This is a genomic window from Rhodococcus sp. BP-241, assembly GCF_019836145.1.
In the GTDB taxonomy this organism is placed as follows: domain Bacteria; phylum Actinomycetota; class Actinomycetes; order Mycobacteriales; family Mycobacteriaceae; genus Rhodococcoides.
Window position 1 is genome coordinate 689,133 of sequence record NZ_JABUEI010000001.1, and the last position, 57,671, is coordinate 746,803.

At 68.9% G+C, this 57,671-nt stretch carries 56 protein-coding genes, 1 tRNA gene and 3 pseudogenes (2 of these 60 cut by a window edge); 16 read left to right on the top strand and 44 right to left on the bottom strand.

The genetic code is table 11. The features are described from left to right. The 4 genes from nrdE to HQ308_RS03190 form a co-directional block, all read right to left on the bottom strand. A protein-coding gene (gene nrdE / locus HQ308_RS03175) for a class 1b ribonucleoside-diphosphate reductase subunit alpha (RefSeq protein ID WP_222645396.1) crosses the window boundary here: on the bottom strand, nt 1-1,747 show its 5' portion. Its footprint begins 416 nt before the window's first position; the window shows 1,747 of its 2,163 coding nt (coding positions 1-1,747); the start codon lies at nt 1,745-1,747; its stop codon lies beyond the left edge, outside the window. A gap of 45 nt (nt 1,748-1,792) precedes the next feature. Beyond that, the gene (gene nrdI, locus HQ308_RS03180; protein WP_037187075.1) at nt 1,793-2,230 is read right to left on the bottom strand and encodes a class Ib ribonucleoside-diphosphate reductase assembly flavoprotein NrdI; all 438 of its coding nucleotides are present in this window, start codon (nt 2,228-2,230) and stop codon (nt 1,793-1,795) included. 135 nt (nt 2,231-2,365) lie between these two features. Further along, nucleotides 2,366-2,608: a redoxin NrdH gene (locus HQ308_RS03185; protein WP_027507048.1), complete on the bottom strand. Its 243-nt coding sequence runs from the start codon at nt 2,606-2,608 to the stop codon at nt 2,366-2,368. A gap of 367 nt (nt 2,609-2,975) precedes the next feature. Further along, nucleotides 2,976-3,536 carry an NAD(P)H-dependent oxidoreductase gene (locus HQ308_RS03190; RefSeq protein ID WP_222637772.1) on the bottom strand — a complete coding sequence of 187 codons (561 nt, stop codon included), beginning with the start codon at nt 3,534-3,536 and terminating at the stop codon, nt 2,976-2,978. Between the two features lie 84 nt (nt 3,537-3,620). Here HQ308_RS03190 and HQ308_RS03195 point away from each other — a divergent pair, with 84 nt between their 5' ends. Further along, the gene (locus tag HQ308_RS03195; protein ID WP_027507050.1) at nt 3,621-4,217 is read left to right on the top strand and encodes a TetR/AcrR family transcriptional regulator; all 597 of its coding nucleotides are present in this window, start codon (nt 3,621-3,623) and stop codon (nt 4,215-4,217) included. A 2-nt stretch (nt 4,218-4,219) separates the two neighbouring features. On the opposite strand, the gene HQ308_RS03200 is transcribed toward HQ308_RS03195, so the two are convergent. From HQ308_RS03200 to moaA, 3 genes are read right to left on the bottom strand one after another with little or no spacing between them, the layout of a single operon-like run. Beyond that, entirely contained in the window at nt 4,220-4,975 is a 756-nt protein-coding gene (locus HQ308_RS03200) for a fructosamine kinase family protein (protein ID WP_222630639.1), read from the bottom strand. A 2-nt stretch (nt 4,976-4,977) separates the two neighbouring features. Continuing rightward, on the bottom strand, nt 4,978-5,223 hold the full coding sequence (locus HQ308_RS03205; protein WP_231476463.1) for a MoaD/ThiS family protein: 246 nt from the start codon (nt 5,221-5,223) through the stop codon (nt 4,978-4,980). A gap of 4 nt (nt 5,224-5,227) precedes the next feature. Beyond that, nucleotides 5,228-6,292, bottom strand: a complete 1,065-nt coding sequence (gene moaA / locus HQ308_RS03210) for a GTP 3',8-cyclase MoaA (RefSeq protein WP_222645397.1) — start codon at nt 6,290-6,292, stop codon at nt 5,228-5,230. Between the two features lie 89 nt (nt 6,293-6,381). Between moaA and glp the strand changes: the two genes are divergently transcribed. From glp to HQ308_RS03225, 3 genes are read left to right on the top strand one after another with little or no spacing between them, the layout of a single operon-like run. Next, nucleotides 6,382-7,587, top strand: coding sequence for a gephyrin-like molybdotransferase Glp (glp, locus tag HQ308_RS03215; protein ID WP_222645398.1), 1,206 nt, complete (start codon nt 6,382-6,384; stop codon nt 7,585-7,587). After that, complete coding sequence (moaCB, locus tag HQ308_RS03220) at nt 7,584-8,606, top strand: bifunctional molybdenum cofactor biosynthesis protein MoaC/MoaB (protein WP_285185367.1); 1,023 nt, start codon at nt 7,584-7,586, stop codon at nt 8,604-8,606. The genes glp and moaCB overlap by 4 nt, the downstream gene beginning before the upstream one ends. Then, entirely contained in the window at nt 8,603-9,016 is a 414-nt protein-coding gene (locus HQ308_RS03225; protein ID WP_204868029.1) for a molybdenum cofactor biosynthesis protein MoaE, read from the top strand. The genes moaCB and HQ308_RS03225 overlap by 4 nt, the downstream gene beginning before the upstream one ends. On the opposite strand, the gene HQ308_RS03230 is transcribed toward HQ308_RS03225, so the two are convergent. Continuing rightward, nucleotides 9,013-10,020: a GTP-binding protein gene (locus tag HQ308_RS03230; RefSeq protein ID WP_027505884.1), complete on the bottom strand. Its 1,008-nt coding sequence runs from the start codon at nt 10,018-10,020 to the stop codon at nt 9,013-9,015. The genes HQ308_RS03225 and HQ308_RS03230 overlap by 4 nt on opposite strands. A gap of 47 nt (nt 10,021-10,067) precedes the next feature. Next, nucleotides 10,068-10,859 (bottom strand): annotated as a pseudogene (locus HQ308_RS03235) (N-acetylmuramoyl-L-alanine amidase); the annotation flags it as partial. A 288-nt stretch (nt 10,860-11,147) separates the two neighbouring features. Between HQ308_RS03235 and HQ308_RS03240 the strand changes: the two are divergent. Beyond that, nucleotides 11,148-11,492, top strand: coding sequence for an Lsr2 family protein (locus tag HQ308_RS03240; RefSeq protein ID WP_027505883.1), 345 nt, complete (start codon nt 11,148-11,150; stop codon nt 11,490-11,492). Nucleotides 11,493-11,577: 85 nt separating this feature from the next. On the opposite strand, the gene HQ308_RS03245 is transcribed toward HQ308_RS03240, so the two are convergent. Both HQ308_RS03245 and HQ308_RS03250 read right to left on the bottom strand, forming a co-directional pair. Further along, nucleotides 11,578-11,650, bottom strand: a tRNA-Ala gene (locus HQ308_RS03245). Nucleotides 11,651-11,743: 93 nt separating this feature from the next. After that, nucleotides 11,744-12,502 (bottom strand): thioredoxin domain-containing protein, encoded by a 759-nt coding sequence (locus HQ308_RS03250; protein WP_027505882.1) that lies wholly within the window; start codon nt 12,500-12,502, stop codon nt 11,744-11,746. Nucleotides 12,503-12,643: 141 nt separating this feature from the next. On the opposite strand from HQ308_RS03250, the gene HQ308_RS03255 reads away from it, so the two are divergent. Continuing rightward, nucleotides 12,644-13,366 carry a VIT1/CCC1 transporter family protein gene (locus HQ308_RS03255; RefSeq protein WP_308115658.1) on the top strand — a complete coding sequence of 241 codons (723 nt, stop codon included), beginning with the start codon at nt 12,644-12,646 and terminating at the stop codon, nt 13,364-13,366. Here HQ308_RS03255 and HQ308_RS03260 read toward each other — a convergent pair. From HQ308_RS03260 to HQ308_RS03270, 3 genes are all read right to left on the bottom strand, one after another. Next, entirely contained in the window at nt 13,307-14,632 is a 1,326-nt protein-coding gene (locus tag HQ308_RS03260) for an MFS transporter (protein ID WP_081821272.1), read from the bottom strand. The genes HQ308_RS03255 and HQ308_RS03260 overlap by 60 nt on opposite strands. Further along, nucleotides 14,629-16,269 (bottom strand): phosphoglucomutase (alpha-D-glucose-1,6-bisphosphate-dependent), encoded by a 1,641-nt coding sequence (gene pgm, locus HQ308_RS03265; protein WP_222645399.1) that lies wholly within the window; start codon nt 16,267-16,269, stop codon nt 14,629-14,631. Before pgm ends, HQ308_RS03260 begins: the two co-directional genes overlap by 4 nt. A 110-nt stretch (nt 16,270-16,379) precedes the next feature. After that, the gene (locus HQ308_RS03270) at nt 16,380-17,054 is read right to left on the bottom strand and encodes an LON peptidase substrate-binding domain-containing protein (protein WP_222637780.1); all 675 of its coding nucleotides are present in this window, start codon (nt 17,052-17,054) and stop codon (nt 16,380-16,382) included. A gap of 114 nt (nt 17,055-17,168) precedes the next feature. Between HQ308_RS03270 and treZ the strand changes: the two genes are divergently transcribed. Continuing rightward, complete coding sequence (gene treZ / locus HQ308_RS03275; protein ID WP_222645400.1) at nt 17,169-18,947, top strand: malto-oligosyltrehalose trehalohydrolase; 1,779 nt, start codon at nt 17,169-17,171, stop codon at nt 18,945-18,947. On the opposite strand, the gene HQ308_RS03280 is transcribed toward treZ, so the two are convergent. Next, nucleotides 18,923-20,527 carry an MFS transporter gene (locus HQ308_RS03280; protein WP_308115650.1) on the bottom strand — a complete coding sequence of 535 codons (1,605 nt, stop codon included), beginning with the start codon at nt 20,525-20,527 and terminating at the stop codon, nt 18,923-18,925. The two genes, treZ and HQ308_RS03280, sit on opposite strands and share 25 nt — an antisense overlap. 89 nt (nt 20,528-20,616) lie before the next feature. Between HQ308_RS03280 and HQ308_RS03285 the strand changes: the two genes are divergently transcribed. Beyond that, entirely contained in the window at nt 20,617-21,183 is a 567-nt protein-coding gene (locus HQ308_RS03285; RefSeq protein ID WP_056446231.1) for a TetR/AcrR family transcriptional regulator, read from the top strand. Between the two features lies 1 nt (nt 21,184). On the opposite strand, the gene ilvA is transcribed toward HQ308_RS03285, so the two are convergent. Then, nucleotides 21,185-22,516, bottom strand: coding sequence for a threonine ammonia-lyase IlvA (gene ilvA, locus HQ308_RS03290; protein WP_027505876.1), 1,332 nt, complete (start codon nt 22,514-22,516; stop codon nt 21,185-21,187). 85 nt (nt 22,517-22,601) lie between these two features. Next, nucleotides 22,602-23,036 carry a nitroreductase family deazaflavin-dependent oxidoreductase gene (locus HQ308_RS03295; protein ID WP_027505875.1) on the bottom strand — a complete coding sequence of 145 codons (435 nt, stop codon included), beginning with the start codon at nt 23,034-23,036 and terminating at the stop codon, nt 22,602-22,604. 141 nt (nt 23,037-23,177) lie between these two features. On the opposite strand from HQ308_RS03295, the gene HQ308_RS03300 reads away from it, so the two are divergent. Further along, nucleotides 23,178-23,417 carry a hypothetical protein gene (locus tag HQ308_RS03300; RefSeq protein ID WP_027505874.1) on the top strand — a complete coding sequence of 80 codons (240 nt, stop codon included), beginning with the start codon at nt 23,178-23,180 and terminating at the stop codon, nt 23,415-23,417. Between the two features lie 235 nt (nt 23,418-23,652). Further along, nucleotides 23,653-24,270 carry a hypothetical protein gene (locus HQ308_RS03305; protein ID WP_222645401.1) on the top strand — a complete coding sequence of 206 codons (618 nt, stop codon included), beginning with the start codon at nt 23,653-23,655 and terminating at the stop codon, nt 24,268-24,270. Nucleotides 24,271-24,277: 7 nt separating this feature from the next. On the opposite strand, the gene dnaE is transcribed toward HQ308_RS03305, so the two are convergent. Next, entirely contained in the window at nt 24,278-27,844 is a 3,567-nt protein-coding gene (gene dnaE / locus HQ308_RS03310) for a DNA polymerase III subunit alpha (protein ID WP_051613374.1), read from the bottom strand. Between the two features lie 41 nt (nt 27,845-27,885). Then, nucleotides 27,886-28,785 (bottom strand): EamA family transporter RarD, encoded by a 900-nt coding sequence (gene rarD / locus HQ308_RS03315; RefSeq protein WP_222645457.1) that lies wholly within the window; start codon nt 28,783-28,785, stop codon nt 27,886-27,888. A gap of 107 nt (nt 28,786-28,892) precedes the next feature. Between rarD and HQ308_RS22855 the strand changes: the two are divergent. After that, nucleotides 28,893-29,027, top strand: a pseudogene (locus tag HQ308_RS22855) (DUF2256 domain-containing protein); the annotation flags it as partial. Next, nucleotides 29,010-29,297: a DUF3253 domain-containing protein gene (locus HQ308_RS22390; protein ID WP_308115659.1), complete on the top strand. Its 288-nt coding sequence runs from the start codon at nt 29,010-29,012 to the stop codon at nt 29,295-29,297. The pseudogene HQ308_RS22855 and the gene HQ308_RS22390, both read left to right, overlap by 18 nt. Nucleotides 29,298-29,309: 12 nt before the next feature. Here HQ308_RS22390 and HQ308_RS03325 read toward each other — a convergent pair whose 3' ends face one another. After that, entirely contained in the window at nt 29,310-30,077 is a 768-nt protein-coding gene (locus tag HQ308_RS03325) for an MBL fold metallo-hydrolase (RefSeq protein ID WP_308115651.1), read from the bottom strand. 186 nt (nt 30,078-30,263) lie between these two features. Here HQ308_RS03325 and HQ308_RS03330 point away from each other — a divergent pair, with 186 nt between their 5' ends. Further along, nucleotides 30,264-30,917, top strand: a complete 654-nt coding sequence (locus HQ308_RS03330) for a hypothetical protein (RefSeq protein ID WP_308115652.1) — start codon at nt 30,264-30,266, stop codon at nt 30,915-30,917. A gap of 13 nt (nt 30,918-30,930) precedes the next feature. Here HQ308_RS03330 and HQ308_RS03335 read toward each other — a convergent pair. Then, nucleotides 30,931-31,047: pseudogene (locus tag HQ308_RS03335) on the bottom strand (carbonic anhydrase); the annotation flags it as partial. Between the two features lie 96 nt (nt 31,048-31,143). Then, entirely contained in the window at nt 31,144-31,806 is a 663-nt protein-coding gene (locus HQ308_RS03340) for a vancomycin high temperature exclusion protein (RefSeq protein WP_222645402.1), read from the bottom strand. An 83-nt stretch (nt 31,807-31,889) separates the two neighbouring features. Here HQ308_RS03340 and HQ308_RS03345 point away from each other — a divergent pair, with 83 nt between their 5' ends. Beyond that, a complete protein-coding gene (locus HQ308_RS03345) occupies nt 31,890-32,480 on the top strand; it encodes a CHAP domain-containing protein (RefSeq protein ID WP_222630607.1) in 591 nt (196 codons plus the stop codon). 2 nt (nt 32,481-32,482) lie between these two features. Here the strand turns inward: HQ308_RS03345 and HQ308_RS03350 are convergent, their stop codons facing one another. The 3 genes from HQ308_RS03350 to lspA are packed head-to-tail and all read right to left on the bottom strand — an operon-like array spanning nt 32,483 to nt 34,616. Then, nucleotides 32,483-33,109, bottom strand: coding sequence for a hypothetical protein (locus tag HQ308_RS03350; protein ID WP_051613372.1), 627 nt, complete (start codon nt 33,107-33,109; stop codon nt 32,483-32,485). 5 nt (nt 33,110-33,114) lie between these two features. Continuing rightward, nucleotides 33,115-34,041: an RluA family pseudouridine synthase gene (locus HQ308_RS03355; RefSeq protein WP_222645403.1), complete on the bottom strand. Its 927-nt coding sequence runs from the start codon at nt 34,039-34,041 to the stop codon at nt 33,115-33,117. Beyond that, nucleotides 34,038-34,616, bottom strand: a complete 579-nt coding sequence (lspA, locus tag HQ308_RS03360; protein WP_308115653.1) for a signal peptidase II — start codon at nt 34,614-34,616, stop codon at nt 34,038-34,040. The genes HQ308_RS03355 and lspA overlap by 4 nt, the downstream gene beginning before the upstream one ends. Nucleotides 34,617-34,685: 69 nt before the next feature. Here lspA and HQ308_RS03365 point away from each other — a divergent pair, with 69 nt between their 5' ends. Continuing rightward, nucleotides 34,686-35,627 carry a hypothetical protein gene (locus HQ308_RS03365; protein ID WP_156380553.1) on the top strand — a complete coding sequence of 314 codons (942 nt, stop codon included), beginning with the start codon at nt 34,686-34,688 and terminating at the stop codon, nt 35,625-35,627. Further along, nucleotides 35,618-36,373, top strand: a complete 756-nt coding sequence (locus HQ308_RS03370) for a sensor domain-containing protein (protein WP_037185720.1) — start codon at nt 35,618-35,620, stop codon at nt 36,371-36,373. The genes HQ308_RS03365 and HQ308_RS03370 overlap by 10 nt, the downstream gene beginning before the upstream one ends. Nucleotides 36,374-36,435: 62 nt before the next feature. Here the strand turns inward: HQ308_RS03370 and HQ308_RS03375 are convergent, their stop codons facing one another. The 19 genes from HQ308_RS03375 to murF all read right to left on the bottom strand — a co-directional run. Further along, entirely contained in the window at nt 36,436-36,948 is a 513-nt protein-coding gene (locus HQ308_RS03375) for a hypothetical protein (protein ID WP_027505863.1), read from the bottom strand. A gap of 311 nt (nt 36,949-37,259) precedes the next feature. Then, entirely contained in the window at nt 37,260-37,907 is a 648-nt protein-coding gene (locus HQ308_RS03380) for a cutinase family protein (protein ID WP_027505862.1), read from the bottom strand. Between the two features lie 232 nt (nt 37,908-38,139). Further along, nucleotides 38,140-38,778: a hypothetical protein gene (locus HQ308_RS03385; protein ID WP_222645405.1), complete on the bottom strand. Its 639-nt coding sequence runs from the start codon at nt 38,776-38,778 to the stop codon at nt 38,140-38,142. 138 nt (nt 38,779-38,916) lie between these two features. Then, the gene (locus HQ308_RS03390) at nt 38,917-40,209 is read right to left on the bottom strand and encodes a DNA polymerase IV (RefSeq protein ID WP_373428381.1); all 1,293 of its coding nucleotides are present in this window, start codon (nt 40,207-40,209) and stop codon (nt 38,917-38,919) included. Nucleotides 40,210-40,264: 55 nt separating this feature from the next. After that, nucleotides 40,265-43,399, bottom strand: coding sequence for an isoleucine--tRNA ligase (gene ileS, locus HQ308_RS03395; protein WP_222645406.1), 3,135 nt, complete (start codon nt 43,397-43,399; stop codon nt 40,265-40,267). A 244-nt stretch (nt 43,400-43,643) separates the two neighbouring features. Next, the gene (locus HQ308_RS03400) at nt 43,644-43,802 is read right to left on the bottom strand and encodes a hypothetical protein (RefSeq protein ID WP_222645407.1); all 159 of its coding nucleotides are present in this window, start codon (nt 43,800-43,802) and stop codon (nt 43,644-43,646) included. A 65-nt stretch (nt 43,803-43,867) separates the two neighbouring features. Further along, the gene (locus tag HQ308_RS03405; RefSeq protein ID WP_027505857.1) at nt 43,868-44,728 is read right to left on the bottom strand and encodes a DivIVA domain-containing protein; all 861 of its coding nucleotides are present in this window, start codon (nt 44,726-44,728) and stop codon (nt 43,868-43,870) included. Nucleotides 44,729-44,944: 216 nt separating this feature from the next. Next, complete coding sequence (locus HQ308_RS03410) at nt 44,945-45,223, bottom strand: YggT family protein (protein WP_027505856.1); 279 nt, start codon at nt 45,221-45,223, stop codon at nt 44,945-44,947. 160 nt (nt 45,224-45,383) lie between these two features. Then, nucleotides 45,384-46,091 (bottom strand): cell division protein SepF, encoded by a 708-nt coding sequence (locus tag HQ308_RS03415; RefSeq protein ID WP_027505855.1) that lies wholly within the window; start codon nt 46,089-46,091, stop codon nt 45,384-45,386. A gap of 81 nt (nt 46,092-46,172) precedes the next feature. Beyond that, complete coding sequence (locus HQ308_RS03420) at nt 46,173-46,898, bottom strand: YggS family pyridoxal phosphate-dependent enzyme (protein WP_222645408.1); 726 nt, start codon at nt 46,896-46,898, stop codon at nt 46,173-46,175. Then, entirely contained in the window at nt 46,895-47,620 is a 726-nt protein-coding gene (gene pgeF, locus HQ308_RS03425) for a peptidoglycan editing factor PgeF (protein WP_027505853.1), read from the bottom strand. Before pgeF ends, HQ308_RS03420 begins: the two co-directional genes overlap by 4 nt. 2 nt (nt 47,621-47,622) lie before the next feature. Continuing rightward, nucleotides 47,623-48,804: a cell division protein FtsZ gene (gene ftsZ / locus HQ308_RS03430; protein ID WP_027505852.1), complete on the bottom strand. Its 1,182-nt coding sequence runs from the start codon at nt 48,802-48,804 to the stop codon at nt 47,623-47,625. A 174-nt stretch (nt 48,805-48,978) separates the two neighbouring features. Further along, entirely contained in the window at nt 48,979-49,770 is a 792-nt protein-coding gene (locus tag HQ308_RS03435; protein ID WP_222645409.1) for a cell division protein FtsQ/DivIB, read from the bottom strand. Between the two features lie 14 nt (nt 49,771-49,784). After that, nucleotides 49,785-51,260, bottom strand: coding sequence for a UDP-N-acetylmuramate--L-alanine ligase (murC, locus tag HQ308_RS03440; protein ID WP_222645410.1), 1,476 nt, complete (start codon nt 51,258-51,260; stop codon nt 49,785-49,787). Continuing rightward, complete coding sequence (murG, locus tag HQ308_RS03445) at nt 51,257-52,378, bottom strand: undecaprenyldiphospho-muramoylpentapeptide beta-N-acetylglucosaminyltransferase (protein ID WP_222645411.1); 1,122 nt, start codon at nt 52,376-52,378, stop codon at nt 51,257-51,259. The genes murC and murG overlap by 4 nt, the downstream gene beginning before the upstream one ends. Then, nucleotides 52,375-53,934, bottom strand: coding sequence for a putative lipid II flippase FtsW (gene ftsW, locus HQ308_RS03450; RefSeq protein WP_222645412.1), 1,560 nt, complete (start codon nt 53,932-53,934; stop codon nt 52,375-52,377). Before ftsW ends, murG begins: the two co-directional genes overlap by 4 nt. Beyond that, entirely contained in the window at nt 53,931-55,421 is a 1,491-nt protein-coding gene (gene murD, locus HQ308_RS03455; protein ID WP_222645460.1) for a UDP-N-acetylmuramoyl-L-alanine--D-glutamate ligase, read from the bottom strand. Before murD ends, ftsW begins: the two co-directional genes overlap by 4 nt. 7 nt (nt 55,422-55,428) lie before the next feature. After that, nucleotides 55,429-56,508, bottom strand: coding sequence for a phospho-N-acetylmuramoyl-pentapeptide-transferase (mraY, locus tag HQ308_RS03460; RefSeq protein ID WP_027505847.1), 1,080 nt, complete (start codon nt 56,506-56,508; stop codon nt 55,429-55,431). Then, nucleotides 56,505-57,671: the 3' portion of a UDP-N-acetylmuramoyl-tripeptide--D-alanyl-D-alanine ligase gene (murF, locus tag HQ308_RS03465; RefSeq protein ID WP_222645413.1), read on the bottom strand. The gene runs 285 nt beyond the window's last position; only the last 1,167 of its 1,452 coding nucleotides appear in the window; the start codon falls outside the window, past its right edge; it ends in the stop codon at nt 56,505-56,507. Before murF ends, mraY begins: the two co-directional genes overlap by 4 nt.

Here is a 57,671-nt window from a genome sequence, read left to right on the forward strand (position 1 = left end):
CGTGCTGCTGCACCGACGCCTTCAACTCGACCCAGTCGTCCTGCGTCGGGATGCTGATTCCCGACTGGGAGAACAACTCTCGGACACGCGCTGTCTTGGGCTCCCAGGCGCGCTCGGTGTACTTGTCGAAGAACTCGCCCGACGCGTACTTGGACTGCGGGAAGCCTCCGAAGTAGCTGCCGCGCTCCTTCGCCAGACGGTTCGAGGCCCGCAGCGCATGGAACAGCACGGTGTAGAAGTAGATGTCGGTGAAATCGACACCCTCCTCGCTGCCGTAGTGGATGCGCTCACGAGCGAGGTAGCCGTGCAGGTTCATCTGGCCGAGGCCGATGGCGTGCGAGGTGTTGTTGCCCTGCTCGATGGACGGCACCGAGTAGATGTGGGTCTGGTCCGACACGGCCGTCAAGCCGCGGATGGCGACCTCGATGGTCTGCGCGAAGTCGGGCGAGTCCATGGTCTTCGCGATGTTCAGCGAACCCAGGTTGCACGAGATGTCCTTGCCCACATGGCTGTACGAGAGATCCTCGTTGAACGTGGACGGCGTCGAGACCTGCAGGATCTCCGAGCACAGGTTCGAGTGCGTGATCTTGCCCTCGATGGGATTGGCCCGGTTCACCGTGTCCTCGAACATGATGTAGGGGTAGCCCGACTCGAACTGCAGCTCGGCGAGGGTCTGGAAGAACTCGCGCGCCTTGATCTTCGTCTTGCGGATGCGCGCGTCGTCGACCATCTCGTGGTACGTCTCGCTGACGTTTACGTCGGCGAAGGGCTTGCCGTAGATGCGCTCGACGTCGTACGGCGAGAAGAGGTACATGTCCTCGTTCTTCTTCGCCAGCTCGAACGTGATGTCCGGGATGACGATGCCGAGGGACAGCGTCTTGATGCGGATCTTCTCGTCGGCGTTCTCGCGCTTGGTGTCGAGGAACTTGTAGATGTCCGGGTGGTGCGCGTGCAGGTACACCGCGCCGGCACCCTGCCGCGCTCCGAGCTGGTTGGCGTACGAGAACGAGTCCTCGAGCAGCTTCATGATGGGGATGACGCCCGAAGACTGGTTCTCGATGCGCTTGATCGGCGCACCGGATTCACGAATGTTGCTGAGCAGCAACGCGACTCCGCCACCACGCTTGGACAGCTGCAGTGCCGAGTTGATGGAGCGACCGATGGACTCCATGTTGTCCTCGATGCGCAGGAGGAAGCAGGAGACGGGCTCGCCGCGCTGCTTCTTGCCCGAGTTGAGGAACGTGGGAGTGGCCGGCTGGAAGCGGCCGGCGATGATCTCGTCGACCAGGTCGGTCGCGAGAGTCTCGTTGCCGACGGCCAGCGTCAGCGCGACCATGCACACGCGATCCTCGAAGCGCTCCAGGTAGCGCTTCCCGTCGAACGTCTTGAGCGTGTAGGACGTGTAGTACTTGAACGCACCCAGGAAGGTGGGGAACCGGAACTTCTTGGAGTAGGCGTGCTCGATCAGACCCTTGACGAAGGATCGCGAGTACTGGTCGAGAACCTCTGCCTCGTAGTAGTTCTCCTCCACCAGGTAGTCGAGCTTCTCGTCGAGGTTGTGGAAGAAGACCGTGTTCTGGTTGACGTGCTGCAGGAAGTACGCCCGCGCGGCGTCCCGGTCCTTCTCGAACTGGATCTCGCCGTTCGGCCCGTACAGGTTGAGCATCGCGTTCAGAGCGTGATAGTCGAGCTCCGAGTCGTCACGGCGCGACACGGCGGGAGACGAGTCGGTGATGGTCGGTGCCATGTGCGTACTCCTGAGATCGATGATGGGCGGTACTGGTGCGGACGATCAGATGGTGCAGGTCGCGTCGAGCCGGTCCCAGAACTCGGCGAGTCCGGTGCGGACCCGCTCCACGTCCTCCGGGGTACCCATGACTTCGAAGCGATAGAGGAACGGGACCTGACATTTTGCCGAGACCACGTCCCCGGCGAAACAGTACGAATCGCCGAAGTTGGTGTTGCCCGCGGCGATGACGGCGCGAATGAGGGACCGGTTGTGCTCGTCGTTGAGGAACCGGATGACGGGCTTGGGGACGTAACTCGTGTCGCGCCCCAGCGCGGTGGTGCCGCCGCCGTAGGTCGGGAGGATCAGGACGTACGGACGGTCGATCTCCACGTCGTCGCGGGGATAGCGAACGGGGATGCGCGTCGCGGGGATCTCGAGCTTCTCCACGAACCGGTGGGTGTTCTCCGAGACGCTCGAGAAGTAGACCAGCGATTCGGACACGATGCTCCATCCTCCGCCGACTCTGCGCACTTCTTCGACATTCGCGACGGCGCGGACCGGGTGGGTCGGCCGTCAGCGGTGAGTCGGGAACTCACCCGAGCCGGCCTCCTCGTCGGAAGGCGCGGCGGACGCGCTTCAGGCAGCGGCGGTGACGAGGGTCTTGATGCGGTCGGGACGGAAGCCGGACCAGTGGTCCTCGCCTGCGACGACGACAGGTGCCTGCAGGTAGCCGAGCGCCATGACGTAGTCACGTGCCTCGGGATCCTGCGAGATGTCGATGACGTCGTACTCGATGCCCTCTTTGTCGAGAGCGCGGTACGTGGCCTTGCACTGCACGCAGGCGGGCTTGGTGTAGACGGTGACGGTGGTGGCGCTCATGAATCCTCTTCTCCGCATCCTGTGTCCGGATGCGCTCGCTGTTCGCCCGAGAGCTGTCCTGCACTGCTGCTGTGGGATCGCACTGGAGAAAGCGAGACCCGCCGACTCTGCCGTGCACACCACTGACAACCTGTCCGAGAGACCGGGCCGGACCCGCATCCACCCCTCCGAAAAGGGGGTGATGCGGGCCTCGAGCCGTTGTGGCCTCTCGGTGTTCAAGACACTACACCTAGTGTCCGACAGTGCAAGGCAACACCACACTTTGTAATGACACTGGTGGAATTACCTGGTCGGACGCGAAAAACTCCGGCGTGTCGCGACCCCTCGGGCGCGTCGTGAGACCGCGCTGCGGACGGGGCCTCGAGCCTCAGGCGTCGACGAGCTCCGCGCGGGTGAGCGCCGTGACGACCTCGGCGATGTCCGCGGCGATCTGTGAGTTGTCACGGGGATGGCCCCCGTCGATCGCGGCCACCACGCCACCGATGGCGAGATCGACGTCGTCGAGCACGCTCGCGCCGGCGATCCGCGCCGCCTTCTCCGTGTCCTCCTTGGCCCACCGGGCGCCGTTCGAGCTCGGCGAGGAACTGATGACGGCGGTCGGCTTGGTGGAGATGGCGCCGCTGCCGTAGGGGCGGGAGAGCCAGTCGATGGCGTTCTTGAGTACTGCGGGGATGGTGCCGTTGTACTCGGGCGTGAGCAGCAACACGGCGTCGGCGTCCTGGACGGCCGCGCGCAGAGCGGTCACGGTGTCGAGCGAGGCGACCGACTCGGGGGTGTCGATGTCCTCGTTGTAGAACGGAAGGTCTCCGAGGCCCTCGTGGATGACGACCTCGACGCCCTCGGGTGCGACTGACGCGGCGGTCTCGGCGAGACGACGGGTGATGGAGGCGGCGCGGAGGCTGCCGACGAGTGCGATGACGCGGCTCATGGGTGGGTCCTTTCGACGAAGTGTGTCCGTGATCTACAACCGGACCGTAGTCCACTTTCTTCCGTGACGCGCTATCCTGACGATGTGACACATGCCCCTCTGCCGATGGCGGCCGACGACAGCGAGCGCTGCGACGCCGCGCGCAACCGCCGTCTGCTCCTCGACGCCGCGATCGGGCTGGTCGACGAGCGCGGAGCGGACTCCGTCACCATGGACGCCGTGGCAGCCCGCGCAGGTGTGGGCAAGGGCACCGTGTTCCGTCGGTTCGGCAGTCGTGCGGGTCTGATGTTCGCTCTTCTGGACCACACCGAGACCGAACTCCAACAGGCCTTCCTCTTCGGTCCTCCCCCGCTGGGCCCCGGCGCACCACCGCTCGATCGACTCGTCGCGTTCGGCCGTGCCCGCCTCGACCTGGTCGCCGTGCAGGGTGAGGTGCTGCGGGCAGCCGAGAACTCGCCCGTCTCGCGCTTCTCCGCGCCCGCCCACGCGGTCGGCCTGACCCACGTGAGCACACTGCTGCGGCAGATCGGCGTGTCGGGCGATGTCACGTTGCTGGCCTACGCGCTGCTCGCCCCGCTCGAGGCCACTCTGGTGCTGCACCTGCAACGCGACGCCGGAATGACCACCGAGCGCCTCGCCGACGGCTGGGAGGATCTCGCCCGCCGCATCGCCTCCGCCTGACCTCAGGCCAGCGCGAGGGTCCGCGTCGCGGCGTCGGCCAGTGCCACGCCGTAGCTCCGGCCGTGACCCGCCGCGTGCACTGCGAGGGGATGCAGCTGATGCAGAGGCACCCGTTCCTCGGCACCCGGAGCGAGCTCGTGCTGCTCCTGATAGCCGTCGAGAAGGTGCTCGAGGTGCGGACAGCCGAAGAGAGACAGCATGGCGAGGTCCGTCTCGCGGTGTCCGCCGTGCGCCGCGGGGTCGATGAGCGTCACGCCGCCGGGCGTCCAGAGCACGTTGCCGGTCCACAGGTCGCCGTGCAGACGCGCCGGAGGGTCGGTCGAGTCGAACGACCCGTCCGCGACGACGGAGCAGGCACGCTCCACGAGGTCGGCCTCGTCCCGCGTGACCGTGCCGGCGTCGACCGCGACACGGAGATACGGCAGCACCCGTTCCTGCGCGTAGAACTCACCCCAGCGGTCGTGCTCCACCGACGACATGGTGCGCGATCCGATGAACAGCGTTCCGTCGAAACCTGCAGGCGGCGAGCCGAACCGGGGGGCACCGCTGTCGTGGGTGCGGGCGAGCAGTGCGCCGAAGCGGCGAGCAGCGTCCGGCGTCGGCCGGACGGAGTCGAGGCGTTCGAGAACGATGTGGTCGGCCGCGACCTCGAGGACGTCGACCGTAGGCGCTCCCCCGTCGGCGAGCCACCGCAGACCTGCAGCTTCGGCGGCGAAGAAGTCGGGATGCGCGTCCTCACGCCGTTTGACGAACGCCATCTCTAGCCGCCGGCGAAGGGCGGGAGGACGTCGATCCGGGAACCGACGGGGTAGGCCTCGTCGCGGACCATCTCGTCGCCGATGAGGAACACCGCCACGTCCAGCACACGATTCAATTTCTGCCCGTGGCGTCCACGCAGCGCCGACTTCACGTCCGCCACGGTCGCGCCGACCCTCAGGTCGTACGACTCCTGTGTGGTGCCCGCAGCGTCCGCGGCCCCCGCGAAGTACCGCACGTCCACAGTCACGGACTCAACCACCGATGGCACCCATCGAGCGTTCCGGCGGCACGAAGTCCTCACGTTCCATCCCGTGGCCGGCCCACTTGTTCCACATCGCTCCACGCCAGAGGTCCGCGATCTCCTCGTCGGTCGCACCCCCGCGCAACGCCACCCGCAGATCGGTCTCGGAGTCGCTGAACAGGCAGGACCGCACGGTCCCCTCCGCCGTCAACCGGGTCCGGTCGCAGTCGGCGCAGAAGGACCGGGTGACCGAGGCGATGATGCCCACCGTGGCGGGGCCACCGTTCACGGTCCACTCCTCGGCGGGCGCGGACGGATCGGTGCGGCCGATCTCGGTGAGCGTGAACCGCTCCCCGAGCAGCTCGAGCAGTTCCGCCGCCGACACCATCGTCGAGCGCGCCCACTCCCGGTCGGCGTCGAGCGGCATCTGCTCGATGAACCGCAGATCGACACCTCGGTCCAGGCACCATTGCACCAGGTCCTGAGCGCCGTGCAGAGTCTCGCGCATGAGAACGGCGTTGATCTTGACCGGCGTCAGTCCGGCCGCCAGGGCCCCGTCGATGCCGCCGAGCACGGCGGGCAGCCGGTCCCGCCGGGTCAACGATGCGAAGTGCTTGCGGTCGATCGTGTCGAGAGAGACGTTGACTCGGGTCAGACCCGCCTCGCGAAGACGCTCCGCTCGGCGTTCGAGGCCGATGCCGTTGGTGGTCATCGACAGTTCGACACCGGGTGCGTGCTGAGAGGTCAGGGCAATGATGTCCACGATGTCCTTGCGGACCAACGGCTCGCCGCCGGTGAAGCGGACCTCGCGCACACCGAGGAGTCGATCGGCGACGCCGACGAGGCGGGCTATCTCCTGCGCGGTGAGCAGCTGTTCGAACTCCAGGTTCGGCAGCCCCTCGGCCGGCATGCAGTAGGTGCATCTCAGCGAGCACTTCTCGGTGACCGAGATGCGCAGGTCCCGCGCGATGCGACCGAAACTGTCCAGCAGGTGCGGAACGTCCGGACGGCCGACCATGGACGGCGCGCGCACGACACCGGGCAGGCTGGGAATTCCCATGCTCACCGTCGTCATCCGATCACCTCCACTGGCCGTTCACGTCAGTATGCCCGTTCGGGGCAACGGGAACCCGACCGTCCTCATTCCCGCTCTAGGATGACCGCATGGGCCATGCGCACACGACGTCGGCACGCTCGGTCGAGGATCACGCCGTTCGGATCGACGAGATGATCACCCGCGCGTGGTCCGCTCGCCTCCCGGAGACGGTTCCGCTCACCGATGCGCTCGGCCGCGTGACGCACGCGGACATCGAGGCCCTCATCGACGTCCCCAACTTCCGGAACTCCCAGATGGACGGATACGCGGTCGACGCGGAATCGGTTGCCCGCGTACCGGTCACACTGCCGGTCACCGGCGTTCTCGCCGCCGGCGATGCCGGGGACGAACGGCATCGGTCGGGCACGGCACGCAAGATCATGACCGGCGCTCCGGTACCCGAGGGCGCCGACGCGGTGATCCCCGTCGAGGACACCGAGATGGACGGGGACGGTGTCCGCATCCTCGGCTCACGGCGCTCGGGTGAGTACGTGCGGGAGCAGGGCAGCGACATCGCGGCGGGGTCGGTCGTCGTCCCGGCCGGCACGACGCTCGGCCCCCGTCACCTCGGCGCTCTCACGGCCGTCGGCCGATCCGACGTCACCGTCCGCCCCCGGCTGCGGGTCGCGGTCATCGCGACCGGCGCCGAACTCGTCGAGGCGGGCAGTGCACTCGGACCCGGTCAGCTGTACGACTCGAACGGTCTCACGCTCGCGACCTCGGTGACCGCGGACGGCGCCGTGGTGACGTTCCGCGGCCGCAGTACCGACACCGCCGACGAGTTCTCCGCGATGCTGTCCGAGGCCGCCGAGAACGCGGACGTGATCATCACCTCGGGGGGTGTGTCGATGGGCGACTTCGAGGTGGTCCGGGACGTGCTCGGCCCCCGCGGGGGAACCTTCACCCACGTCGCGATGCAGCCCGGTGGGCCGCAGGGGTGGACCGACCTCGACGGCACCCCGGTGATCAGCTTCCCCGGCAATCCCGTGAGCACCCTGGTGTCCTACCTCGTCTTCGCCCGTCCAGCGATCCGGAGGCTCTCGGGCCTCCCCGACGCGACCGTCACCGAGCGCATCGCCGACGAGGCAGTCCGATCCCTGCCCGGACGGCGTCAGTTCCTGCGGGGCCGACTCACGAAGACCGGCGTCGTGGTGTCGTCCGGACCGGGGTCGCACCTGGTGGTGTCGATGGCCGCCGCGGATGTCCTGGTCGACGTCCCCGCGGACACCGTCGAGGTGCCCGCGGGCAACAGTGTGCGAGTGTGGCCGCTGTGAACGATTCATCCGCTGCGCACTCATCCGGGAGTTCCTCCACAGGGCTCTCGCACCTGGACTCCGACGGCCGGGCCCGCATGGTCGACGTCAGCGGGAAGAGCGAGACCACGCGCACCGCGGTCGCCGCCGGGTCCCTACGGACGACTCGGGACGTGATCGCCCTGGTGCGTGCCGACGGCATGCCGAAGGCCGATGTCCTGTCGACCGCACGCATCGCCGGCATCGCCGGAGCGAAGCGGACGTCCGATCTCATTCCGCTGTGCCATCCGCTTCCGCTGTCCTCGGTCGCGGTGTCCTTCGGCTTCACCGACGACACGATCACGATAGAGGCTACAGCCGTCACGACCGGGCGGACGGGCGTCGAGATGGAAGCACTGACGGCGGTGTCCATCGCCGGGCTCACGCTGCACGACATGGTCAAGGCCGTGGATCCGGCAGCGTCGATCGAGTCGGTGCGTCTGATCCGCAAGGAGGGTGGCAAGCGCGGCGTGTGGACGCGCGACGACCACCAGCCCGACACCTCCTCCACAGCAACGCCTCTCGGCGATCGAACTGCGGTCGTCGTCGTCGCGTCCACCGGCGGCGCAGCCGGGACGCGCGAGGACACCACGGGACCGCGCATCGTGTCGTGGCTCGGTGACCGCGGTTTCGACGTTCGGGGGCCTCTCGTGGTGGCAGACGCCGACGTGGCCGCGGGCTTACGAGACGCCCTCACCGGCGGACCCGCCCTGATCATCAGCACCGGCGGCACGGGCGTCTCCCCCACCGACGCCACACCCGACGCCACCCGGCCACTGCTCGACCGCGAACTACCCGGCGTCGCGGAGGAGATCCGACGTACGGGACTGGCAGCCACCGTGCACGCCTCGATCAGCCGCGGGTTGGTGGGCGTCGCTGGGAAGACAGTGATCGTGAACCTGCCCGGATCACCCGGCGGAGTGAAGGACGGATTGACGGTGCTGGATCCGATCGTGGACCATCTCGTCGCCCAGGTACGCGGAGGCGGTGCTCACGAATGACAACGGTTCTCGCCCGGATCTCGAGCGATCCGATCGATCCGGCGGAGGTCTCCGACGCCGTCTCGGGTCCTGAACACGGTGCCGTGCTGGTGTTCTGGGGAGTCGTCCGCGACCACGACCACGGCGAGTCGGTGTCGGCACTCGAGTACCGAGCCCACCCCGACGCCGAGAAGTTCCTGCGTCGCTGCTGCGAGGACGCGGCCGCGTCGTCCGGCCTGCCGACGGCGGCCGTGCACCGCGTCGGCGACCTGACGATCGGTGACACCGCTCTCGTCGCCGCGGTCGCGTCTCCCCATCGCGCCGAAGCATTCGCAGCGTTGCAGGCGTTGGTCGATCGCATCAAGACCGAGGTGCCGATCTGGAAGCGCCAGCAGTTCCCCGGCGGCACCAGCGAGTGGGTGGGGCTCTAGCGGTCGCTGGTGCGCAGGAACCTGTGCACCACGAGTGATTCTGCGTCGGTCGCACTCTCGGTGCGGATCATCGCCTCGATCCGGGCACGCGCCGCCGCGACGTCGAGTCCCGAGCCGATGAAGACCAGCGCGGTGTCTCCACGGGACGAGGCGGTCTCGACGTCGATGTGGACGCCGACCGTCTGGACGACGAATCGCGCCGCGCCACGGCCGAATCGAACGAATCCCTTGGATCTGTACAGCCCCGGCGGCGGGTTCTCGAGGAACTCGAAGAACGCCCGCGGATCGAGGCAGTCGCTGGTCTCTACGCTGAACGTCTCGTAACTCGCGTGCAGGTGGTCGTGGGGATCGTCCTGCTCCCGCAACAGATCGTCGAGCGCGAGTTGCCGGGGCCCGTCGTCGGGGCGCTCCGGCGGATCGAGAAGGAGCGACACGTCCACGGCTCCGTGCGACGTCACCACCGTCGGGGCAGGGGGAGCCGCGTCGCGCACCAGCGTGAGCACCTCGTCGATGCGTCCGGGTCCCACCGCATCCGCTTTGTTCACCACCACCAGGTCGGCGAGTCCGAGATGCTGAGCGAGGTGCTGGTGCCGGGCCGTCGACTCGAGTACGTGCAGGGCGTCCACGACCATCACCATGCCGCCGTACCGGATCCGCGAGTCGGTGCTCGCGACGACCATCCTGATGAGAGCACGTGGCTCCGCCACACCGCTGGCCTCGACGACGATCGCGTCGACGGCGGCACTGGTCGCGGTGAGGGCTCCGAACATCTCGTCGAGATCCTCGGTGTCGACGGCGCAACACAGACAGCCGTTGCCCAGGGTGATCATCGAGTCGACCTGCCCGGCGACCAGCATCGAGTCGATGTCCACGGCGCCGAAGTCGTTGACCACCACACCGATTCGAATGCCGTGATTGCGGCGGAGGAGATGGTTGAGCAACGTCGTCTTACCGGATCCGAGGTACCCGGCGACGAGGACGACCGGAACAGCGCTGCGAGACACCGCGTCAGGGTACGTCAGCCGATTCAGCCTTCCCGCCCCTACCGACCGGCCTCCGGCCTTCCCGCCACGAAATCGACGATCCCGGTCGCGATCGCCGCCGCATGGGACGCGCGACCCTCGGCACTCTCGAGCTCGGCGGCATCCGACGGGTTCGACCCGTTGCCCATCTCGAGGAAGACGACGGGGACGGTCGTGAGAGCGGGGGCGGCCACGTCGGATCGCACCTGCAGCCCGTCCACCCCCGCATAGTTCGCCGGTGTGAATCCGGCTCGCTCCTACGCGTCCCGCATGGCGGTGGATGCACGCCGTCCTTCACCGGACTGCACCTCGTCGACGTCGGCGGACGGCACCGGCAGCGCCGGGACGATGACGTGGAATCCGTGATGCGCGTCGTCGGACCGGAGTGAGGTGGAGTCGGCGTGAACACTCACCGCCACCGCGGCGCCCGATGCACTCGCCGCTCGCGCGCGGTCGGTGATGCACCCACCCCATCCCGTGTCGTCCGGCCGGCTCAGCACGATCTCGGCACCCAGACTCTCGAGGCGCGAGGCCACCAGTTGCGACACGTCCCAGACGATGGTGTGTTCCGGCGTTCCGCCGAGCGCCGTCATCCCGCTCGTCTGGCAGTCCTTCGTACCGCCCCGGCCGTCGTCCACCTGCGCTGCGAGGTTCTCCCCGTGGCCCGTTCCCTGGTGTCCGGGATCGAGGAAGATCACGGTGCCCCCGAGCGGTGCGTCCGGTGTCACCGGGATCGCAGCGGCCCCCGGCGGGACCGCCACGGAGACCAGTGCGACCGCGAGGATCGAGACACCACAGTGTCGTGCAACCGACGATCGCATACGCCCCACTTCCCACCTCGGCGCACGTGCGCCGACACGATGTTCTCGCGATTTCCAAGAATGGCACGGCGAATTGGTTGAACGTGTGATGATCGGTAGCCGTCCGTGACCCCGTCGTGACCGTTCGCGAGTCCGGACAGCGTGAATCGCGATATCCGTGCACAATGGCTCCGCGCCCCGAGAAAATGACGTGTATCGCGGCGCCCCCGACCGAATTGGAAGGGCGGTTCACACGGTATGGTCTCGGCAAAGCGTGATTAACCGAGCTCAGCGACGAAAGCAGAAGACATGGCGAAGAAGGTCGTTGTTCAGCTGGTCGACGACATCGACAGAACACCTCTCGAGGACGACGGCGAACACATCACGTTCGCGGTCGACGGCACGCACTACGAGATCGACCTCGGGCCCGACAATGCCGCCGAGTTCCGACGTGTTCTGGGCTATTACATCGAGCACGCGGCGAAGGTGTCGGCCGGAACGCACAGCGGACGACGCAGCACGAAGCCGATGGGACGACGCAGTCCCGAACAGACCAGGGCCGTACGCGAATGGGCCGTGGACGCGGGATTCACGGTGTCGAGCCGCGGGCGCATTCCCTCCGAGGTGCAGAGCGCGTACGACGCAGCGCACTGACACCACATCACACGCGAAAGGCCCCGTACCTGACCGGTACGGGGCCTTTAGCGTGTCCGCCTACTTCGGTGGAGCCGTTACTCGGTGGAGCTAAGGGGACTCGAACCCCTGACCCCCACACTGCCAGTGTGGTGCGCTACCAGCTGCGCCATAGCCCCGTGCTCTTCTGACCGTGAGAAAGAGTGTTTCGCACCGCTCGAAGAACGCCCGACCGAAGTTACACCATCGGTTCGACGAGGTCCAAATCAGCGTCAGCCGAGATCGGACACCCAGGCGGAGTTGGTGGTGGTGTCGACGATCGCGCCGTCCACGATGACGGTGGGAGTGCCTCGCGCGCCGGCAGCTGCGAGCGCCGCGCTTCCCGTCGCAGCGTCGGTGGCGGCGTCCGCCACTCGCGTTCCGTCGGTGATGCACTGTGCCGCCTCGTCGGAGGCTCCCGCCTCCGTGGCGCGGGCGGCGAGCTCGTCGGCGGTGTGGTCCGCGCTGCCCTTCTCCTCCGGCTGGAAGTCCGGCGAGAACAGGGCCGAGTGGAATGCTGAGTAGGCGGGCCCGTCGCCCGTGGCGGCGACGCACTGCGATGCGGCGGCCGCACGGGTGCTGTAGTCACCGCTGGGCGACAACTGATTCAGGAAGTCGAGCATGTGATAGCGCACCGCGATGGTGCCCTCGTCGATCTTCTGCGCGAGTTCCTGGCCGTAGGTGTTCTCCAACTCGGCGCAGTACGGGCACATCGCGTCCTCGTAGATGTCGACCGTGCGTGTCGCCTCCGGGAGACCCAGCCGCACCACGCCGTCGTCGTCGACCGAGGAGGTGACCGCCGCATTCTGCACGGACCCGTATCCGTCGGCGCGCGGCTGGCTGCGGGAGTTCTGCCACAACACTCCGCCGATGACGACGGCCGCGATGACCAGGAGAGCGAGACCGCCCAGAACATAGGTCGACGTGCTCGACGACTTCTGTGGCGTGTACTTGCTCGACGATTTCGATGACGACGATTTCGAGGCATTCACGCGAATACTGTGTCACGCGCGACTGACAGTGTGCTGAGAACTGGATGTCAGGTATGCCAATGCTTGCTGGTAGAGACGTTCCGGCGCGCGTACATTCGCCCCGTGACCCACATCGAGCCCCGTGATCCGCAGGCGTCCGCCGTGCCCGTCGAGGGAGGGCCCGGCCTGCCCCACGACATCGATCACACACACGCCGACGTCTCGGGAGGCTGGCTCCGGGCCGCCACGTTCGGGGCCATGGACGGACTGGTGACCAACACCTCGCTCATCGCGGGTGTCGGCGGTGCGGGCGTCTCGACGCACACGCTGGTCCTCAGCGGCATCGCCGGCCTCGTAGCGGGAGCGTTCTCGATGGCACTCGGCGAGTTCACGTCCGTGTCCACCCAGAACGAGCAGATCGATGCCGAGGTGACCACCGAGCGCGCCGCGTTGACGAAGTACCCGGAGGCCGAACAGGCGGAGTTGGTGGGCATGCTCACCGACATGGGCATGTCGACCGAGACGGCCACGGTCGCCGCGCGCGAGATCCACACGGACGCCGATCGTGCCGTGGATCTGCACATCTCGCGGGAGTTGGGTGTCGACCCCACCGAGAAGCCGTCACCGTGGGTGGCGGCCGGATCGTCCTTCGTCCTGTTCTCGATCGGCGCGATCATTCCGCTCATACCGTTCCTGCTGGGATCGGACGTCCTCGCCCTCGGGCTCGCGTGCGGCGCCGTGGGCCTCATGATCGCCGGCGCGCTCGCCGCGCACTTCACCTCGCGGTCGACCGTCGTCGGAGCGCTCCGCCAACTACTGTTCGGCTCACTCGCCGTCGCGGCGACCTACGCCGTCGGATCCCTCATCGGTGTCGGCACCGCCTGAGTCGCCGTCCGGATCGATCGTCACCGCGCTGGGCTTCCCGGTCAGCGACACCCGCCCGGACCGCGTGTCGGGTACCACCATCCAACCGACCGCGGCGATCAGCAGGATGGCGCCCGAGGTCCCGAACGCGGCCGCGTAGGAGAGTTCCGTCACGAGTACACCGGCGACCAGCGGCCCGATGACCGAGCCCACGTCCATGGCCATCTGGAATGCGGCGAGGACGGGGCCTCCGCGGGCGCGCGAGCCGATCATGTCGGCCACCGCCGCCTGCTGGGTCGGCGTGATCAGCCCGGACCCGAGCCCGGCGACGAAGGTGATCACGAGGAACACCTCCGTCGATCCCGAGATGCCCATGGTCGCGGTCGATGCGCCGCACAGCAGGAGCCCGGCGACGAGGAACGGCTTGCGCCCGTACCGATCGGACCATCGCCCCGCCGGCACCAACACCACCGCGTTGCCCACCGCGAACACCGCGAGGGCCACGGCGGCCATGGAATCGCTGCGTCCGAGCGCGGCGACGACGAACAGCGGCACGATGGCCGTGCGCACGCCGAACACCGCCCATCCGTTGGCGAAGTTGGACAGCAGGGCCGACCGGTACGTCGGGGAGCGCAGGGCGTCGGCGAACCGCAGCACGACCGCCGCGTCCCGATCGGCCTCCGTGGTCGCGGCGGGTGTTCGTAGGCCCACCGCGACGACGGCGGCGGCCGCGACCAGCGTCACGGCGTAGAAGACGAACGGCGCCCGCAGACCTCCGACACCGAGCACGATGCCGCCCACGAACGGGCCCAGGACTGTGCCGGCCAGGAAGCTCGACGCGTACATGCCGGAGACGCGCCCGCGGCGATCGGGCGGGGCGATCCGGATGAGCAGTCCCAGCGCGGACACGGTGAACATGGTGGACCCGATACCGCCGAGCGACCGGAAGAGGAGGAGTTGCCAGTACGTCTGGGCCAGTGCGCACAACCCGGTCGACACCGCGACGACGACGAGACCGGTGAGGTAGACCCGGCGCTCGCCGATGCGCTGCACGAGCGATCCGCTGGCGGGCGCGAAGATCAGCCGTGTCGCCGCGAAGGCACTGATGATGACGGTGACCGCGAACTCGTCGACCCCGAAGGCGAGCGCGAACCCCGGGAGCGCGGGCGCGACGATGCCGAAGCCGAGTGCGATGACGAACGCGGCCGAGACGAGGATCCAGATGTCGCGGGTGGGATCGGGGGCGGTCCCCCGCGTCCCGGCACCGGCCCCTGCTGCGGCGCTCACTCCCCGGTCAGGACGGACGACACGAGATCGCGTGCGGCGCTCTGCACCTCGGCGAGGTGATCCGCACCGCGGAAGGACTCGGCGTAGATCTTGTAGACGTCCTCCGTACCCGACGGCCGAGCGGCGAACCAGGCGCTGTCCGTGGTGACCTTGAGTCCGCCCAGAGCCGCCCCGTTGCCGGGAGCCGAGGTGAGCGTGGCGGTGATGTCCTCCCGCGCCAGGGTGGTCGCGGTGACCTGCTCCGCCGACAGCTTCGCCAACACGGCCTTCTGCTCGCGCGTCGCGGGCGCATCGGTGCGTGCGTAGGACGGGTCACCGAACTGCTCGGTGAGCTCCCGGTAGCGGGTCGACGGTGTCTTCCCGGTCACCGCGGTGATCTCGGAGGCGAGCAGGGCCAGGATGATGCCGTCCTTGTCGGTGGTCCAGACGGATCCGTCCGTCCGCAGGAACGAGGCGCCGGCGCTCTCCTCGCCGCCGAACCCGATCTCACCGGAGACGAGACCGGGCACGAACCACTTGAACCCCACGGGCACCTCGAGCAGGGTGCGACCGAGCGAGGCCACGACGCGGTCGATCATCGAGGAACTGACGAGGGTCTTGCCGACCGCCGCCTCGGCGGGCCATCCCGGCCGGTGCGAGAACAAGTAGTCGATCGCCACCGCGAGGTAGTGGTTCGGGTTCATCAGTCCGCCGTCGGGGGTGACGATGCCGTGCCGGTCCGCATCGGCGTCGTTGCCCGTCGACACGTCGTAGTCGTGCCGGGCGCCGATCAACGACGCCATCGCGTTGGGCGACGAGCAGTCCATCCGGATCTTGCCGTCGGTGTCCAGGGTCATGAACCGCCATGTCGCGTCGACGAGCGGGTTGACCACGGTCAGATCGAGGCGGTGTCGCTCGGCGATCGCCGCCCAGTAGTCGACGCTCGCACCGCCCAGCGGATCGGCGCCGATGCGCACACCCGCGGACCGGATGGCATCGATGTCGACGACGGACGGGAGATCGTCCACGTACCTGGTGAGGAAGTCGTACTTCTGCACGGACCCGGCCAGTGCCGACGCCAGGGACACGCGCTTCACGGACGACACACCGGAGCGCAGGATCTCGTTGGCGCGCGCCGCGATCACGGAGGTGGCGTCGCTGTCGGCGGGTCCACCGTTCGGCGGGTTGTACTTGAAACCGCCGTCGCGCGGCGGGTTGTGGGACGGCGTGACGACGATGCCGTCCGCGAGCGCCGACGGACCCGAGGCGTTGTGACGCAGGATCGCGTGGCTCACCGCCGGGGTGGGCGTGTAGCGGTCTGCCGAATCCACCAGCACCGCAACGTCGTTGGCCGCGAGAACTTCCACGGCGGTGACCCACGCGGGCTCGGAGAGCGCGTGGGTGTCGCGACCGAGGAAGAGCGGTCCCGTGGTGCCCTGCGCGGACCGGTACTCCACGATGGCCTGTGTCGTGGCCACGATGTGGTCTTCGTTGAAGGCGCCGTCCAGGGACGATCCACGATGTCCGGAGGTACCGAAGACCACCTGCTGATCGGGATTCTCGACGTCCGGCTTCACGCTGTAGTAGGCCGTCACCAGATGCGACAGATCGACCAGATCCGATGCCTGTGCCCGTTGTCCCGCTCGCTCGTGAGCCACTCGGGTCCTCCTGTGTCGATTGCGTACCCCCGCCCCGAGAACCCTAGTGGGCGAGCAACGACCGCGGACCACGACTGTCGGATCGAGACCCCGACCGCGTCGTCGGACGGTCAGAGATCGGGCAGCGCGGAGAACTCGGCGATCGCGATGACGTCCTCGAGAGCGGTCGCGAGGACGTGGAGTCGTCGTCCGACCGTTTCTGCCGCGAGCACCTTCGCGCGATCGGACGAGCCGAGCGGCAGGGACGACGCGAACTCCCAGACCTCGGCGCCGGAGCGCGTTCCGTCCGCGTCGACACGCGGCGCCTCGGGTGTGGGCAGATCACGCGAGCGTGCGATGCCGGTCAGGATCTCGAACAGCCGGTCGGTGCGCTCCTGCACGAGGTCGTACACCTCGTCCAGCGACTCGTCGCCCGCCGGGAGATCGGGCCAGGCGGTGACACGCGCCCGCGGGTACGGATCGTCCGGCAGCCACTCCAGCACGCGGATCCGGTCGACTCCGCGGCACTCGAGCACGAAGCGCCCGTCCGGTGTGGGGAGGGCGCGGTCGATCCGGGTCGACACTGCGGCCACGCCGCGCACGTCCCCGCCGCCGACCTCGTGGCCTCGCTCGATGAGCGCCACCCCGAAGTGCGACTCGGTGTCCAGGCAGTGCTGCACCATCGCGCGGTAGCGGGGCTCGAACACGTGCAACGGCACGTCGTCCCCCGGAAGTACCACCGAGCCGAGCGGGAACATCGGGAGCTCGTAGATGTCGTCGGACCGGGCGTGCATGTCGTCGTCCACACCACCAGCATGCACTCACCGCGACCACCGCGACAGAACCCGACGACCCGGGTGTGGTGCAACTCCCCCGCCGGTCCGGTGTCGGTGGCCCGGCTACTGGGTAAGGATGCGTCCATGAGCACTCCGGTTCGCGCCGCTTCCCGCACCACTGGACCCCGGACGTTCGCGGTCTGGGCACCCACACCCGAGCGGGTCCGACTGCACCTCGACGGCGACCTGCACCCGATGACCGAGAAGGACGGGTGGTGGAGCGCCGAGGTGCCCGCCGCCGACGGTGCCCGGTACGGCTTCGTCCTGGACGACGACGATGCGGTGATCCCGGATCCGCGCTCGCCGCGGCAGCCGGACGGCGTGCACGAGGCGTCGGCGCTGTACTCCGCGGACACCTTCGCGTGGACCGACGACGCGTGGACGGGTCGCCCGCTGGCGGGCGGCGTGCTGTACGAACTGCACATCGGCACCTTCACCGCGGAGGGGACGTTCGACGCGGCGATCGACCGACTCGATCACCTCGTCGACCTCGGCGTGACGTTCGTGGAGGTCATGCCCGTCAACGGTTTCAACGGGACACACAACTGGGGCTACGACGGCGTCCTCTGGTACACCGTCCACGAGGGCTACGGCGGTCCGGAAGGTTTCCAGCGGTTCGTCGACGCCTGCCACGCCCGGGGGCTGGCCGTCACGCTCGACGTGGTCTACAACCACCTGGGTCCGTCGGGCAACTACCTCGAGAAGTTCGGCCCGTACATGTCCGAGGGTGCGAACTCCTGGGGACAGACGGTCAACGTGGCCGGCGCGGAGTCGGACACGGTGCGGCGCTACATCATCGACAACGCACTGCGGTGGTTCGAGCAGTTCCACGTGGACGCGCTCCGTCTCGATGCGGTGCACGCCCTGGCCGACACCACGGCCACCCACATCCTCGAGCAGCTCGCCGTGGAGACCGAGGCCCTGTCGGCGCACGTCGGTCGACCCCTGAGCCTGGTCGCGGAGAGTGACCTCAACGACCCGACGCTCATCACTCCCCGGGCGGGCGGCGGGTACGGCCTCACTGCCCAGTGGGACGACGACGTCCACCATGCCGTGCACGCAGCGGTGTCCGGCGAACGTCAGGGCTACTTCGGTGACTTCGGCTCGATGCAGTGCCTCGCGACCACCATCACGCAGGGCTTCTTCCACGCCGGGACGTATTCGACCTTCCGTGGCCGCGTGCACGGTCGACCCCTGGACCGACGGGTGCTCCCGGCGAGCTCGCTCGTCGCGTACACCACGACGCACGATCAGGTGGGCAACCGCGCAATCGGCGATCGTCCCGGCTTCTCACTCACGCCGGGGCAGCTGGCGGTCAAGGCGGCGCTGATCCTGTTGTCCCCCTTCACCCCGATGCTCTTCATGGGTGAGGAGTTCGACGCCTCCACCCCGTTCCAGTTCTTCACCTCCCATCCCGAACCCGAGCTGGGTGAGGCCACCGCGAAGGGCCGCAAGGCCGAGTTCGCGTCCCACGGGTGGGACAGCGAGGACATCCCCGACCCGCAGGATCCCGCGACGTTCGAGAACTCGAAGCTGAACTGGGACGAGGTCACCGAGGGTGATCACGCCCGCGTACTCGACTGCTACCGAGCACTTCTGGCGTTGCGCGCCCAGCGCATCGAGATCACGAACCCGTGGTTGACCGGCGTGCACGTCGACTACGACGAGGACGCCCGATGGATCGTGATCCACCGGGCGCACCCCACCGCGGGCCGTGGTCTGAGCATCGCGTGCAACCTCACCGACTCGCCGGTGACAGTGCCGGTGGGCGGCTCACCGCTGCTGTGGTGGGACGAGCCGACGCCGAACGCGACCGCGTCGGCGACGACCGTTCCGGGTCACTCCTTCGTCGTGCTGGAGTGAGTATCGCTGGAGTGACTTTCCGGCTCGGCCCGCGCGTCGCCGGCGTCCGAGCCACGCAGAGCCAGAGCCACGAGGAGAGCGTTGGCGGCGAGCACGATCGCGGTGGCCACCGCCGCGACGTGCATCCCGTCGACGAAGGCGGCGCCGGCCGAACTGGTCAGAGCGTCACCGAGTTCCGCCGGTAGCGTCCGCGCGAGCGAGACCGCCTCGCCGATGGTCTCGCGGGCACCCGACGCGGTGTCCGGGTCGAGCGCCGACGTGTCGATACCGCCACGGAACACGGCCATCACCACCGAACCGAGCAACGCGACGCCGAGGGCGATCCCGAGTTCGTACGCCGTCTCGGAGATTGCGGACGCTGCGCCGGCGCGCGGCGCGGGAACCGAGGCGACCACCAGATCCGACGTCAGCGTCAGCGCGAGGCCCGCGCCGACACCGACCAGGACGAACGACGCCATGAACACAGGGATGCCGTCGGTCTGACCGAGACGTGTCAGGAGCAGTGCCCCCGCCGCGGAGACCCCGAGTCCCACGGCGAGAACGGTGCCCGCCTCCCAGCGGCGTACGAGATGTGCGGCGGCGAGCGACGCGACGATGCTCGTCGCCGTTCCCGGCAGCATGATCAGACCGGCCTCCAGCGGGGACGTGCCGAGAACCGACTGCAGGTACTGCGAGCCGAAGAACAGCACTCCCGCGAGCGCGAAGACGGACAGCAGGTTCGTCGCGACGGCCGTCGCGAAGCGACGCTGCGCGAACAGCGTCAGGTCGATCATCGGAGCGGCGAGTCGGCCCTGCCGGCGGACGAAGACGGTGCCCGCGGCCAGACCGACCAGCGCGACCGGAATCATCGACGGGTGCGGCCCGTGAGCCGCGGTCTCCTTGATCGCGTAGACGACGGGAACGATGGCCAGGATCGACAGCGCGGCGCTGGGTACGTCGAATCGGCCCGGTTCCGGATCCTTGGACTCCGGGATGGTGAACGGACCCACGACGACCAGCGCGATCATGATCGGCACGTTGATCAGGAAGACCGAGCCCCACCAGAAGTGCTCGAGAAGCCACCCGCCCACCAGAGGACCCGCCGCCGCGCCGCCGCCGGCCATGGCACCCCAGACACCGATCGCGAGCGTGCGTTCACGGCGCACCTGGAACATCGTGCGGATCAGGCCCAGGGTGGCGGGCATCAACGTGGCACCCGAGATACCCTGCAGCACACGGGCCGCGATCATCATCGCGGGGTCGACCGCGAAGGCGGCGAGCACCGAGGACAGCCCGAAACCGACCGCGCCGATCAGGAGCAACCGCCGTCGTCCGATGCGGTCGCCGACGGTGCCCATGGTGACCAGCAGGCCGGCGAGGACGAACGAGTAGACGTCGATGATCCACAGCAGCTCGGTGCTGCTCGGGCGGAGATCCGCGCTGAGGAACGGCAGCGCGATGTCGAGGACGGTGCCGTCGACGGCGATGAGCATCACGGCACCGGCCAGCACCACCAGACCGAGCCAGTCGCGGCGGGTGGCGCCGGCCGGTACGAGATCGTCGGGATTCGGCTGCACGGACGCTGCCGGGGACACGGACACGAGGCACCTCTTTCGTTTACCGTCCGGACGGTACAGTCGACGGACACCGACAGCGTAGCAACAACCGTCCGGCCGGTACAGTGCGTGTCATGGCAGCCGACACACGCGACCGCATCCTGGACGCCCTCGAGACGCTGCTCCTCGACGACGGCGCGGACAAGGCCACCCTCGAGGCGGTGGCCTCTCGGGCCGGCGTCTCGAAAGGCGGTCTGCTGTACCACTTCCCCAGCAAGGACGCGATGATGGCCGCGCTGGTGCGTCGCCTCGGTGAACGATCCGACGTCCAACGCGTCGAGGCGGAGGCCGCCGGCACCTCGCTGGCGCAGTGGTATCTCCAGCCACCGGACGCCTCGTCCGCCGAGGAGGTGGCGCTCTACCGCTCCACTCTCGCCGCGCTGCGCAGCATCGACGGTAGACCCGGCGAGGTGCAGCAGGCCGTCATCGACGTCATGGGCATGTGGGACCGCGCGCTGCAGCGCGAGGTGACCGATCCGGTGCAGGCCGAGATCGTGCGGCTGGTGGGCGACGGCATCTACCTCGCCGCGCTGCTCGGCCTCCCCCACACGCCGCCCGACCTGCACCGCGACGTGGTCGAACGGCTCCTCGGTGGCGGTTCGAGCAGTGTCGACCCGAGCGGTCAGGGGTCAGCCGGATGACTCAGGTCAGGTAGCGGTACGCGGGAGACCCGGGCTCGAGATGCTCGACGTGCATCGGCGACGTCTCCATCCGCTCGAGGAGGGACGACAGGCCCGCGGCCGAACCGAGCTCGATACCCACCAGCGCGGCACCCGTCTCGCGGTTGTTGCGCTTGACGTACTCGAACAGCGTCACGTCGTCCTCCGGACCGAGAACGACGTCCAGGAACGTGCGCAGTGCGCCCGGCTCCTGCGGGAAGTCGACGAGGAAGTAGTGCTTGAGCCCCTTGTGCACGAGCGACCGTTCGAGAATCTCCCCGTAGCGCGAGACGTCGTTGTTACCGCCCGAGATCAGGCACACGACGGACGAGCCGGCCGGGATGTCGATCTGCGACAGCGCGGCCACCGACAGCGCTCCGGCGGGTTCGGCGATGATGCCCTCACTCTGGTACAGATCCAGCATCGCGGTGCAGATGGCACCCTCGTCCACCTGCGTGACCACCACCGACCCGCGTCCGTCGTGGCCCGCACCGACCGTCACCGAGGCATGCGAGGCGACGGTCGCGCCGAGCGACGACACGACCCGGTACGGGAGATCGCCGATCCGGCGCACGGCGGCGCCGTCGACGAACGGGTCGATCTCGTCGAGTGTGACGGGGCCGCCGGCCATGAGCGCCGCCGCCATGGATGCGGCGCCGGTGGGTTCCGCACCGACGACGGAGGTGTTCGGCGACCGCTCGGCGAGGTACGCCGACATGCCCGTCATGCACCCACCACCGCCCACCGCGACCACGACAACGTCCGGAGCGGCACCGAGTTGCTCCAGGATCTCCGCGGCGATGGTTCCCTGTCCCGCGACGGTTCTCGGGTCGTCGAACGGCGGCACGATGGTGGCACCGGTGGTGCGGACGTCGGCGAGGGCGGCCGCCGCGGCCGCATCGAAGGTGGAACCGACGCTGATGACCTGCACCATGTCGCCGCCGTGGAAGGCGATGCGATCGCGCTTCTGCTTCGGGGTGTTGGTCGGCACGTAGATGCGACCGCGGATGCCGAGCGCCCGGCACGCGAACGCGACACCCTGCGCGTGATTGCCGGCGCTCGCCGCCACGACACCGACCGCACGCTCGTCGTCGTCGAGTTGCAGCATGAGGTTGTACGCGCCGCGCAACTTGTACGAGCGCACGCGCTGGAGATCCTCGCGCTTGAGGTGGATCCGCGCACCCGTCTGCTCGGACAACCGCTCGCAGAACTCGAGCGGGGTGCGGGTGGCCACGTCCCGCAGCCGGACGGCCGCGGCATCGATGTCGTCTGCGGTCGGCGCAGCGGCGTCGGTACGGCTCGTCGTCTCGGTCACACGGACATGCTGCCACGGTGGTGCGACGACCACCGACCCACCCTCACCTGCGGAGCGGCCGCCGGCGGGGGTGACGAATCTGCGCTCAGGCCCGCTCGAGCACGAAGACAGGGATCTCGCGGTCGGTCTTCTTCTGGTAGTCCGCGTAGTCGGGGTAGGCCGCGACCGCGCGCTCCCACCACTGCGCCTTCTCCTCGCCGTGGACCTCGCGCGCGACCATGTCCCACTTCTCGGTCTTGTCCCGCAGTTCGACGTGGGGGTTCGCGAGCACGTTGAAGTACCAGACGGGGTGCTTCGGCGCGCCGCCGAGCGACGCGACGGCGGCGTACGCACCGTCGTGCTCCACGCGCATCAGAGGGGTCCGACGGAGCTTGCCCGTCTTGTTCCCGATGGTCGTGAGGAGGATGACGGGCATCCCCCGCATCTCGGTGCCCTCGGTCCCTCCCGAGCTCTCGTACAGGTCGGCCTGATCGGCGGCCCAGGTGGACGGACTCGGCTCGTACTCTCCGTGCAGCGGCATGATCCCAGTACACACACCTCGGCGGTCTCCGGCAACCATCCGCAGGGTGATCAGGAGGTTTCGGTCGCCCTAACTTCCATGTACGTGTAGCCTGGGGACCAACGCACGGCACACGGAACACGAATGGTTCGGGAGGCGAATATGACCACGGTCGACCTGCAGTTCACACGCCCGCGGCACTCGACGAGCGTTCGTACCGTGGACGTGGCCGGCACCGACTGGCCGCTCTACAAGCTCGAGAGCATCATGGTCGCCGTCATCCTCTTCGCCGCTCTCGCACTGACAGTCAGCATGCAGACGGCAGTCCTCACCTCCGCCGCTGTCGGCGTGACGCTGTGGTGGGCCCTCGGCGCGACCGAGCGGTTCCGCACCCGACACTGATCACGGACAGACACCGACGGGGCGCCCACTCCACGTGGGCGCCCCGTCGGCGTTCGTGTGGTCCGGCCGTATGTCAGGAACCGAACGGCAGGACACCGGGGGCCAGGTAGAGACCGCTGCTTCCGGCGGCGATGCCACCGACGAGTTCGAGCACGGCGTTGATGAAGTTCGTGATCATGCGATCATCCCTCTCGGTCGAGTTCGACGTGACGATCCGACGGTACCGTCCGTCCCTGTGAACAGTCACGAACTCGTCTGGTACGTCGGCTACGGCTCGAACACCCTGCCCGCACGCCTCGACGCCTACTTGGGCGGCTCCGCGGCCGACAGCAGATTCGGTGCGCACGCCGCCCAGCGGACACTCTCGCTTCCTCGCGAACACCGGTGGATCACCGTGCCGCATGCGGTGTACTTCGCCGGCGTCTCGGCCCGGTGGACCGGAGCGTCCGCGTTCCTCTCGCTCACACCCTCCCCCGACTCCGACAGCATCGCCCGCGCCTACCTGCTCGACTGGGCCGCCCTCGACCACATCTCGACGGTGGAGAACGCGCAGACGGAGCAGACACTCGACGTCCGCGCGTCCCTACCGACACGGCCGGGAGCGTGGGCGCTGCTGCCGGTCGAGGTGTCGCCCGAGCCGCACCGCGGCAAGTACGACGCGGCGCTGCGCCTGGACGACATCGACGGCGTCCCGGCGATGACTCTGACGTCGAGCCACGTGCGAGAACGCGGAGTGCCGACCGACCGCTACCGCGACGTCATCGCGGAGGGCTTGTGGGACAACCCGTTCGGCGTCGATCCCGATGCCTACCTCGCGGCAGCCGTCGAGCGGTCGGCCGTCGTCAGACGGTGAGGCAGCGTCAGACGGTGAGGCAGCCGGGTCCGAGCAGCGCCTTGAGATCGCCCATCAGCGCCGACGACGGTGTGACGCGCAGCTTCTCGTCCACCTTGAGCATGGTGACCCGGTCGCCACTGATGAGGCGCAGGTGCACGTCGGTGGTGCCGGGATGGCTGGCCAGCACCCGCTTGAGCGCCCCGACCTTGTCCGCGGTGCACTGACGCGTCGGCAAGCTGACGGCGACGGGCTTGGCGACACCGACGGACGACAGATCGGGAACCGCGATGTCGTTCGCGATGAGCGAGATCCGATCGTCCCGAGCCGACACCCTGGCCTTCACCAGCACCACGGCGTCCTCGGCGACGTCCGCACCGAACACGGAGTACGCCTGCGGGAAGAACAGCACCTCGATACCGCCGGTGAGATCCTCGAGCTGGGCGGACGCCCAGGTCAGACCGTTCTTGTTCACCCGTCGGTTGACCGAGGCCAGAATGCCGCCCACCGTGACCTGCGTGCCGTCCTTCAGACTGCCCTCGAGGATCGTGGGAATGGCGGTGTCCGACTGAGCCGCGAGCACGTGCTCGACTCCGTTCAGCGGATGCCCGGACACGTACAGCCCCAACATCTCCCGCTCCAACGCGAGACGGTGCTTGCTGTCCCACTCCTCGGGCGGGATCTTCACGTTGAAGACGGAGGTGATGGACTCGTCGGCGTCGACGCCGCCGAACAGGTCGAACTGGCCGATGGCCTCCGCCTTCTTGGTGCCCAGCACCGAGTCGATCGCGTCGGCGTGGATCAGCATCAGACCCTTGCGTGGATGGTCCAGCGAATCGAAACCACCGGCCTTGACGAGAGACTCGGTGACCTTCTTGTTGCAGGCAGTCGCATCGATCTTGGCCAGGTAGTCGGAGAAGTCGGTGAACTTCCCCTTCTCCTTGCGCGCCGAGATGATGGACGCCACGACGTTGGCGCCCACGTTGCGCACCGCGCCCATACCGAAGCGGATGTCCTCGCCCACCGAGGCGAAGTTGAGCTCGGACTCGTTGACGTCCGGCGGCAGCACGGTGATGCCGAGCCGTCTGCAGTCGGCGAGATAGATCGCCGCCTTGTCCTTGTCGTCGCCGACACTGGTGAGCAGTCCGGCCATGTACTCGGCCGGGTAGTTGGCCTTGAGATACGCCGTCCAGTAGGACACCAGCCCGTACCCCGCCGAGTGCGACTTGTTGAACGCGTAGCCGGCGAACGGGAGCACGGTGTCCCATAGCGCCTTGATGGCGGCCTCGGAGAAATCGTTGTCCAGCATGCCCTGGCGGAATCCGGCGTACGCCTTCTCCAGCTCGGACAGCTTCTTCTTTCCCATGGCGCGCCGCAGCAGGTCGGCCTGGCCGAGCGAGTAGCCGGCGACCTTCTGCGCCAGCTGCATGATCTGCTCCTGGTAGACCACCAGGCCGTACGTCTCGCCGAGGATGACCTTCAGCGGTTCCTCGAGTTCGGCGTGAATCGGCTTGACCTCTTGACGGCCGTTCTTGCGATCGGCGTAGTCGTTGTGCGAGTTCATGCCCATCGGACCGGGCCGGTAGAGCGCCAGGACGGCGACGATGTCCTCGAATCCGGTGGGCTGCATCTTGCGCAGCAGGTCCCGCATCGCGCTGCCGTCGAGCTGGAACACGCCGAGAGTGTCTCCGCGCGAGAGCAGTTCGAACGTCGCCGGATCATCGAGAGGCAGGGCGTCGAGGTCGATGTCGATGCCGCGATTGGCCTTGATGTTGTCGATGGCGTCACCGATGACCGTGAGGTTGCGCAGCCCCAGGAAGTCCATCTTCAGCAGGCCGATGGCCTCGCAGGACGGGTAGTCCCAGCCGGTGATGATGGCGCCGTCCTGCGGACGCTTCCACACCGGGATGGCGTCGGTCAGCGGCTCCGAGGACATGATGACCGCGCAGGCGTGGACGCCGGCGTTGCGGATCAGCCCCTCGAGACCCTTGGCGGTCTGGTAGATCTTCGCGACGTCGGGGTTCGAGTCGATCAGCGAGCGGACCTCGGTGGCCTCCTTGTACCGCTCGTGCGTCGGATCGGTGATGCCCGCGACCGAGATGTCCTTCGCCATCACGGGCGGGGGCAGTGCCTTGGTGATCTGGTCGGCGATGGCGAAGCCCGGCTGCCCGAACTGCACGCGGGCCGAGTCCTTGATGGCGGCCTTCGTCTTGATGGTGCCGAACGTGATCACCTGCGCGACACGATCACTGCCCCACTTCTCGGTGGCGTAGCGCACCATCTCGCCGCGTCGGCGATCGTCGAAGTCGATGTCGATGTCGGGCATGGAGACGCGCTCGGGATTGAGGAACCGCTCGAACAGCAGACCGTGCGGGAGCGGGTCGATGTTGGTGATCCCCATCGCGTAGGCGACGAGCGACCCGGCCGCCGAACCTCGACCGGGGCCGACGCGGATGCCGACCTCCTTGGCGTGGTTGATGAGGTCACCGACGACGAGGAAGTAGGCGGGGAAGCCCATCTCGAGGATGACGCTGATCTCGTAGTCCGCACGGGAGAGGTACTCCTCCGTCGGACCATCGGGGAAGCGGCGGTGCAGGCCGTCCATGACCTCCTTGCGGAGCCAGGTGCCCTGCGTGTAGCCCTCCGGCACCGGGAACACCGGCATCCGGTCGCGGTGCTCCCACACCTCGTCGTAGGACTGGACGCGTTCGGCGATGAGCAACGTGGAGTCGCACGCGCCGGGCACCTCGTCGTCCCAGAGGGCGCGCATCTCCTCCGCGGACTTGAGGTAGTAGCCGTCGCCGTCGAACTTGAACCGGGTGGGATCGCTCAGCGTCTTGCCGGTCTGAATGCACAGCAGCGCTTCGTGATTGACCGACGCGTCCTTGGTGACGTAGTGGCAGTCGTTGGTCGCGAGCGGGGGGATGCCGAGCTGCTCCCCGATGCTCAGCAGTCCTTCTCGCACCCTCCGCTCGATCGACAGACCGTGGTCCATCAGTTCGAGGAAGAAGTTGTCGGGGCCCCAGATCTCCTGCCACTTGGCCGCCGCCTCGAGCGCCTCACGCTCGTGGCCCAGACGAAGCCGGGTCTGGATCTCGCCGGACGGGCAGCCGGTGGTGGCGATGATGCCCTCGGCGTGGTTGGCGATGATCTCCTCGTCCATGCGCGCCCACTTGCCCAGCTGCCCTTCGGTGGACGCGAGGGACGACAGCTTGAACAGGTTGCGCAGACCCGTCGCGTTCTCCGCCACCATCGTCATGTGCGTGTACGCGCCGCTGCCCGAGACGTCGTCCGACTTCTGGCTGCGGTCTCCCCACAGCACGCGCTTCTTGTTGAAACGGGACTCCGGGGCGATGTAGGCCTCGATCCCGATGATGGGCTTGACCCCGGCCTTCTTGGCCTCGTTGTAGAACTCACTGGCCCCGTACATGTTGCCGTGGTCGGTCATCCCGACCGCGCTCATCCCCAGGCGCTGGGCCTCCGCGAACATCGGCGCGATCTTCGCCGCCCCGTCCAGCATGGAGTACTCGGTGTGATTGTGGAGATGAACGAAGTCCGACACGGGAGCCACTCTAGGTCGTCGGGCCGACAACATTCTCCGCACACGCGGCGTGTGACGACTGTGACGGATGAGGACTAGCGCGGGGTGTCCGCGGACGCCGCCTCGACCGGCACCGACGCCACGCGATGCGCCCGCAGACGCCGCACGGAGTCGACCGTGAAGATCGCCAGCGCGCACCAGATGAGTGCGAAACCGATCCACCGCGACGCGGGCATGTCCTCGTTCAGCACCAGCACTCCCCACGCGAGCTGCAGGCCCGGTGTCAGGTACTGCAGCAGCCCGAGGGTGACCAACGGCAGCTTCTGCGCGGCGACCCCGAACAGCAGCAGCGGCAGTGCGGTGACGGGCCCGGCGAGGACGAGCAGCAGGGCGTGCGGCACCCCGAGCGAGAGGGCGCTCGCTCCCCCGGTAACGCCCAGCACCACCAGGTAACCGATCGCGATCGGCGCCCCCACGAGCCCCTCCGCGGTCAGCGACGTGGTGGGTTCGAGCCGGACCACCTTCTTCATGACGCCGTACAGCGCGAACGAGAAGGCCAGGGTGAGGGCGATGATTGGAGGCCGTCCGTAGTCGACGGTGAGCACGACCACCGCGACGAAAGCCAGCGCGAGGGCCGCGATCTGCGCACGGCCCAACCGCTCCCGGAACACCACGACGCCGAGCAGGACACTGACGAGCGGATTGATGAAGTATCCGAGGGCTGCCTCGACCACACGGTCCTGCGAGACCGCGAAGATGTAGACGCCCCAGTTGATCGAGATGAACGCCGACGACAACGCCACCACACCCCACGTGCGCGCCGGGAGACCGCGCAGCGTGGACAGTCGTCCCAACACCGCCAGGACGACGAGCATGAGCACCAACGTCCACACGATGCGGTGCGCGAGGACCTCGACGGGTCCGGCGAAGGACAGCACGCCGAAGAAGGCCGGGAACAGTCCCCACAGTCCGTACGCACCGACACCGCTGGCCATGCCGACGCTGGAGGACGACCGGGGAGCTCCACCGCGCCGGGAGCCGAGAGAGGACGTGAGACTGCGCACGCGCTCACGCTATCCCCGACCGGTGCACAATCGACGAGGTGGCACACAGGAAGAAGGCGCCGAGCGGCGAGGCCGAGGCTCGGGCAGACAAGACCTGCGTCGTCTGCGGTCGACGGATCGAGTGGCGTAAGAAGTGGGAACGCGACTGGGACTCGGTGAAGTACTGCAGCGACGCGTGCCGACGCACCGGCTCCGCGGGAGCCGACGACGGTCTCGAGGACGCGATCCGGCGGCTACTCGACAGTCGCTCGCGCGATTCGTCGATCTGTCCCTCCGACGTGGCTCGCGCCGTGGCGCCGGACGACTGGCGCCCCTTGATGGAACCCGTCCGCCGCGCCGCCCGCCGTCTCGTCGCCGTGGGCGAGGCGGAGATCACGCAGGGCGGGAACGTGGTCGACCCGTCGACGGCGAAGGGTCCCATCCGCATTCGGCGACCCCGCTGACCCGGAGTCGACTCAGGCGCGTGCGGACCTGACCCGCCGCACCGCGTCGTCGACGGACCCGCGATGCACTCCCCCGTGTCCGGGAATCAGGACGTCGGCGTCCAGACCGACGAAGGCGTCGAGCGCGTCGAACTCCCGCGGCCGATCGTGCGCGAACAGGGGCGGCAGCATCTGCGGTCCGGTCCGAACGCTCAGAGCGTGTCCGGTGACCAGGGCGTCACCGGACAGAACGGCCCCCGCACCCGGCACGTGATACCCGGTGTGACCGGACGTGTGACCCGAACTGTCGAGCGGCACCGGCCCGCCCGGCAGGTCCAACGGCCCACCCGGCACGGATCCGACGACCGAGTCGAACCCCTCGGCGTCGGCGACGGCGCCCGATTCGGTTCCGCCCGCGCGAGCGATGCGCACCGTCCATGCGAGCGCACCGCGCCGCCAGACGTTACGCGCCACGTCGAGCGGCGATGCCTGTTCGAGATACTCACGTCGGGCATGCCGCGCCTCGGTGTCCGAGGTGAGCACCGGCGTGCCGTAGGTCGAGGCGAAGTGGCCGGCGCCGCCGATGTGGTCGATGTGCGCGTGTGTCAGCAGGATCGCCCGCACGTCTTCCGGACGCCGACCGACACGACGGAGCGATTCGACGACCGCACCGACGTACCGCGGATATCCCGAGTCGACCAGCGTCACGTCCTCGCCGTCGACCAACAGTGTCCAGTTGACGTCCGGCCCGAACGCGACGTGCACGCCGTCGGCGACGATCGTGACTTCGAGTGTGCTCACGACTGCCGAGTATGGACGGTCGGGAGCCCCGGGGGAAGACCGACGAGTCTGCTGACGCGACACGCCGATGACACGACCGAGCGGAGCCGGGTGTGTCATGACGTTGGTCACCGACGACGCGAAAAGCACGAGGCGACAGCCGCTCCCGCTCCTCGGGCCTCGTGTCGTGCACTACGCTGGTTCGACGTGATCGACGATCGAAATCTCGGCTCCGGCGCCTCCTCCACGATGACCACCACCTCACCCCACGACACCGCTGCGGACGACACCCCCGTCACCCGGCGGTGGAGTCCCGGCGGCTGCGTGTGGTGCGGCAGCCGGACCGACATCGAGATCTACCGGGACGAGCCCCGGTGCGGTGAGTGCCGTGAACACGAGAACACGATCGACGCGGCGCGTCGCTTCATCGGCATGTACGGCCTGCGTCCTCTGGGCGGCGCGGTGACGTCCGACGACGACGAGGAGCTCGAGCACCGCACCGCGGCTCGCAGTGCGCGTGCCGCTCTCGACCGGGTCCGCCTGCCGAAGCGTCCCGCGGCCGCCGACGTCCGGAAGGCCTCGGCCCGCGCCGGTGCGTCCGCCGCCGTCCGCACCACCCCGTCCCGCTCGTCGTCCTCCGCTCCGTCGGGTGCCGTCAGCACGGTGGACGTCGCCGTGCTCGCCGATCGCGTGACCAGTCTGCTCGAGCAGCTCACCGCCATCGAGACCGGCATCGCCGACGCCGAGGCGTCGTCGGGTCTGCCCGCGCGTGCCCGGCTCAGCGACCTGCAACGTCAGCGCGCCACCGTCATGTCGACACTGGCCGCGCTGGAGAAGGCCCGCCGCGGCAGCGCAGGCTGACCGACACGCTCGATCAGGCCGGCTGAACCTCACGCAGCGCACCGGTCGCCACGTCGAACACGAAGCCGCGCAACGACGTCGTCCGCGAGACGAACGGACTGAGCTCGATGCGCCGGAGCTGTCGCCGCAAGCATCGCGACAGGAACACTCGCGCTCGGGTCTCCGGACTGCTCGCGGTGCGACGGTGCGAACAGGGTTGGGCTCGAGGTGATCCGAGTGACTCGGGTCAGCCGATCTCGACGGCGCGGCGCACCGCGTCGGTCGGTGGCGACTGCACCGCGGGCGCGGAGCCGCGGAGCACGTCCACCACGGCCTTGGGACGCGCGAGCATCTCGCGTACGAACTGCCGCAGCAGCGAGCGCCGGGAACAGTCACAGGGAGCGACGACACCGCCGGCATCGATCCCCGCAGCTCGGCACAGGGCCATCGCACGTGCGGCATGGGTGTCCTGACTGACGATCAGGGCCGTCGACACTCCGTACGTCGCCACAGCGCGTCGGCACGTGTCGTGGGTCGTCAGACCGTACGGGTCGGCCACGATGCGGTCGGGATCGACGCCGCGGCGCACCAGGTAGCGCGTCATCACCTCCACCTCGTCACCCGACGTGCCGGCGGCGTTGCCCGACAACAGAAGTGCGCGCACGGTACCGCGACGCACCAGATCGAGTGCCGCGTCGAGACGACCGGCGAGAAACGACGACGGTTCGCCCTCCTGGACCCGAGCGCCCAGCACGATGGCGACGGGAGCGCGCGGCGCGGTGTCCGCCGTGTACAGCCGACCGTGGGACGAGGCGGCGACCCACGCCGCCGATCCGAGCACGACGACGAGCACCGCGGCGGCGGACCCGCCGACGGCACGGATCAGATGTCGGCGCCCCACACGTCTCATGTCCCCAGTCCATCATGTGAGGGTTCCGTGAAGATCGGCGCCGCGATCCTGACCACGGAGACCCGGCTCGGTAGCGTCGAGGCATGCCCACCAGCACCCGCGTCCGCCGTACCGTCGCCGGCGTCGTCGCCCTCGCGGTGGTCGCCGTCGCGGCGGTGCTGTGGACCGCGCCCGAGCGGTGGTACCCGTGGGACACCGCCGACTTCCCCGCGGCCGACGCGTCCCTGTCCCCTGCGCAGCAGCGTGTGCTCGAGGTGGTGGAGCGTGAGTATCGCGATCCCCGTCCCGCCACGTTCTACTCCGAGGGCGTCGACGAGGCCTGGTGCGCCGACTTCGTCAGTCACGTGATGCGCCAGGCCGGACAGCCGTTCACCAATCCGCATTCGGGTGGGTGGCGCATTCCCGGTGTCTACACGTTGACGGAGTACTACCAGGAACAGGGCCGTTTCGCGCCGGTCGGCGACCACTCCCCCGCGGTCGGCGACGTCGTCCTGTACGAGTCGGGTGGGCCCGTCGGGGATCTGCTCGTCGGGCAGCACACGAACATCGTGGTCGCGGTGGACGGGGACACGGTCACGACCGTCGGCGGCAACGAGATGGGCGGGATCCGCATTCACGATCTGGACTGGGCGGACGACTCGGCGGTGCTCGGCTTCGGCCTGCTCGGGTCCTGAGGTCAGGAGGCGGGAACCGGGCCGTCGTCGGGCTGCACCGCGTCGCCGTCGCGTTCGGGATACAGCGGTGCCACCGCGAACCGGCCGTAGACCGCGTCCCCCGGCAATGCCTCGACCGCGCGGATGCCGTCCAGGCCCGCGAGCGCGGCGAGTTCCGGAACACTCGCACGTACCAGAACTCCTGCGGCGCAGTCACAGTCGGCCTGCAGGCGTGCGCGCACCACCGTCGCGATCGCGTTCCCGCGCTGGTCGCGTCCGGGCGGAACGAGGCCGGCGGCGAGACGGACGGACGACGCGAGCACGGAGTCGGTGTCCGGCACCGGGACCACCACGAGCGGGGTCTGCACGCGGTCGATCGGCACGTGCGCATAGACGACCGAGACCCTGATTCCGTCGACGGTGGGCGCGATCTCGTCGGCACGCATCGACCGGGTGAAGGACACCAGCGCCCACCGATCTCCGTCGCCGGAGGGCGGGTCCACCCGGGCCACGTACTGCGCGGCGGTCTCGTCGTTGTCGGGACCGAGGGCATCGGTGCGAACCGACGAACCACGGACCGGGTCGAGGACACCGAGCACGAGCACCGCGACGATCAACGCGACGACCGACGCCGCGGACACGGCGCGCACGCGTCTCAGCCCGCTCTCAACACGTCCAGTGCGTGCTGCAGATCCGCCGGGTACGGGCTCGAGAACTCCACGTAGCGGCCGTCACCGGGATGAGTGAACCCGAGTGCGCGGGCGTGCAGCCACTGGCGTTCGAGGCCGAGCCGTTCGGCCAGGCGTGGATCGGCACCGTAGGTCAGATCACCGCAGCACGGATGCCGCAGCGCCGAGAAGTGCACCCGGATCTGGTGAGTGCGCCCGGTCTCGAGGTGCACGTCCAGCAGGCTCGCGGCCTGGAACGCCTCGACCGTGTCGTAGTGGGTGATGCTGGGCTTGCCGTCGGCCGTGACGGCGAACTTCCAGTCGTTGCTGCGGTGTCGTCCGATGGGCGCATCGACGGTTCCGCTGCTCGGGTCCGGATGTCCCTGCACCAGAGCGTGATAGCGCTTGTCGATCGTGCGCTGCTTGAACGCGCGCTTGAGCACGGTGTACGCATGCTCCGACGTCGCCACCACCATCACGCCGGACGTCCCGACGTCGAGACGGTGCACGATGCCCTGACGCTCGTGGACCCCGGACGTCGAGATGCGGAATCCAGCGGCCGCGAGACCACCGATCACCGTCGGTCCCGTCCAGCCCACGCTCGCGTGCGCGGCCACTCCGACCGGCTTGTCCACGACGACGATGTGGTCGTCCGAGTACAGGATCTCCATGCCCGGCACCGGCTGTGCCTCGATGGTCAACGGACGCGCGGGCTCGGGCAGTTCCACCTCGAGCCACGTGCCGCCGCCGAGACGGTCGGACTTCGCCACAGTGGAACCGTCGACCTGGACGGCGCCCTCCTCGGCGAGGGTCGCGACGACGGTCCGCGACAACCCCAGCAGCCGAGCCAGTCCCGCATCCACGCGCATGCCGTCGAGCCCGTCCGGAACGGGCATCGACCGTGTCTCCCTCACGCCTTCTTCTCCGACTCCGTCGCCGCTGCGCTCTCGGTCACCGCGGCGTCGTCACCCTTGTCGTCGGCACGGCGAGTCCCGTCCGGCTCGATCCCGAACAGCGTGATGATCACCAGCAGGACGGCCCCGCAGACGATGGAGGAATCGGCGACGTTGAAGACCGGCCACCAGCCGATGGACACGAAGTCCACGACGTGACCCTGCAGCGGGCCGGGCGAGCGGAAGAATCGGTCGATCAGATTGCCGAGCGCGCCGCCCAGCACCAGGCCGAGGCCCACGGCCCACCAGCCGGAGCGAAGAGTGCGTCCGATGCGGATCACACCCACCACGACGGCGACGGCCACCAGCGTCAACAGCCAGGTCATGCCCGTGGCCATCGAGAACGCCGCGCCCGCGTTGCGCACCATGCGGAGGGTGACGGTGTCACCGATGATCTCGATCGGTCGACCGGGCTCGATGACGGCGACCGCGACGATCTTCGTGAGCAGGTCCAGGGCGAGAACGACCGCCGCGACAGCGAACAGCCGTCGGGTACGTCGGGCCAGGGGTCGGTCCGGATTCTCCACATCGGTCACCCCACCATTGTCCACTACCTGCCCTCACCGCTCACCGGCCGCTCAGGATCCGACGCTAACCTCGGGCGCGTGACACTGCTCTCGACACGACCCCGCCGACGCTCCACCACCCTCGTCGCCGCGGCAGCGGTCACCGTCGTCCTCTCGCTCGGGGCGTGCGGGACCGACACCGACGTACCCGCGACCGAGGAGCTGACCCCCAGCACGTCCGCGGTCACTCTCCCGGTCTCCGCCGTCACCACCACGCTGGTCGATGCCGGAGCCGAGCCGCGGACCGTCGTCACCGCGACCCCGTCGGAAGCAGAGCAGACCGCGACCCTCGTGGCCGAGTCGACCATCAGCCAGCAGATCGACGCTGCCGAGGCGCAGGACTTCTCGACCCCGCCGCTGACGCTGCCGATGACGGCGACCTCACGCTCGGCGGCCGGGTCCGACGGACTCCAGGTCGACATGACACTCGGTGCCGCCACCACGTCGGACGCCACCCTGCAGGCGAGCCTCGGGCCCACCGCGGGATCGTCCGCAGGCTTCGCGACCACGCCGTCGGGTGCCGTCACCGCACTCACCATCGATCCGTCGCCGGACGCCCGGGACATCGCTCGATCAGCCGTCGAGCAGGCGCTGTCCCAGGCGGTGTACCGCGCCGTCCCGTTCCCGGCAGAGCCCATCGGCGTCGGCGCGAGATGGACCGTCACCCAGGAGGTCGTCAGCGGGATCTCGCTGCTGCAGACGACGACGGCGACACTCACCTCGTTCGACGACGGCGTCGCGACGGTCGACGTCGCCGTGACCCAGTCGCCGGAGGAACCGATCTGGCAGCTGCCCGACGAGCAGGGCACCCTGAACATCGAGTCGTTCGTGATGACCGGCCAGGGGCAGTTGCGGATCGATCCGTCCAAGCCGCTTCCCCTGGGCGGCACGGTCGCCGTCGGCGGCGACCAGGTCTACCGGGACGCCAACAGCCAGACGACGCTGAAGCAGACCACCAGCAACACGGTGACGTGGAGTTGAGACGACTGGGCGCGGTCACGGCAGCGCTCGCGGTGGTGCTCGTCGGATGCGGCACCGATCGGGACGTCGGCGACACACCGAGCGAGGCCACGCCCGAGGCGCCCACCGTCGGGCTCCCCGCCTTCACTCCGGTCCCTCCGCCGTCGGCCACCGGCACCGGCCCGATCACCGACAACGCTCTGCTCGCCGGTCGGCTCCTGAGCATCGCCGACCTCCCACCCGGCTACACCGGCTACGACCTGCCTCCGCTGGACCCCAGCGCTCCGGGCGCGACGGCCGAGGACCGGTCGAGCACCGACCCCGCCGAGTGCGCCGCGGTGCTGGCGCCCATCGCCACCCAGGTGCCCGGCGTCATCAGCGCCGCATCCGTCTCCTACGGCGGACCCGACTTCTCGTCGATCGACCAGGACGCCGCGAGCTACGACGGTCCCGGCGCCCTCACCGCGTTCGCGGCCGTGCAGGACTCGCTCACACGATGCGCGACCTTCAGCGGCACGGACGCCGACGGTGTGCGGGTGGACTACCGCGTCGGCTCCTCGACCCTGCTCACCGACGTCGCCCCGATCGGCGACGCCTCCGTGGCGGTGCGACTCGCGGTGAGCAGCGACGGCGTGTCCCTGACGACGGACGCGATCCTCACCGTCTCCGGATCCACCCTGAGCCAACTGGTGGCCACCGGGACCGAGCCCGTCGACCCCGACCTGGTGCGGACGCTCGCGCGCACCGCCGCCGACCGGCTGCGCTGAGACACGACGACGCCGGCACCACCCGAAGGTGATGCCGGCGTCGTGTGGTCGGTACTGCGGTGTCAGGCGGTGCAGGCAGGCGAGGTCAGCTGCGCCAGCGACACGATCGCGCAAGCGTTGTCCTTCGACAGCTTCCACTCCCCGTCCTCGGCCACGTAGGCGACCTGGAGCGGGTTGACCTGGCCACCGAGATCGATGGTGGCGTTGGAGCTGAGCGTGCCGTCGCCCAGATCGGTCACGTCGAGGACCTGAATCTTCGCGTTGTTCACGCGAGCGGCCTCGGCGACCTTGTTGATGAGCTCCGGATCGGCTTCCGCGCCCTGCACGTACTGGACCTTCTGCTCGAGCGGCACGTTGGGATCGAGGCTCTCCTGCAGGCGCGTGTTCAGCTCCTCGGCGGTGGGAACCGGGGGGAGATCGGACGGTGCCTCGGCAACTGCGCTGGAGGTGGTGGCTGCCGACGTGGTGGCGTCGGTGGTGCCGCCGTCCTCGCCGCTGCTGCACGCCGTCATCGTCAGGGCGGCGGCGACTGCCATGCCTGCCACCAGTGCGCGTCCGGTACGGGGAAGCTTCACGTGTACGTCCTTACATCTCGTGAGTTGACTCGGTATCGAGCGTCGGGCCAGACCTTACCGACCAGTTCTGAGGAAACGGTAAAGCTCGTCGCGCCCTCGAGAGGGGTCACAGGGTGGGCGGCGTCGGTCGGCGCGGTGGCCGCCGCGCGCACCGCACGGGGTAGCGCGCACTCTGCATCCTGCGCAGAACACCGCGCGCTGCGCACGGGGCGAACCCCTGGCCGGGTGGAGGATGCCGGGTTCGACGCCGAACCCGCATGCACCGCGCACATTCGGTCCACCGAGCTCCGATCAGTCGAACAATGAGCGATTCAGCTGATTCGGGAGGCTGCGAATGTCGCACCCTGACCCGCGCTGCCATTGCTCGCGTAGGTGAGATGCGCAAAGGAATTGAATCCGCCGATCTGGCACACCGGGTCTCCGAAGTTGCAGAAACTGCGGGCGCGCGGGCCGTAGGTTCCGCTCGCCGACTCGATGGTCCTCCCGGTCAGACCGAACGGGTTGCCGAACACGACGACGGCCTCGACCCGGTCGGCGACGCCGGCGGGCAGCACGGAACCGGTGAGACTGCTCGGGGTGCGCAGACCCACGGCATTGGTGACCACAGTGGCACCCTGTGAGTACCCACCGATGATGAATTGCGTTGCAGGACATGCTGCTGCGACGGAGGTGATGTGCGCGACCAGGTCACGCGAGCCGGGCCCGGCGCTGGCCTGCGAGAAGTCGGCAGCGTAGTTCACGGCGTAGGTGCTGACGGACCGTCCGGCGAGCGTGGAGGTGACACTGCTGGTGAAAGGTCCACCGGTGATGCCGAGTCCGGGCAGTTCACCGGTCCCGCGTGCAAACGAGACGTCGACGTCCGTACACGGCGCCGCGGTGGCCACAGCGCTGGGAACGACCAGGGCCGCAGCGGCGACAGACGCCGCTGCACACGCCCGAGCGAGAAGTCTGACATTCATGACGAGCCTTTCCCCGAAGGTCAGTGGACTCGGTCACAGTAACGGACGGAAATGTCGGGTGACAGTACTTGTTCGCACACATCACAATTGCACGAACGCATTTCCCGCATGTCACCGGAAACGCCGAAGACACGGAAGGAACGAGCGCCGGAAGACCGTCACGACGAGCAGTTCGGACGCCGAAACCCCCTCGTGTCGTCCCGGGCGTCGACAGATGCTGCCGACACACCGCTCAGACGCCGAGAACGGCTCGGGCCTGGAGAGCCACCGTGCGATCCGCCGCGAACGCCGCCGCCCGCAGCACGGCCGACGCCGCGGGCGCGTCGATCCGGTGACGACCGGCCAGGACACCGATGGCCTCGTCGATCAGGTCGCACTCACCGCCCGGATCCGCCGGTACGCCTGCCAGGCCGGAGGTGACCAGTTCGTCGCCCAGCACATCGGCGAGTCTGCCCACCGCCGCGACGGTCCTCTCGTCGGGTGTGCCGAGGGGACCGCGTCCGTGGCACTGCAGGGTGCCGACCCGGCTGGCTGTTCCGAGCGCGACGGTCCGGACCCATCGCACCCCAGACTCGATGAGACAGTCGACCAGCAGGGGCCATCGCGCGCAATCCGCCGCCGAGTCGACCGACACACTGTGCATCCGACCGTCTGCCATCGTCTCCGCGTGGGGTCCCTCGCCCAGGAGGTACTGCAGATCCGCCAGCTGCACGGCATCGTGGGCGGTCGGGTACAGCACGCGCCTGCTGTCCGGGGCGTGCGCGGAGGTGAGTACTGCGGTCGCTCCGTCCGCGTACAGGAGATCTGCACAGACGGCGACCCACTCGGCTCCGCGCAGACCCGCGAGCGGGTGCCGCTGATCGCTCACCATGGGAGCGAGGCTCGCAGCGTGAACTCGGTGCCGGGCACGGGCACTCCTCGTCGTACGGGTGCGGCGACAGACGCCGCAGTCACGCGTATTCGGCGGTGCGCGCCCCGCGGATGGGTCACAGGACTCGATCGGTGAGCCTCAGGCCAGACTGTCCATCGGATCCGCCACCGCGAGGTGCTCGTCGTCTCCGGAGAAGGTCCGCGCCACCCCGGGGCCCGTGCTCCGCGTCTCGAACCGCACGGTCACCACGTCGTGCCCTGCGCCCTGCACCCACCCGTGGCCGTACTCGTCGTGTCGGACGTCGAGCCCCGGCCGCCAGAGCAGGACGTCGCTCGTGACGACCGGCGCGGGCTCGGCCGCGGTGACCGAGGAGTCGACGTCGAGGCCCTCCTGGTCGAGTTCGGGGAACAGCGACTCCTGCCGGACCGTCGACAGCCCGGCGAGGCCCACGCCCACGAGTCGGATACTGCCGAGCTCGCGCGGATCGAGAGCCTGCCGCTGCGCGGTGGCCACGATCGTCGCCAGATCGACCGTCGCGTACGGCAGTGTGGCCGAACGGGTCACGATGCTCATGTCGGACTTGCGGAGCTTGAGGACGACGGTGCGGGCCGCCCGCCCGTCCTTCGTCAATCGGGTGTGGGCGGCCTCCGCGCTGGCGACGATGGCGGATCGCAACCCGGCCATGTCGACGATGTCGGTGGCGAAGGTGGTCTCGGCACTGACCTGTTTGGACTCGGCGCGTTCCGCCACGGGTCGATCGTCGAGACCACGTGCGAGACGGTGCAGGCTGGGGCCGACGGCGGAACCGAGTACGGACGCGGCCTCCGCCTCCGGCATCGCGGCGAACGCACCGACCGTGTGCACTCCCAGTCGGCGGAGCTTGTCCTCGGCCACCGGCCCGATGCCCCACAACTTCCGCACCGGCAGAGTCTCGAGGAGGGCGGCCTGGTCCGCCGGAGAGACCACCCGGATGCCGTCCGGCTTCGCGAGACCCGAGCCGATCTTCGCGATCTGCTTGCCCGCTCCTGCTCCGATGGAGGCGACGAGCCCGGACGCGTCCAGGACTGACGCACGCAGCGCGGCGCAGAACTCCTCCACCTCGGCGACGGTCGCTCCCGCCAACTCCGCGGGCTCACCGAACGCCTCGTCGAGCGAGAGCTGTTCGATCACCGGCACGACGCGCCGCACGGTGTCGAAGACGACGGTGGAGAGAGCCGAGTAGACCTTGCCGCGGGGCGGCACCACCACCGCACCGGATCCGACGAGTCGTCGAGCCTGGTGCATCGGCATCGCCGACCGGGCACCGAACACGCGTGCCTCGTAGCTACATCCCGCCACGACGCCTCGACCACCGCCACCGCCGACGAGCACGGGTCGGCCCCGCAGCGTCGGCCGGGTGAGCTGCTCGACCGACGCGAAGAACGCGTCCATGTCGAGATGCAACACCCAGCGTCTGCTGCGCTCGGCCGACCCGCCGCTCACACCGTCAGGCCTTCACCAGCGATGCCCGCACTCCGTCGCCGAGATCGACTGCTGCCGAACCCGGATCGCCGACCTGCAGATCGGTGGCCAGGATCTCGCCGGCGATGAGATCGCGGTGCGTGTCGAACCAGGACCGGCGCTCGGCGGGAACGTCGACCGTCACCGCGATGCGGTCGGACACGTCCAAACCCGCGGAGCGTCGGGCGTCCTGGAACTCGCGGATGCGATCCTTGGCCCACCCCTCGGCCTCGAGCTCCTCGGTGACCTCCGAGTCGAGCACGACCAGCCCGGCATTGCCCGGGAGCGCCGCCGTCGACTCCGGTTCCGCCGCGACCAGGCGCCGGGTGAACTCCTCGGGCAGCAGCTCGAGACCTGCCGCCGTGACGACGCCGTCGGTCTCGCTCCACTCCCCTGCCTTGACCGCCTTGATGACCGCCTGCACCTGCTTGCCCAGACGCGGACCGGCCACGCGGGCGTTGACGACGAGCTCGAAACGGCCGTGCACGTCGACGTTCTCGGTGAGATCGACACGCTTGACGTTCACCTCGTCGGCGATGAGGTCCGCGAACGGGCGCAGCCGCTCGGCGTCGTCGGCGGCGACGGTGAGCTCCTGCAGCGGCAGGCGGACGCGCAGGTTCTTCGCCTTGCGCAGCGACAGTGCCGCGCCGCAGACGGTGCGGACCTCGTCCATCGCCGCGACCAGCTCGGGATCGGCCGGCAACTCGGTACCGACCACCGGCCAGTCCGCGAGATGCACGGAGCGCCCACCGGTGAGTCCCCGCCAGACGACCTCGCTGACGAGCGGGAGCATCGGGGCCGCGACGCGGGTGAGCACCTCGAGCACCGTGTGCAGAGTGTCGATCGCGTCGGCGTCCTCGTTCCAGAAGCGCTGACGCGAGCGCCGCACATACCAGTTGGTCAGCGCGTCGCAGAACTGACGCAACTCGTCGCACGCCCCCGCGATGTCGACCGCCTCCAACGCCTCGGTGATGACGCGCGTGGTCTCGGCCAACTTGGCCAGGATGTAGCGATCGAGCACGTTGGTGGAATCGGTCCGCCACGTCCCCGGCTTCGACGCGTACAGCTGCAGGAAACTCCACGCGTTCCACATCGGCAGCAGTGCCTGCCGCACACCCTCGCGGATGCCCTGCTCGGTGACGATCAGGTTGCCGCCCCGCAGGATCGGGGACGACATGAGGAACCACCGCATGGCATCGGAGCCGTCGCGGTCGAACACCTCGTTGACGTCCGGGTAGTTGCCCTTGGACTTGCTCATCTTGAGCCCGTCCTCGCCCAGCACGATGCCGTGTGCGGCGACCGTCCGGAAGGCGGGCCGGTCGAACAGCGCCGTCGCCAGGACGTGGAGGGTGTAGAACCACCCACGCGTCTGACCGTTGTACTCCACGATGAAGTCGCCCGGGTTGTGCGTGGAGAACCACTCGGCGTTCTCGAACGGGTAGTGCACCTGGGCGAACGGCATCGAGCCCGACTCGAACCAGCAGTCCAGTACCTCGGGGACTCGACGCATGACGGACCTGCCCGTGGGGTCGTCCGGGTTGGGACGGGTCAGCTCGTCGATGAACGGCCGGTGCAGGTCGGTCGGACGGACGCCGAAGTCCGCCTCGATCTGGTCGAGACTGCCGTACACGTCGGTGCGCGGGTACGCGGGGTCGTCCGACACCCACACCGGGATGGGGCTGCCCCAGTAGCGGTTCCGGCTGATGTTCCAGTCACGCGCGCCTTCGAGCCACTTGCCGAACTGGCCGTCGCGGATGTGCTCGGGCACCCACGTGATGTCCTGGTTCAGCTCGACCATCCGGTCGCGGAAACTGGTGACGGAGACGAACCACGACGGCACCGCCATGTAGATCAGCGGCTGACCCGAACGCCAGCTGTGCGGGTACGAGTGCTCGATGGTCTCGTGCCGCACCAGCTTTCCCGACGCCTTGAGGTCCTTGATGATCACCGGGTTGGCATCGAAGATCATCAGACCCTCGTACGGCGGCACCATCGCGGTGAACTTGCCGCCGGCGTCGAGCGGCTGCACCACCTCGATACCGTTGGCCGTCGCTACGTCCATGTCCTCCTCACCGAAAGCCGGTGCGAGGTGGACGATTCCGGTACCGGAGTCGGTGGTCACGTAGTCGGCCGACAGCACACGGTGACTGTTCTCGTGACCGAGGAAGAAATCGAACGGCGGCGCGTAGGCGAGACCGATCAGATCGGCACCGGTGTGTTCGGACACCACCACGGGCTCGTCGCCGAACTCACGGGCGTAGTGCGACACCCGATCTCGGGCGAGCACGACACGGCCGCCCGTGCCGTCCTCGATCTGCACGTAGTCGATGTCGGGGCGTACGGCCATCGCCAGGTTGGACGGCACGGTCCACGGGGTGGTGGTCCAGATCAGTGCGTCCGCACCGTCGAGCGGGGAGCCGGGCGCGCTCAACGTCATCCGCACCGTGACCGCTGGGTCCTGACGCATCTTGTAGGCGTCGTCGAGCCTGGTCTCCTGGTTCGACAGCGGCGTCTGCTCGTACCAGCTGTAGGGCAGCACACGGAAGCCCTGGTACACCAGGCCCTTGTCGTGCAGTTCCTTGAACGCCCACATGACCGACTCCATGAAGTCCAGGTCGAGCGTCTTGTAGTCGTTGTCGAAGTCGACCCACCGCGCCTGGCGCGTGACATAGTCGCGCCACTCGCCGGTGTACCGCAGAACGGACTGCTTGCAGTACGCGTTGAACTCCGCCAGACCCATCGTGTCGATCTGGCTCTTGTCGGTGATGCCGAGCTGCTTCTCCGCCTCGAGCTCGGCGGGGAGACCGTGACAGTCCCAGCCGAACCGTCGCTCCGCCTTGCGCCCGCGCATGGTCTGGAAACGCGGGATCAGGTCCTTCACGTAGCCGGTGAGGAGATGGCCGTAGTGCGGGAGGCCGTTGGCGAAGGGCGGCCCGTCGTAGAAGACGAACTCATCCGCGTCGGCACGCGCGTCGACGCTGGCTCGGAATGTGCCGTCCGCGTCCCAGTGCGCGAGGACCTGCTGCTCGAGAGCCGGGAAATCGGGACTGCCGGACTCCGAGGCGTAGCGGACGCGGGGGTACCCGGCGTCGGGTGTCGAGGTGTCGTCGGTGGTGGTCATGGCTGCGGTGCTCCTGTGCCCGTTCGATGCGGCACGGGGACGACGACCGGCACTCTGCGCCGGAAGCCGCGGTACCACCCCGCTTGGCCGCCGAGGCGACCCACTCTCCGATCGAGCTGTGACGGGCTCGACCCGTCCGGTTCTACTGAGCACGGACCCGTGCGGGCCGAGACCGTTCTTCCGGACAGCTCCCCGGTGATGGCCGGATCGTCGCTGAACTACTTGTACTTCGACGTGAGGAAGTCTACCGCCGCCGGCCCACGAGGGCACCGGCGAGCAAGAGGACCGCACCCACGAGACACACCGCGATGCAGGCCCAGGCCCACATCACGGATCCCGTGACGAGCGAGACGACGAGTAACGCGAACCCGACGCCCGCCAGAACCAGCGTCAGAACAAGCACGCACTCATCCGTTCACCCTCGATCCCCCCGCTGGTTCCCCCCGGAACAGCCTCGACGAGGACGGATCAGTTGTTGCCCTTGGCGTACGACTGTCCGAAGTTCGACGACTGGCCGTTGTCCTTGCTGAACGGATCCTGACCACTGTCGACCGGCAGTGCGGACGAACGCTGGTCGAGTTCCTGCAGCTGGGACTCGAGGTAGGACTTGAGGCGGACCCGGTACTCGCGCTCGAACGTCTTGAGGCGCTCGATGCGCTCCTCGAGGACCGAACGCTGCTGGTTGATGGTCGCCATGATCTCGGTGTGCTTGCGCTCGGCATCGCTCTCGAGCGCGTCGGCCTTCTCCTTGGCCTGGCGCAGCTGTGTCTCCGAGCGCGTCTGTGCGTCGGACAGCAGTGCGTCGGCCTTCTGGCGAGCCTCGGAGACGAGGGACTCGGCGCGGCTCTGCGCCTCGCTGACCAGACGGTCCGAGTTGGCGCGAGCGCTCCCGAGCAGCTGCTCGGACTCGGTCTTCGCGTCACCGGTGAGGCGATCGGCCATCTCCTGGGCGAGACCCAGGATCTTCGCAGCCTGCATGTTCGAATCGCCGGCGGACGACGCCGCGGCGGGGGCAGGAGCCGGTGCCGGAGCGGCCTGGACGACCGGTGCCGGCTTGGCGGGCTCCGGACGCGGTGCCGGTGCGGGGGTGGGAGCAGGCGCGGGGGCAGGGGTGCTCTGACGCGACGCTGCCGAGCTCTTGGCCTCGGCGAGATCCTGATCGAGCTCTCCGACCCGCTGACGCAGGTCGGCATTCTCCTCGATCAGGCGCGACAGCTCCTGTTCGACGAGATCGAGAAATGCATCGACCTCGTCCTCGTTGTATCCGCGCTTACCGATGGGCGGCTTGCTGAACGCGACGTTGTGCACATCGGCGGGAGTCAGCGGCATGGAAGGGTCCCTTCACGCGTCTCGAGAGCGGTGGAGCATCGACAAGCGATGTACGCGAGCATTCGTTCGATCAACAGTGGCAGTGGCACCCGGCTGCCGTAGTGGGGGCAACCAGGACATTCAGTTATATCGCACAAAGAGCGATGGTCACTCATCGTGCACCTTCGAGCAACATTCTGTCACACGGGACACTGTCGCCGTCGACGGAACTCACCGTCAGCCGACGCCCTGCACCACGCGCATCAGGATGAAGACGATGAAGAGCAGCACCATGATGGACAGGTCGAGCCGGACACCGCCCAGATTCAGTGGCGGGATGATGCGCCGCAGCAGTTTGACCGGCGGATCGGTGACCGTGAAGATCGCTTCGAGTACGACCACGACCACACCCGTCGGACGCCAGTCACGTGCGAAGGATCGGATGAACTCGACGATGATCCGGCCGATGAGCAACAGCCAGAAGACGAAGAGGATGAAGTACAGGACCGCGAACACTCAGCTCACCGTCCTGCGAGACGCAGGAGAGACCGACACCGACACAACTTTCTGATCACGCACGACACCACAATGCCATCTCGCGACACGGGGAGGCCATCTCGCGACACGGGGAGGCCATCTCGCACCGCGAGACCGGCCCACCGCGCCGTGTGAGACGTCACTGCTGGTTGTAGAAGCCCGTCTCGGCGATCCGGCGACGCTCTTCGGCGGAGACGTCGACGTCGGCGGGTGAGAGCAGGAACACCTTCGTGGCGACCTTGTCGAACGAACCACGCAACGCGAACGCGAGGCCCGCGGCAAAGTCGACGAGGCGCTTGGCGTCGGCGTTGCTCATCTCGACCAGATCCATGATGACGGGCGTGCCGTCACGGAAGCGCTCGCCGATCGTGCGCGCCTCGCTGTAGTCGCGCGGACGCAGCGTGGTGATGGTCGACATGGGGCCCCCGTCGTCGAGTGCGGCCTGGCGGCGGTCGGACACGCGCGGTTCGGCGTGACGGGGCTCGCTGCGACGCAGCTCCGAGTGCGGGTCCATGCGAGTGTCCATCGCGAGGGCGCCGCGGGTGGAGGTGCGCATCGCGCCGCCGGAGCGGGATCCGCCACCGGAGCGCGACGACAGCGGCGCCACCCGAGCACTGTGCCGGGGCTCGGGACGCTCGTAGTCGTCGTCCTCGTCCCGGCGACCACCGACGAACGCCGGCTCGGCGTAGTCGCGATCGGCGTAGTCATGGTCGTCCATCGATTTTCCGTATCCGCCACGCGACGACCGGGATGCGACGGGCGCATCCGTGTCGTCGAGGTAGTCGTCCTCGAAATCGTCGAGTGGGACCATGCCGAAGTAAGCCTTGAACTTGTGCAACGTGCTCATCGGTCGACCTTCCTGGCGTGGCGGTGTGGCTGGTACTCGTGTGACTGGAGTAAGTCCGTGGTGACGATGGTGTTCATGTCGTCAAGGCGAGGTTATCGGCCGTGGGCCGAGGATTGCGGTTCCGACACGCACACACGTGGACCCGTGTCGGACAGCCTCTTCCAGGTCGCCCGTCATCCCGGCCGAGAGTCCGGTCGCGCCCGGATGCGAGGCGAGGACCTGCGTGTGAAGACGCTGCAGATCCTCGAACGACGCGTCGGCGTCCGCACCCAACGGGGGCACCGCCATGAGCCCGGCGAGTCGCAGACCCGAGGTCTCGGACACCTGCGCGGTGAGTGCCTCCAGGTCTTCGCGGTCCACGCCTCCGCGATGCGTGTCACCGTCCAGACTCACCTGCACGTAGACGTCCAGATCCGCAGTCCTGTCACCGTTGTCCACCGCACCCGCGACCGCCTTGCCGAGTGCGGTGACCAGACGGTCGGTGTCCACCGAGTGGATCGCATGTGCCCAGGCGGCAACAGCTTTCGCCTTGTTGCGCTGCAGGCGGCCGATCATGTGCCAGCGCACACCGTCGGTGCCGATCTCGGCGACCTTGGGAGACGCGTCCTGCTCGCGCGACTCGCCGAACTCGGTGCACCCGAGCTCGCGCAGCAGTGCGACGTCGGAGGCCGGGAAGAACTTGGTGACGGGAAGCAGGGTCACGGAATCGGGTGCGCGATCCGCGGCCGCACAGGCGCGCGACAGCCGATCGCGGACCTCGGCGAGATGGTCCTCGAGATACGTCCGCCGATCGTCCGGCGCGGTCACGAGGTCGTGTCCATCCACACGACACCGGCGTGCCGCCCCGTGGGCGACCCGCGGCGGTGGCTGAACAGCGAACGGTCCGTGATGGTCTCGCGCGGATCCGCGGCCACTCCGGCGACGCCGGCCTCGAGCAACTGGCGACGCAGGCCCGCCCGGATGTCGAGACCGGGTGTGCCCTTGCGAGTACGCGTCGCACTGCCCGGCAGGTGGGTCTCGACGTCGATCTGCATGGTGCGGGGCACCTCGTAGTCGTCTCCCCCGGCCGCCGGGCCGAGGAACGCCTCGATCCGGGAGACGGCGGCGCCCGCGGCCACCATGGCGTCGAGAACGCGCGGGACGATGCCGATCCGAGCACCGACGCGGCCGGCGTGAACGGCGGCGACGACGCCCGCGGCATCGTCGGACAACAGGAGCGGTACGCAGTCGGCGGCCAGGACGACGAGCGCGAGGTCGCGCTGGGTGGTGACGAGGGCGTCGGTGGCCTCGACCGGTCCGGAGACCGGTCCGTCCACCGTCGCGACGGATCGACCGTGGATCTGGTCCATCCACACGAGACGCTCGGGAGACAGACCGATCTTCTCGGCGAGACGACGCCGATTGGCCTCCACGTGCGCCGGGTCGTCACCGACGTGATCACCGAGATTGAAGGAATCGTAGGGCGGTTCGGACACGCCTCCGGCGCGTGACGTCGTCACGCGCCGGACACGGTAGCCGCGGTCGGAGATGCTCACCGACGCATGAAGGAGGGCACGTCCACGTCGTCGTCGCCCTCGTCCTCCACCCGGACGGGATGTCCGGTGGCACGCGCGGCGCGCTCGCCGATGGGGGGAAGAGACGAGGACGGCGCGTCGCGGAAGACGGCGGGACCGTCGTCCTCGGTACGCGTCTCGCCCGCGCGGGCCGTTCCCACGGTGGCGCCGCGAGACTGACTCTGCGGTGCCTCGATGGGGCGACGGGCCGGACCGCTGCCGTCGAAACCGGCGGCGATGACGGTGACGCGCACCTCGTCGCCCAGCGAATCGTCGATCACGGTGCCGAAGATGATGTTGGCGTCGATGTGCGCGGCCTCCTGCACCAGCGATGCCGCTTCGTTGATCTCGAACAGACCGAGATCGGATCCGCCGGCGATGGAGAGGAGCACTCCGCGTGCACCCTCCATGGACGCCTCGAGCAACGGCGAGTTGATGGCCGACTCGGCCGCCTTGATGGCGCGCCCCTCGCCGCGCGAGGACCCGATGCCCATGAGGGCGCTGCCCGCACCGGACATGACGCCCTTGACGTCGGCGAAGTCCACGTTGATGAGGCCGGGAGTGGTGATGAGGTCGGTGATGCCCTGGACACCGTTGAGCAGCACCTCGTCGGCGGAGCGGAACGCGTCCATGAGGCTGACGGCCGCGTCGCCGAGCTGCAGCAGCCGGTCGTTCGGGATGACGATGAGGGTGTCGCACGACTCGCGCAGACCCTGGATGCCGACGTCGGCCTGACCGCCGCGTCGCTTGCCCTCGAAGGAGAAGGGCCGCGTCACCACACCGACGGTGAGGGCGCCGAGCTTGCGCGCGATGCTCGCGACGACGGGGGCTCCACCGGTGCCGGTACCGCCACCCTCGCCCGCGGTGACGAACACCATGTCGGCACCCTTGAGCACCTCTTCGATCTCGTCCTTGTGATCCTCGGCGGCCTTGCGGCCCACCTCGGGATCGGCACCCGCGCCGAGGCCTCGGGTGAGTTCGCGACCGACATCGAGCTTGACGTCGGCGTCCGACATGAGCAGCGCCTGCGCGTCCGTGTTGACCGCGATGAACTCGACTCCCTTGAGTCCCTGCTCGATCATGCGGTTGACCGCGTTGACGCCGCCGCCGCCGATGCCGACGACCTTGATTACGGCGAGGTAGTTGTGCGGGGGCGTCATGGGCTCTCGCCTTCCGTGGTTGGTGTGCATGATGCAGTCGAGGCAAACCCTCAACCTGAACCATAGGTTCATAGTTATGTCAAGTGATCGACTGGGTGAAACGCTAGAGACACCGCTCGGCGGGTTCCATTAGGCGCGCCGACACGCGCAGGAAAAATATGTGGGACGTCACCGTCACCGAATGGTCGGCAGATCCGGACTCGACACGTCGTAGGTCTGACCCGGCTGAGTGAGCAGTGGCAGAGCGATGGACGCCTTGTACTCCGTGTCCTCACTGCTCCCCCACACCACGACCCGGCCGTCGTACAACGTCAACGACACCGCCGAGATGGTCGGCGCGTCGATCTGTGCCACCTGCGATCGCAGCGGACCGGGCAGCGCGGTGAGCACCGACAGGGCCGCACGGGTCTCGAGGTTGCCGAAGGACGGGCTGGCCACCACCATGCGCACCACCCCCGGCGGGGGCGGTTCCACCGCGAAGTCGACGGCCTCGGCGTCCATCAGATGGGTACCGTCCGCCGCGTCGAAGAAGACGACGGGAACGCGCTCCTCGACCGTGACCCGCACCGTGGACGGGTACACGCGCTGGACCCGGACCGACGCGACCTTCGGGATGGCGGCGACCCGCGCCGCGGCAGCATCCGTGTCCACTCTCGGCAGGGGTGTCCCCTCCGCGACCTCCAGCGTCTGCACGACCTGCTCGCGCGAGACCGCGGCGTTGCCGTTCACCTGCACGGAGGAGACCGCCCACAGCGGACCGAAGTACGACACCGCCACGAAGGCGACCGAGGCGACGAGCGCGAGAAGGATCAACAGCTTGCCGCGGCGACCGACACGCGGTTCGCGCGCCGGCGCCCGCGTCGACGTGCGCGACCGCGTCGACCGCTCCGCACCGACACGACGCGGTGTGGCCGCGGGTCGGGTGCGGCCGGTACCGCGCGCGTTCACGGTCTGTCGTCCTGCCATGTCACGTCCCGAACTCAGCGCCGCGCCGGGGTGGAGCGGAGAGCGTCGAGGATCTGGCTTCCCAGCATGGTCACGTCGCCCGCGCCCATCGTCACCACGATGTCGCCGGCGACACACAGGTGCGCCACCTGACGCGGCACGGCGGACAGATCGGGCTGGTAGTGCACCGGCTTGGTCACCGACCGGGCCACCGTCGCTCCGCTGACACCGGGAACCGGCTCCTCGCGCGCGCCGTAGACGTCGAGCACGACCACCTCGTCGGCCAGATCCAGGGCGGCCGCGAACTGGTCCGCGAAGGTCACCGTGCGCGAGTACAGGTGGGGCTGGAACACGACGATCACGCGACCGGGGGTCGCGGTGTCCGCGGTGCGCACCAGGTCCGCCGCGGCACCGAGCACCGCGCGGACCTCGGTGGGATGGTGGGCGTAGTCGTCGAACACGCGCACGCCGCGCTCACGGCCCTGCAACTGGAACCGTCGGTGCACACCGGCGAACCCGGCCAGCCCCTCGATGATCTCGTCGACTCCGGCCCCGGTCTCGCGCGCGGCGACGATGGCGGCCAGCGCGTTCAGCGCCATGTGCCGGCCGGGCACACCCAGGCGCACGGTGCGGGCACGGTCCTCGCCGGCCAGCCGGAACTGCACCACGCCGCCGGTGTCCTCGGGCTCCCACCCGAGCAGCGTCGCGGACACCTCGGCGCCGTCGACCTGCGCGTCCTTGGAGCCGTACGTCAGAACCCGCACACCGTCGGTCGCCTTCGCGGCGACCCGACGCGCCAGCTCCCGCGACCCGGGGTCGTCCGTGCACACCACCAGGGCACCGCCGGCGGACAGACGAGCGGCGAAATCGTCGAACACCTGGACGTAGGCATCCTCGCTGCCGAAGTAGTCGAGGTGATCCGCCTCCACGTTGGTGACGACGATGACGTCGGGGTCGTACTGCAGCAGCGACCCGTCGCTCTCGTCCGCCTCCGCGACGAAGACCTCGCCGGTGCCGTGATGAGAGTTGGTTCCCGCTTCGTTCAGCTCGCCGCCCACGGCGAAGGACGGATCCGCACCGCAGTGCTGCAGCGCGACGACGAGCATCGACGTGGTGGAGGTCTTGCCGTGCGTCCCCGACACCAGGACGGTGCGGAAACCCTTCATCAGCGAGGCGAGCACGGCCGGACGCAGGAGGACGGGCACACCACGCTCGGCGGCCGCGACCAGCTCCGGGTTCGTCTTCGGGATGGCCGCGTGCGTCGTGACCAACGCCGTCGGGCCGCCTTCGAGCATGTCGAGCGCCGACGCGTCGTGCCCGATCCGTATCTGGGCACCGCGGGCGCGCAGCGCCTTCACGCCACGACTCTCCTTGGCGTCGGAGCCCGACACCTGGCCACCGCGCGAGAGCAGGATCCGGGCTATCCCCGACATGCCCGCTCCCCCGATGCCGACCATGTGCACGCGCTGCAGTTCGGGCGGCAGGGTCGCGTCGACGGTGTGTCGCGTCATGCCCGACCACCTCGTCCGGCGACCTCGAGAACGATGCGCGCGACCTCCGCGGCGGCGCCTCGATGACCCGCGCCCGCGGCGGCCGCACTCATGGCCGACACGCGATCGGGATCGGTCAGCAGCGACACCACGTCGGTGGCCACGAACTCCGGCGTGAGGTCGGCGTCGGCGATCACGACACCACCGCCGGCCGCGACGATCGGGCCCGCGTTGAGTTCTTGTTCCCCGTTGCCATGGGGCAAGGGTACGTAGAAGGCGGGCAGACCGACGGCCGAGACCTCCGCGACGGTCATCGCGCCGGACCGGCACACGACGGCATCGGCGGCAGCGTAGGCGAGGTCCATGCGGGTCAGGTACGGCACCGCCACGTAGGGGGCGTCCGGATCGGCCGTGGCGACGTCGAGGGTGTTCTTCGGGCCGTGCGCGTGGAGCACCGACACGCCGGCGGCCGCGAGCGCGGCCGACGCGCCGGACACGGCGAGGTTGAGCGAGCGGGCGCCCTGCGACCCACCGAACACGAGCAGCACGGGACCGTGCTGCGGCAGTCCGAAGTGCGCACGCGCCTCGGCGCGCAGTCCGGCGCGGTCGAGCTCGGTGATGGTCGGCCGGACGGGGATGCCCACGATCTCGGCCTCCGACGACCCGCGGCCGTGGATCCCGGAGCCGGCGACGGCGGCGAGGACTCTCGTCGCCAGGCGGGCGCCCACCTTGTTCGCGATACCGGCCCGCGCGTTCGCCTCGTGCACGATCACGGGCACCGTGCCGCGAGCGGCGAGGTAGGCCGGCAGCGCGACGTACCCGCCGAAGCCGATCACCACGTCGGCGTCGACGTCGCGCAGGACCGCACGCGTGGCGCGGACCGATCGCACGACGTTCGCCGGCAACGCGAACAGCGACCGGGTCAGCCTGCGCGGCAACGGCACCGGCGGAACGAGTGCCAACTCGTAACCGCGGGCGGGTACCAGCGTCGTCTCGAGCCCGCGTTCGGTTCCGAGTGCCGTCACCCGTATCGACGGGTCCAGCTCCCGCAGGGCGTCGGCCACCGCGAGAGCTGGTTCGATGTGTCCCGCCGTGCCGCCGCCGGCGACGACGACGGACACGCCGGAAGAGCCTGTCACCGGTGATGTCTCCGTTCTCGTGATCGTGCGTCGCGGGCAGCGGCGCTGCGTGCCATGTCCGCGGCGCCCCGTCGGGGATCCCGCGCGGACGGGCGTCCGGACGCGTGTCGCTCGGGAGCGGGGCGTGCCGCGCGGGACTCGGACTCGCGTCGTCGCGCCTGTGGCGGCAACGCCTGGCGCGCAGCGGGTCCCGCCACCCCCGGTCGGCCAGGACCACGCGTTCCGCCTCGCGCCTGCGACGCCTTGACCGGCGAGTAGGGCTCTGGCACCGGCAGTCTGAGCAGTCTGCCGAACTTCCCGTCGTGACCCGACGCGAGTGCGGCCACCGCCTCGGGTTCGTGTCGCGAGATGTTGGCGAGCAGCCCGAGCACCAGAAGTGTGATGGCGGTGGACGTTCCGCCCGCGGACACCAGGGGCAACTGCAGTCCCGTCACGGGCAGGAGCCCGATGACGTAGCCGATGTTGATGGCGGCCTGCGCGAGGATCCAGACAGTGAACGTCGCCACCAGGATCTTCATGAACGGATCGGGCACCCGCGCCGCGATGCGCAGGCCCGTGAAGACCAGCAGCCCGAACAGTCCGATGACCGCGATGCACCCGACCAGGCCGAGTTCCTCGCCGATGATCGCGAAGATGAAGTCGTTGTGCGCGTTGGGAAGATAGCTCCACTTGGCTCGGCTCTGACCCAGGCCGAGACCGAACAACCCACCGTCGGCCAGGGAGTACAGCGCCTGCCGCGACTGGTATCCGGTGCCCTGCGGGTCGCTGCCGGGGTTCAGCCACTGCTGGATACGCGCGGAGCGGTACCCGGCCGTCAGGGCGAGCACCACCGCCGCCAGGAAGAGGCCGCCGACGACCGATCCGAACACCTTGACCGGCAGACCCGCGAACCACAGCAGAGCCATGAGGATGATGCCCAGGGCCACGGTGGTACCGAGGTCGGGCTGCATCACGATGAGGAAGAAGATCACCATCGCGGCGGGCACAAGGGGAATCAGCAGACCCTTGAGGTCGGCACGCTCCGCCCGGCGCGACGCCAGCAGGTGCGCGCCCCACACGGCGAAGGTCACCTTCGAGATCTCCGACGGCTGGAGGCCGACTCCGCCGATGGTGAACCATCCGCGGGTGCCCTGCGCGACCGTTCCGATGCCGGGGATCAGCACGAGCACCAGCAGGATCACCGACACCACGAACATCGGGAACGACATCTTGCGCAGGATCCGGATGGGGAGGCGCAGCGCCACGACGAACAGCACCAGGCCGACCACGGTGAAGATGGCCTGCCGGGTGAACATCGTGTACGCGGAACCGTCCTCGGCGTAGGCCTCGACGGACGACGCGGACAGCACCATGACGAGTCCGAGGATGGTGAGCAGTGCCGCCACGGTGACGATGAGGTGGAAGGACGCGAGGGGCCGGTCCACCCATGTCTCGAATTTTGCGCGGACGGGTCGTCGACGCGGAGCCGTACGGCCGGGGCGGGCGGAGGTGACCGGCTCGGTCACGGGTCCGCCGGCGCGCGACGGGGGTGTCGTGGCGCCGCGGGCCGGGCTCATGCCGGCGTGCCGTGGTCGGCGGTGGGAGCGAGATCGTGCGGGCCGAGGCTCGCGGCGGCGGCGGCGAAGCTGTCACCGCGGTGCCCGTAGTCCCGGAACTGATCGAACGAGGCGGTCGAGGGTGCCAGGAGCACGGTGGTTCCCGGCTCGGCGCGGCGCGCGGCTGCCCGCACCGCCTGTGCCATCACTTCGTCACCGTCAGTCACATCAGTCGCATCGGCCACTCCAGCATCGTCTCCCGACGGCACCCGATCCACGGGCACATCCGGCGCGTGTCGCCCGAGTGCTGCCGCGATCACGTCGCCGTCCTGGCCGAACACCACGGCACCGACGAGCCGCGGGGCGACCTCGGCGACGAGATCGTCGACCTCCGCGCCCTTGAGCAGACCGCCCGCGAGCCACACGACGCGCTCGTGCGCGAGGATCGACGACCTCGCGGCGTGCGGATTGGTGGCCTTCGAGTCGTCGACGAACAGCACCCCACCGAGCTCACGCACCACGGCGGCGCGGTGCGGTCCGACGCGGAACGACCGCAGACCGGCCGCGATGTGCTCGGCCGAGACCCCGGCCGCGCGCGCGAGCGACGCCGCGGCGAGCGCGTCCTGCAGTCCCGCGGGCCCTGCGGGTTCGATGGCGTCCGTCTCCACCAGCGACTCGGCGTCACCGAACGCGCGGTCCACGATCGTGCCGTCCACGACACCGACATCGCCGGCAGCAGGGTCGTGCGCAGTGAACCCGACCGTGATCGGAGCCGCGGCGCGCGCTCGCAGCGTGGACGCGATCGCGTCGTCCAGCCCCACCACGGCGACGTCGCCGTGCAGCGCCTGGAGCTTCGCCTGGACGTAGGCCTCCATGCCGCCGTGCCAGTCGAGATGGTCCTCGGCGATGTTGAGCACCACCCCGGCCGCGGGTCGCACCGACGGCGCCCAGAACAATTGGAAGGAGGACAGTTCCACGGCGAGCACGTCCGCCCGGGGGTCGCGTCGCAGCGCGTCCACGACCGGTACGCCGATGTTGCCGCACGCCGCGGACGCCACGCCCGCCGCGTCGAGGACGGCCGCGAGCATCGACGTCGTCGTGGTCTTGCCGTTGGTCCCGGTGACCACCAACCAGGTGCGCGGCGGCCCGTAGACCTCGGCCTGATCGATACGCCAGGAGAACTCGATGTCGCCCCACACCGGCACGCCGACCGTGAGCGCGGTGGTGAGCAACGGCGAATCGGGGCGAAATCCCGGGCTGGTGACGACGAGTGCGCTCTCGGCCACCGCGTCGCGGTCGGTGGCGATCGCGTCCATCGACACCGTGTCCACCCCGAGATCGGCGCACGCCTCGAGGGACGACGCGTCCGAGTCGGCCACCGTCACCGAGGCTCCCACCTCGAGCAGCGCGGGAATCACGGCGCGGCCGGACACCCGGCCACCGGCGACGAGAACCCGGCGACCCCGGAGGTCGAGCGGTGACGTGAGGGGTTCGCGGGGATCGTGCAACACCACGTCAGTCGCCGATCGCCGAGAGGTACTCGCTGTAGAACAGAGCCAGTCCGACGGCCGACGAGATGGCGGCCAACAACCAGAAACGGATGATCACCGTCGTCTCGGCCCATCCTCCGAGCTCGAAGTGGTGATGGAACGGGGCCATCCGAAACACTCGTCGGCGACTCGACCGGAAGACCGCCACCTGGATCACGACGGACGCGGCCTCGGCCACGAAGAGCGCACCGATGACGACCATCAGCAGCTCGGTCCGGGTGACGATGGACAGGCCGGCGAGCAGGCCACCGAGCGCGAGCGAGCCCGTGTCGCCCATGAAGATCTTGGCGGGCGCCGCGTTCCACCACAGGAAGCCGATGCACGCACCCGCCGCAGCGGCACAGATCAGGGCCAGGTCGAGCGGATCACGGACGTCGTAGCAGCCGGGTCCCGGACTCGTGGTGCACGCCTGCCGGTACTGCCAGAACGTGATGACGGTGTACGCACCCAGCACGAGGGTCATCGATCCGGCCGCGAGTCCGTCGAGGCCGTCGGTCAGGTTGACCGCATTGGACCAGGCGCTGACGAGGAGGTAGCAGAACAGGATGAAGACGATGCCGCCCATGGAGACGGTCGCGATGTCGCGCACGTAGCTCAGCTGGACGCTGCCCGGCGTCAGTCCGCCGGCACCGTTGAACTGCAGTGCGAGGACACCGAAGATCACCGCGGCGAACAGCTGACCCACCAGCTTGGCCGTCTTGTTCAGTCCGAGGTTGCGCTGCTTGCGGATCTTGATGAAGTCGTCGAGGAAGCCCACCACGCCCAGCACCGTCGTCAGACCCAGCACCAGGAGCGCCGACACCGACGGCCCGTCCGCGTCGTAGCCGATGCCGATGAGGTGCGAGCCCCAGTAGCCGGCCCACAGACCGGCGAGGATCGCGACGCCGCCCATGGTGGGCGTGCCGCGCTTGGACTGGTGGCTCGCAGGACCCTCGACCCGGATCTCCTGGCCGAACCCCTGCTTCGAGAACGCCTTGATCAACACGGGCGTCAGCAGGATCGCCACCGCCAGCGCGATACCGCCCGCGAACAGAATCTGTCTCACCGAGTCTCCCCCTGCTCGCTCAGCAATGCCTCCGCGACGGTCCACAACCCCACCGACTGGGACGCCTTCACCAACACCAGGTCACCCGGCTCCACCTCGGCGCGCAGCAGCGCGATCGCGGCGTCGGCATCGGGAACCAGGTGGGCCTCCTCGCCCCAGGACCCTTCCATGACGGCACCCTGGTACAGGCCGTGCGACGGGCGACCCGTTCCCACGACGATGATCTTGCTGACGGCCAGACGCACCGCTAGGCGCCCGATCCGATCGTGCTCGATCACCGACTCGTCGCCGAGTTCGGCCATCTCACCCAGCACGGCCCAGGACCGCCGACCCCTGTCGCGGCCACTGCGCGCCATCGTGACGAGCGCCTTCAGCGCGGCGCGTACCGAATCCGGGTTGGCGTTGTAGGAGTCGTTGACGACGGTGACGCCGTCGGCGCGCGTGCGCACGTCCATGCGCCGGGCCGAGGCGGCCTCCGCGCCCGACAGCGCGGCCGCGACGGTCTCGACGTCCATGCCGCAGTCCAGGCCGACGGCCGCCGCCGCCAATGCGTTGCCCACCTGGTGCTCGCCGTGGACCAGCAGCGACACCGGAGCGCTCCCCGACGGCGTGACCATGGTGAACGACGCGCGCGCGGTCTCGTCGAGGCGGACGTCCAGCGCGTGGACGTCGGCACTGGTGTCCGACCCGTAGGTGACGACGCGAGCGGTGGTCTTCGACGCCATCGCTGCCACCAGCGGATCATCGGCGTTGAGGATCGCCAGACCACCGGCCTCCGCAGCCGGAAGCGCTTGCACCAGTTCGGACTTGGCCTCGGCGATGTTCTCGCGCGAGCCGAACTCGCCGAGGTGCGCGGTGCCGACGTTGAGTTCCACACCGATCCGCGGCGGTGCGATCGCGGCCAGCGCGGCGATGTGGCCGCGTCCCCGCGCCGACAGCTCGAGGACGAGGAACCGTGTCGAGGCGTCCGCGCGCAGCACGGTCCAGGGATGCCCGAGCTCGTTGTTGAAGGAGCCGGGCGGTGCGACCACGGTGCCCGCACGCTCGAGCACCGCGCGGATCAGATCCTTGGTCGATGTCTTCCCCGAGCTTCCGGTGACACCGACGACGGTGAGATCGCCGGCGGCCAGTTCGGCGACGGACGCCGCGGCCAGCTTCCCGAG

What these genes read in the sequence shown, in the direction of transcription:
- HQ308_RS03185 (WP_027507048.1), bottom strand. Translation starts at nt 2,608, where the DNA reads ATGAGCGCCACCACCGTCACCGTCTACACCAAGCCCGCCTGCGTGCAG.
- HQ308_RS03190 (WP_222637772.1), bottom strand. Translation starts at nt 3,536, where the DNA reads ATGAGCCGCGTCATCGCACTCGTCGGCAGCCTCCGCGCCGCCTCCATC.
- HQ308_RS03200 (WP_222630639.1), bottom strand. Translation starts at nt 4,975, where the DNA reads ATGGCGTTCGTCAAACGGCGTGAGGACGCGCATCCCGACTTCTTCGCC.
- moaA (WP_222645397.1), bottom strand. Translation starts at nt 6,292, where the DNA reads ATGACGACGGTGAGCATGGGAATTCCCAGCCTGCCCGGTGTCGTGCGC.
- glp (WP_222645398.1), top strand. Translation starts at nt 6,382, where the DNA reads ATGGGCCATGCGCACACGACGTCGGCACGCTCGGTCGAGGATCACGCC.
- HQ308_RS03225 (WP_204868029.1), top strand. Translation starts at nt 8,603, where the DNA reads ATGACAACGGTTCTCGCCCGGATCTCGAGCGATCCGATCGATCCGGCG.
- HQ308_RS03240 (WP_027505883.1), top strand. Translation starts at nt 11,148, where the DNA reads ATGGCGAAGAAGGTCGTTGTTCAGCTGGTCGACGACATCGACAGAACA.
- treZ (WP_222645400.1), top strand. Translation starts at nt 17,169, where the DNA reads ATGAGCACTCCGGTTCGCGCCGCTTCCCGCACCACTGGACCCCGGACG.
- HQ308_RS03285 (WP_056446231.1), top strand. Translation starts at nt 20,617, where the DNA reads ATGGCAGCCGACACACGCGACCGCATCCTGGACGCCCTCGAGACGCTG.
- HQ308_RS03295 (WP_027505875.1), bottom strand. Translation starts at nt 23,036, where the DNA reads ATGCCGCTGCACGGAGAGTACGAGCCGAGTCCGTCCACCTGGGCCGCC.
- HQ308_RS03300 (WP_027505874.1), top strand. Translation starts at nt 23,178, where the DNA reads ATGACCACGGTCGACCTGCAGTTCACACGCCCGCGGCACTCGACGAGC.
- dnaE (WP_051613374.1), bottom strand. Translation starts at nt 27,844, where the DNA reads ATGTTGTCGGCCCGACGACCTAGAGTGGCTCCCGTGTCGGACTTCGTT.
- rarD (WP_222645457.1), bottom strand. Translation starts at nt 28,785, where the DNA reads ATGGCCAGCGGTGTCGGTGCGTACGGACTGTGGGGACTGTTCCCGGCC.
- HQ308_RS03340 (WP_222645402.1), bottom strand. Translation starts at nt 31,806, where the DNA reads ATGAGACGTGTGGGGCGCCGACATCTGATCCGTGCCGTCGGCGGGTCC.
- HQ308_RS03345 (WP_222630607.1), top strand. Translation starts at nt 31,890, where the DNA reads ATGCCCACCAGCACCCGCGTCCGCCGTACCGTCGCCGGCGTCGTCGCC.
- HQ308_RS03380 (WP_027505862.1), bottom strand. Translation starts at nt 37,907, where the DNA reads ATGAATGTCAGACTTCTCGCTCGGGCGTGTGCAGCGGCGTCTGTCGCC.
- HQ308_RS03385 (WP_222645405.1), bottom strand. Translation starts at nt 38,778, where the DNA reads ATGGTGAGCGATCAGCGGCACCCGCTCGCGGGTCTGCGCGGAGCCGAG.
- HQ308_RS03390 (WP_373428381.1), bottom strand. Translation starts at nt 40,209, where the DNA reads ATGGACGCGTTCTTCGCGTCGGTCGAGCAGCTCACCCGGCCGACGCTG.
- ileS (WP_222645406.1), bottom strand. Translation starts at nt 43,399, where the DNA reads ATGACCACCACCGACGACACCTCGACACCCGACGCCGGGTACCCCCGC.
- HQ308_RS03405 (WP_027505857.1), bottom strand. Translation starts at nt 44,728, where the DNA reads ATGCCGCTGACTCCCGCCGATGTGCACAACGTCGCGTTCAGCAAGCCG.
- HQ308_RS03415 (WP_027505855.1), bottom strand. Translation starts at nt 46,091, where the DNA reads ATGAGCACGTTGCACAAGTTCAAGGCTTACTTCGGCATGGTCCCACTC.
- ftsZ (WP_027505852.1), bottom strand. Translation starts at nt 48,804, where the DNA reads ATGACGCCCCCGCACAACTACCTCGCCGTAATCAAGGTCGTCGGCATC.
- HQ308_RS03435 (WP_222645409.1), bottom strand. Translation starts at nt 49,770, where the DNA reads ATGGCAGGACGACAGACCGTGAACGCGCGCGGTACCGGCCGCACCCGA.
- murC (WP_222645410.1), bottom strand. Translation starts at nt 51,260, where the DNA reads ATGACGCGACACACCGTCGACGCGACCCTGCCGCCCGAACTGCAGCGC.
- ftsW (WP_222645412.1), bottom strand. Translation starts at nt 53,934, where the DNA reads ATGAGCCCGGCCCGCGGCGCCACGACACCCCCGTCGCGCGCCGGCGGA.